Raw genomic sequence first — 56,891 nt, forward strand, 5'->3', positions numbered from 1 at the left:
CGACCCCACTGTGCGTGTCCCTGCGCTTCGCTTCGGGCAACCTGCGGTGCTCGCTTCAGGCGGGGTCCGCGTGAAACTCGCTTCGCTCAAACACACGCAGCCCTGATCCGCCTGAAGCTGCGCTCCTCGGCACGCACAGAGGGGACCCCAAGACGAAGACCAATACCAAGGCAGAACGCGCCGTGGCGCGTCCTTGTGTTTTTGGTTGGGGTTTGGTTGTTGGTATTGGTATTGGTATTGGTATTCGGCAGGCCGAGCGAAGCGAAGGCCCGAGCACTCCCTTCTGGGGGTGCTGAGGAGCGGAGCTTTTCGCGGATCAGGGCTGCGCGTGTTTGAGCGAAGCGAGTTTCGCGCGGACCCCGCGAAAAGTGAGCACCGCAAGTTGCCCGTAGCGAAGCGAAGGGACGCCCACAGCAGGGTCGCCTTTTCTTTGCTTACTTTTCTTTGGCGAAGCAAAGAAAAGTAAGTCGCCCGCCGGGGCGAGACCCGGCCAACAGCCTCACCAAACCCCCTACAAATAATTAAACAACGCAATAGAGTTCAACTTAGCAAACGTCATCTGCGTAGCCTGCAACGAAGTCTGCTGCTGATAAAACTCCGAAATCGCACTGGCGGGATCCAGATCCTGAACGTTAGACAAATACTGCTTGTCATTCAAATCCCGAGTAGCCCCACTCGTATTCAGCGATTCCAGCTCATTCATCCGCGACCCCACAGACGAAAGCACAGTCAGCACGTTGTCATGCGCATTCGTGACCTTCACGTTGGCCGTGCTCAGCGCGTTCTGCAACTGTGCCTGCGCCTGCGCCCCCCCACCCGCAAGCGGCGTCCGCAACGCAGTGACCAGCGCGCCGATGGAAGCAAAGATATCCGTCCCCGCATTCTTGGCGGTCGTCACGTTGAAGGTATCGCCATCCGCCGGCGCACCGCTGATGCTGATCTGCACACCGCCAAAGGCAATCGGCTGGCCGTCAACGAAGGCGCCAGTCGCGGCGACGACGGGCGGCGTGTCATTGGTGGTGACCGTGTAGTTGCCACCAACGAAGCTGATCTGAAAATCCTTGCCATAGTTCGCTGCAGTGGCGTCCAGCACACCCACGGAACCAAACACGCCGGTACCGGTATTGCCCACTCCGCTCGACGTCACGTAACCCGCCCCACCTTGCACCGACTGGAACACACTGCGCCCGTCATCCCCTGTCGACATCTGTCGCGCAACGTCCACCTGCATCATCCGCTGACCTTGGTCACCCACGTACTGCACGCCACCACCGGCCATCGCAGCAAAAGGCGCGTTGGCACTCTTGTAGCCGGCGAACAGGAACTGCCCATTCCCATCATCGGAATTGGCAATGCCCACGAGCTGATCCAGATTGCTCTGAATGGTCGTGGCCAGCGATGCACGATCGGCGTCCGACAGCGTGCCGTTGCCGGCCTGCACCGTCAGGGTCTTGATGTTCTGCATGATCGAGGTCGCGCTGTCGAGCGCGGTTTCCTCGCGTGACAGCGACAGCATCGCCCGGTCGCGGCTCGATGCGTACTGCGAAGACTCGGCCAGCGTCTCGCTGACGCCAAGCGCGCGCGCCGCCGCGACGGGGTCGTCCCCGGCGGTCAGAAACTTGGTGCCCGCGGCCAGCTTCTGCTGGACTCGGAACAGGTTTTGCTGCTGCAGACCCATCGCGTTGACGTTCTGCTCGTAGAAAGAACTGGTGCTGATGCGCATCACGGCTCCTGGAATCGGGTGATGGGATGAAAAGGAATCAAGCGCTGATGGCGAGGATCGCGTCGAAGATCGTCGATGCGGTCTGGATCACCTTCGCGTTGGCCTGGTACATCTGCTGGAACATCAGCAGGTTGGCGGTCTCCTCGTCCTGGTTCACGCCGGAGATGGATTGCTGGCTGGCCTTGATCTGGGCCGTGACGCTGTCCTGCGTGGTGCTCGCGACGCTGATCTCCTGGGCGCGGTTGCCGACCTCGCTCACCAGCTGTGAATAGGCACCGTTGAAGGTGGTGGTGCCGTTGCCGATCGTTGTCGCGCGCTGCAATGCGCCGAGCAGTAGCGCGTTGCTGCCGTCGGACACGCCCGCGACGTTCTTGGAGATGGTGAAGCTGTCACCCTGCGCCGGCGAGCCGGTCAAGCTGACCGTGATGCCGTCGAAGCTCATCTTGGCGCCTGCCGTGTAGGGCACCGGGGTGCCGGCCGCGTAGGTGGTGCTCGTGCCGTTCGCCAAGGTCACCGTCACGGCCGAGGTGGCCGGAAAACCCGAGAGGGTGTGGGTCGCGGCGTCGTAGCTCATCGTGACGTTCGCAGCCAACGGCGTAGCGGTGTAGCCCGCATCGACAGTCGCCGTGCCGAGCGCGCCGCTGCCCTGGTTGGCGGTGGCGTTGCCGGTGATCACCGGCGACGCGGCAGCGACCTTGGCCGGATCGAGCACGAGCACGTCCATGTCGCGTGCGCCGTTGCGGGTCGGCTGGACCAGGAAGGTGTCGCCGTCCTGCGCAGTGCCGCTGGCGGCCGAGAGGCTCACACCGTCGAAAGTGATCGGAAAGCTGGTGTAGCTGCCGACGGACTGGTTGTCCGAGAGCCGTGTGACCGAGTAGTTCAGCACGCCGGCCACATCCTTGACCTGCACCGAGTAGTCGCTCGTCGTGAGCTGGTTGGTGTCGGTCACCGTGCCCGAGAGCACGAGGCTGCCGGTGTTCTTCGCGTTCGAGAAGACGCCCGGGGCCGCCGTGGTGAAGAAGTTCTGGCCGAGCGCGCCGTTGAGATCGACGCCGAGGTTGTGCTGTGCGTTGAACGCACCTGCAAGCGCCATCGACAGGCGGCCGATGGCGTTCTGTGTCGGCGTGAGCGTCTGGGTGCGGAAGGCCAGCAGCCCACCGAGCGAACCGCCGGTGATGGCGCTGTCGCTCAACTCCGAAACATTGCCGGCGATCCCGACCAGCGCCACGGCCTTGCGCGTCGGGTCGGCGGCGGATTGCACGGCCTGCATCGTTGCGGCCTGATCGCCCACCACCAGTGACTGACCAGTGCCGATGAACACGTTGTACTTGCCGTTGTCCTGCTGCAGGACCTTGACATCGACGATCTGGCTCAGCTGGCTGACGAGCTGGTCACGCTGGTCCATCAGGTCGTTCGGTGGCTGGCCGCCAGCCACCGCACTCATCATGCTGATCTGCTGGTTGAGGTTCGCGATCTTGCCGGCGAAGGTGTTGATCTGGTCGACGCTGCCCGTGATCTGATCGTTGACCGATGAGTTCAGGTCGGAGAGGTATTGATCCGTCGCGCGGAACTTGTTGGACAGCGACTGTGCGGAGCTGATCAGCTGTTGCCGCGCGGCCGAATCGGCCGGCGTGTTGGCGACGCCCTGCACCGCGGTGAAGAAGTTCTGCATCAGCGGGCTCAGGCCGCCCGTCTTGTCGGCCAGCAGCGAATCGATGCGGTCGATCTCGGTGCCGTACGAACTCAGCGCCGCGGAACTCGATTGCGCCGAAGCGAGTTGTGCGGTGAGGTAGCGGTCGTAGCTGCGCGTGACCGTGGTGACGGTCGCGCCGCTGCCGATGTAGCCCGAACCGGTTGCGATGGCGCCGTTGGTGGCGACTTGCGCAACCTGGCGACTGTAGCCCGCCGTGTAGACGTTGGCGGTGTTGTGGGCCGTGGTCACCAACGCGGTTCGCGCGACGTTGAGACCGCTCAGGCCCGTGAAGAACAAGCTTGACATGTGGCTTTACCTGTATGGGTGAGTGTTGGTTGGGCCATCGTCTCGATGCCCTCTGTGTCTATATCGGCGCGGTCGCGCGGAAGTTGAGGCCCGCTTCGTCGCTGCCCAGCCTGAAGACGCTGACAGCCTGGACCAGACTCGTTGCCTGTTCCTGCAGCGAGCCGGCGGCCGCGGTCGCCTCTTCCACCAGCGCCGCGTTCTGCTGCGTCACCTGGTCCATTTGCGTGATGGCCTGGTTGATCTGCTCGATCCCCGAGGTCTGCTCCTGGCTCGCTGCCGTGATCTCGCCCATGATGTCCGTCACGCGCTTGACGCTGTCGACGATCTCTTCCATCGTCTTGCCGGCTTCGCCGACCAATGCACTGCCCACATCGACCTTGCCAACCGAGTCGTCGATCAGGCCCTTGATTTCCTTCGCCGCTGCCGCAGAGCGTTGCGCGAGGCTTCTCACCTCGGAGGCCACGACGGCAAAGCCTCTGCCTTGTTCGCCTGCACGCGCAGCCTCGACCGCGGCGTTGAGCGCCAGGATGTTGGTCTGGAACGCGATGCCGTCGATGACGCCGATGATGTCCACGATCTTCTTGGAAGAAGCATTGATGGAGGCCATCGTGTCCACCACCTGGGACACGACTTCTCCACCCTTCACGGCAACCTCGGACGCCGAGACGGCGAGCTGGTTGGCCTGCCGCGCGTTGTCCGCGTTCTGCTTGACGGTCGAGGTGAGTTCCTCCATCGAGGCAGCCGTCTGCTCCAGCGAACTGGCCTGCTCCTCAGTGCGTGAGGACAGGTCCTGGTTGCCCGTCGCAATCTGCCCCGACGCCGTCGCAATGGTGTCGCTCGACGTCTTGATCTTTCCAACCACGGATGTGAGCTGATCCTGCATCTGCTTGATGGAATGCAGCAGGCTGCCGTCATGCGCGCGCTCGGCGTCGACATTCACCGTCAGGTCGCCGCTCGCGATGCGGCCGACGACATCCGCCGCATGGGCGGGCTCGCCTCCCAACTGACGCGCCAGGACACGCGCGACCGCAAGGCCAAGTCCCACGCTGACCAGGACGCCGACCAGCGCCATCATCAGCATCATCAGCCGCGAACTCCTGTAGACGTCCGTCGCATGTTCCGCGCTCTCTTTCGCGAGCGCGTTGCTGTGGGCCACCATGCTCTTCAGGACCTCTTCGAGCCCTCGGGACTCCTGCAGCAGGCGCGTGCTGTCCTCGGCCACCCGCCCGTCGAATTGCGAACTGTCCAGCGACTGCTTGGAGATCAGCGTCAGGAAGTCATCCATGTGCTGCTTCAAGGGTGGGAGCAAAGCCTCGTACTGCCCGAACAGCTTCTTGCCGGCGTCGCTTTCCTCGAAGAAGGACTTCACCTCGGCGCCCCGCGCCGCGAGGCTGTCCATGGAAGTCGTCAACTCCTTCGCTGCCACATTGCGCTCGCCGCGCGTGGAAGCCGACAGAAGGCTCATCTGTGCGCGACTCGCATACAGCAGATGGATGTTGGCCTCTTGAACAGCCTGCAGGGCGCGGAGCTCGTGCGCGTAGAGCCTCTCCGCCGCATCGCTGATGCGCCCCATGTGAAAGATGCCGAGCGCGCTGACGACCGCACCGACGGCCGCAACCACGAGAAAACTGAGGACCAGCTTGACGGTCACACGAAGCTTTTGGAACCACTGCATTTTTCTTCGCTTAGAACTCGGCCCAGTCGCCCGGCGCTTCCGCGGGTACGGCAGGTTTCGCGGGCGCAGCGAGCCGCCGGGTTGCGGACTTCGCCAGCGCAGGCTGTCCGCTCGCGGCACGCTTTGGCGCCACGTCATGGCTGTGTGATCGTGCCCGTGCGATCGTGCGGATCGCCTGGTTGTCGCTGTCCAGCCTGAAGACGCTGACGGCCTTGACGAGACTCGTCGCCTGTTCCTGCAATGAGCCAGCCGCTGCGGCGGCCTCTTCCACCAGCGCCGCGTTCTGCTGCGTCACCTGGTCCATCTGCGTGATCGCCTGGTTGATCTGCTCGATGCCCGAGGTCTGTTCCTGGCTCGCTGCGGTGATCTCGCCCATGATGTCCGTCACGCGCTTCACGCTGTCGACGATTTCTTCCATCGTCCGGCCAGCCTCGGCGACTTGCTTGCTGCCTTCCGCGACCTTCTCCACCGAGTCGCCGATCAGCGTCTTGATTTCCTTGGCCGCTGCCGCCGAGCGTTGCGCGAGGCTGCGCACTTCGGAAGCCACGACCGCGAAGCCGCGGCCCTGTTCACCTGCACGTGCGGCTTCGACCGCCGCATTCAGCGCCAGGATGTTGGTCTGGAAAGCGATCCCATCGATCACGCCGATGATGTCCACGATCTTGCGCGACGAGGCATTGATGGAGCCCATGGTGTCGACCACCTGGCTGACCACGCTGCCGCCCTTGACCGCCACCTCGGAGGCCGAGACCGCGAGCTGGTTGGCCTGCCGCGCGTTGTCCGCGTTCTGCTTGACGGTGCTGGTCAACTCTTCCATCGACGCAGCGGTCTGTTCCAGCGAACTGGCCTGCTCTTCGGTGCGCGAGGACAGGTCCTGGTTACCCGTCGCGATCTGCCCCGATGCCGTCGCGATGGTGTCGGTGCCCGTGCGCACTTCGCCCACCACCTTCGCCAGGCTGTCGTTCATGTTCTTCAGCGCCCGCATCAGCTGGCCGGTCTCGTCACGGCTTTGGACTTCGATGCGCGATGTCAGATCGCCAGCCGCGACCGTCTCTGCCACCTTGACGGCATCGCCGAGAGGACGAACGATGCTGCGCGAGATAAAGAAGGCAAACGCACCGCCGATCAATACCGAAGCCAGCGTCAGGATGGCCCTCAATTGAAAGGCCCGATCGTTCGCCGCGTCGATGGCCTGGCTCATGTCGTTGATCGCCTTCCGTTCCATCGACAGGAGATCGAGGACGCGGCTTTCATACGCCTTCGCTGCCGGCTGGAAGGACTCCTTGAAGACTCGCTCCGTTTCCGGAATGTTGCCGCTTGCCTTCGCCTTGCCTACGAGTTCCTTGGCGGCCTGGTATTTCGCGCGCAGTTCGACGATCGACTTGAACGCCGCCTTCTCCTCGTCGACGACCAGCAGGGCCTCGACCTTGTTCATGGTCTCGGTGCCCTTCTTGACGCTGTCGGAGATCACATCGGCAAAGGTGACCGGAAGCGTCTCGTCGTTGGTCTTCGCGATCATCGAGGTGCGCGCGATGGCCGAATAGGTGAGCACATACCAGTCGGAGATGAGCCGCTCCTTTGCCAGCGGGCTTTCCATCATGTGCCGCGTCGCGGCAGCATTGTCCCTGGCATTGATCAGCGCAAAAGTCGACGAGATGATCGTCAGGCCCAGCACGATGGCGAAGCCGATGGCAAGACGCGTTCCGATGCGTACGTTGGATAGAAAGGTCATGATGGTGCTTGGCAGTTCAGGTTTTTCTCGAATCAGGCGGTGGCTTCGACCAGGCCCATTTCCTCGCTCGACATCAGGCGGTCGATGTCGATCAGGATCAGCATCCGCTCGTCCAGCGTGCCCAGCCCGATCAGGTAGTCCGTTTCCAGCACGGACCCCATCGCCGGCGCAGGCTTGATCTGCTCGGCGGTCAGCGTGATCACGTCCGACACGCTGTCCACGACCATCCCCACCACACGGCCGGCGATGTTCAGCACGATCACCACCGTGAACTGGTCGTAGCTCGGCGTGCCCAGCGCAAACTTGATGCGCATGTCGATGATCGGGACGATGATCCCGCGCAGGTTCACCACCCCCTTGATGTACTCCGGCGCGTTCGCGATCCGCGTCACCGCGTCGTAGCCCCGCAACTCCTGCACCTTCTGGATGTCGATGCCGTATTCCTCGTGGCCGAGAGTGAAGGAAAGAAACTCCAGCGGTTTGCCGGTGCGCACCGCTGTGCTTGCAGGGTCTGTGGTCTTCGTCAACATCTTGTGGGTTCCATGATTAGGTAGGTGAATCCGGGGCGCTTCGCGTTCATGAATGCGCCAATCGGCCGGACTCGAAGCTGAAGACGCCGACCACCTGCGAGAGGCTTCCAGCTTGTTCCTGCAGTGATTGGGCAGCTGCGGACGCTTCTTCCACCAGTGCCGCGTTCTGTTGCGTCACCTGGTCCATCTGCGTGATGGCCTGGTTGATCTGTTCGATCCCCGAGGTCTGCTCCTGGCTGGCTGCCGTGATCTCGCCCATGATGTCCGTCACGCGCTTGACGCTGTCGACGATCTCTTCCATCGTCTTGCCGGCTTCACCAACCAATGCACTGCCCGCATCGACCTTGCCGACCGAGTCGTCGATCAGGCCCTTGATTTCTTTCGCTGCTGCCGCAGAGCGTTGCGCGAGGCTTCTCACTTCGGAAGCCACCACAGCAAAGCCACGGCCTTGTTCACCTGCGCGTGCGGCTTCGACCGCCGCATTCAATGCCAGGATGTTGGTCTGGAAAGCGATGCCATCGATCACACCGATGATGTCCACGATCTTCCTGGACGAAGCGTTGATCGAGGCCATCGTGTCCACCACCTGGGACACGACTTCTCCACCTTTCACGGCAACCTCGGACGCCGAGACGGCGAGCTGGTTGGCCTGCCGCGCGTTGTCCGCGTTCTGCTTGACGGTCGAGGTCAGCTCTTCCATCGAGGCAGCGGTCTGCTCCAGCGAGCTGGCCTGCTCTTCGGTGCGCGAGGACAGGTCCTGGTTGCCCGTCGCGATCTGGCCCGACGCCGTCGCAATGGTGTCCGTGCCCGTACGCACCTCGCCCACCACTTTCGCCAGGCTGTCGTTCATGTTCCTCAACGCCTGCATGAGCTGGCCGGTCTCGTCACGGCTCTCCGCCTCGATACGGCTGCCCAGATTGCCGGCCGCCACCGTCTCGGCCACTTGCACGGCCTGCCCCAGGGGCTTCACGATGCCCACCGTGAGCCGCCAACTCGCAAGGGCACCGACCAGGAGCGCAACGGCTGACAGCAACATCAGCCAGGTGCGTCCGGCTTCGTGGTCCTTGGCGATGCCCTTGGCGACAGCATCGATCTGCTCGCGCTCGTAGACGGCAAGATTGCCGACGGCCTTCTCGTAGTCGGCCAACGCGGCGGCGAATTCCTTGTCCGCCAGACTGTTGGCGCCTTCCCAGTCATTGCCTGCCTTGAGTTTGTTCAGAGTCGCGAGCAACTCGAGCACGACCCGGCGCGCCTCGGCCACGTCGCCGTAGCGCTTCTTCTCCTCGGGCGATGTCATCACTTCCTCTACCTGCTTCTGCAGTGGATTGGTGAGCGCCTGTCCCGCGGCGAGTTCCTTCTTGAAGTAGGCCTCGGTCGTACTGTCCATCGACTTGACCATCGCGAAGGTGCGCACGATGTTGGCCGCGAGCAGGGTGGACCACTGGGCGACCATGCGCTCCTTGACCAGTGGGCCCGCGACCATCTGCTCGCTTGCATCGCCCACGTTGCCCAGCCGGACCATGCCGGTCGTGGAGATACCGGCCATCAGCACCAGCATCGCCGCGAAGCCGATGCCCAGGCGCGTGCCGATCTTCAGATCCTTGAAACTCATCGCACTTTTCCTTCGTTGATTCGAATCGATAGAGATATAGGTATCTATCGGCAGTGCTGGCCAAATGTTGAGACCCGCAAGCTCGTGTCGCTGTCGAGCCTGAAGACACCGACCACCTGCGAGAGGCTTCCAGCTTGTTCCTGCAGTGATTGGGCCGCGGCCGACGCTTCTTCCACCAGCGCCGCGTTCTGCTGCGTCACCTGGTCCATCTGCGTGATCGCCTGATTGATCTGCTCGATCCCCGAGGTCTGCTCCTGGCTCGCTGCCGTGATCTCGCCCATGATGTCCGTCACCCGCTTGACGCTGTCGACAATCTCTTCCATCGTCTTCCCGGCGTCGCCGACCAATGCACTGCCCACATCGACCTTGCCGACCGAGTCGTCGATCAGGCCCTTGATTTCTTTCGCCGCTGCCGCAGAGCGTTGCGCGAGGCTTCTCACCTCGGAAGCCACCACAGCAAAGCCACGGCCTTGTTCACCTGCGCGTGCGGCTTCGACCGCCGCGTTCAGCGCCAGGATGTTGGTCTGGAACGCGATGCCATCGATCACACCAATGATGTCCACGATCTTCCTGGACGACGCGTTGATCGAGGCCATCGTGTCCACCACCTGGGACACGACTTCCCCACCTTTCACGGCCACCTCGGACGCTGAGACGGCGAGTTGGTTGGCCTGGCGCGCGTTGTCCGCGTTCTGCTTGACGGTCGAGGTGAGTTCCTCCATCGAGGCAGCCGTCTGCTCCAGCGAACTCGCCTGCTGCTCGGTGCGAGATGAGAGATCGTGATTACCGGCCGCAATCTCCTTCGACGCGACGACGATCGAGTCGGTCGATGCCCGGATGCGGCCCACCAGATCGGTGAGCCTGTCTTCCATCTCGCCCATGCCACGCAGCAGGCGCCCGAAGTCGCCACCGCGATCGGTATCGAAGTCCTTGCTAAGGTCACCCGCCGCCACCGTCTCGGCAATCAGCAACGCCTCGCCGATCGGCTCGACGATGCTGCGCGTCAGCAGCCACGCCAGCACAGTGCCCACCGCCAGCGCGAGCAGCGCCAGGACGAGCAACTGGGCCCGGCCCGACCGGTAGAGCGAATCGATGGCATCGGCCGACTTGTCGATCTGCTCCTTCTGATGGCTCAGCATCGCACGGATGCTTCCGTCGTAGCTGTCAAGTGCGGCCAGCAACTTCTCGCCGCTGAGCCTGTCTGCTTCTTCCCGCTTGCCGTCCGCCTTGAGCTTGAGGATCGTGTTGCGCAGGTCGACGTACTCACCCCGCTTCTTCTTGATGTCGGCGCTCAGCGCAAGCTCCTCGGGCGATGCGAGCACTTCTTCGAGCCGCTTCTGCGCCTCCGAGATCGCCGCGCTGGTCTTGGTGATGTTCTTCTGCAGGTAGTCCTGCACTTCCGGGTCGTTGCTCTTCAGCAGGGAAAAGGTGCGCACGCTGTTCGTGCTCGTGAGCAGCAGCCAGTTCGCCGCCATGCGTTCCTTCTCGAGCGATTGCCGCGCCATCTCGTGCGTCGCGTCGCCCACGCTCTGCAAGCGCATCACGCCAATGCCGGCAATGCCCGCCACCAACGCCAGCACCAGCGCGAATCCACCGCCCAGGCGCGTACCGATCTTCCAGTCCTTCATCGCAGTCTCCCTCGAATTTCGTTGCCGGCCTCAGGCGGCCAACTTCTCGATCAGGCCCATGTCTTCGCTGGACATCAGGCGGTCGATATCGACCAGGATCAGCATCCGCTCGTCCAGCGTGCCCAGCCCGATCAGATAGTCCGTGTCCAGCACCGAACCCATCGCCGGCGCGGGCTTGATCTGCTCGGCCGTCAGCGTGATCACGTCCGACACGCTGTCCACGACCATCCCCACCACACGGCCGGCGATGTTCAGCACGATCACCACCGTGAACTGGTCGTAGCTCGGCGTGCCCAGCGCAAACTTGATCCGCATGTCGATGATCGGAACGATGATCCCGCGCAGGTTCACCACCCCCTTGATGTACTCCGGCGCGTTCGCGATCCGCGTCACCGCGTCATAGCCCCGCAACTCCTGCACCTTCTGGATGTCGATGCCGTACTCTTCCTCGCCGAGCGTGAAGGTGACGACCTCCAGCCGGCTTGCATTCGCAAGGGCCGCGGGCGCCGCGCTGCCCTTGTGCTGCTGAATGCTCGTGATCTCTGCCATGGGGTTCCTTTGCGTTGGCGTTGGCTGTGACGGGTGAATGGAGAGCGGACTCGGCGACATCGCCGATCACCCGAACTTCTGCATGATGCGAACCAGCTTCTGGCTGTATTGCGGATCGGTCGCGTAGCCTGCGCGCTGCAATCCGTGCGCGGCCTCGGTCGGGTCGTCGGTGGCCAGCACGTTGGCGTAGCGCGGGTTGCGCGTCATGAATCGCGCGTAGTCGGTGAAGGCTTCGTCGTACGAGGCATAGGCCCTGAACTTCGCGCGCACGCGCTGCGGTTCGCCGTCGACGTACTCGGTCGTGGTCGTTTCGACCACCGGGCCCTTCCAGCTGCGATCGGCCTTGATGCCGAAGAGATTGAAGCTCTGCGTGCCGTCGTCCGCGCGGATCTCGCGCTTGCCCCAGCCGGATTCGAGTGCGGCCTGCGCCAGGATCAACGGCGCCGGCACGCCGCTGGCGTCGCTCGCCGCCTGCGCAGAAGCGCCCATTCGATTCACGAAGCTGTCGACGTGGCCCTGGAGCGACGCGGTGGCCGCTGATCCACCACCCGACCGGTCGTTGTTGACGTGGTAGGCACTGAGGTCCACCCGAGCCCCGGACGACGGCGAGGAACCCAACGGGATGCCCGCTTCCGACTTCAGCGGCATGCCGCCGCGCGGCGCAAGCGACATCGGCCCCACATCGATGTCCATGTTGGTGGAGCCCGACGCCACGCTGCGCTGGAGCTGCGCCAGCATGGCCTCGGCCAGCCCCACTCCGCGCCCCGACAGGTTCTGCGAGAGCTGCTGGTCGAGCATCGAGGTGTAGATCTTCTCGTTCTGGCCGCCGTCGAGCAGACCGCTGGATGGCGTCGCCTCGCGCATGCTCTTGAGCACCATGTTCATGAACATGGCCTCGAACTGGCGCGAGACTTGTCTGAGGCCTTCTTCCGGCGAGTTGCGGACGGTGCGACGCAGCGCATCGACGCCCTGGACATCGAGTGCGAAACGCTGGTCCAGCGCGCCGGCACGGCTGGCCGTCTCGGCGCCGGTCCACGAATTGGCTGCGGAGATCGCCATGTCCGGCCTCAGATGATCTCGAGCTCGGCGCGCAGGGCGCCGGCCGATTTCATGGCTTGAAGGATGGACACCAGGTCCTGCGGATTGGCGCCCAGGGCATTGAGGCCCTTCACCACATCGGCCAGCGAGGCGCCGCTGCGCACCATCTGCAGCGCGCCGCCGCCCTGGTTGACCGAGATCTGCGAGACCTGCGATTCGACCGTGCGACCACCCGAGAATGGCCCCGGCTGGCTCACCACCGGCTCGGTGTTGATGATCACCGACAGATTGCCGTGCGCAACAGCGCAGTCGTTGACGCGAACCGCCTGGTTCATGACGACCGAGCCGGTGCGCGCATTCACCACGACACGGGCCCCTGCCTGCGCCGGTGTGACTTCGAGGCCTTCGAGACGCGCGAGGAAGCTGACGCGTTCCTGCGGCGATTCGGGCGCGCGGACGCGGATCACGCGTGCGTCGACCGCGTCCGCGACGCCAGAGCCGAACTGCCGGTTGATCGCATCGACCGCCTTCTGCACCGTACCGAAATCGGAGCGCGAAAGTTCGATCGTCAGCATGCCTTCGCCGCCGATGGTGGACTCGACCATGCGCTCCACGATGGCGCCCGCCGGAATGCGTCCGGAACTCAACTGGTTGATCTGCACCTTGCTGCCGTTGGCCGACGCGCCCGCGCCGCCGACGACCATGTTCCCTTGCGCAATGGCGTACACGGCGCCGTCGGCGCCCTTGAGCGGCGTCATCAGCAAGGTGCCGCCGCGCAGGCTCTTGGCATTGCCCATGGAGGACACCGTCACGTCGATGCTCTGGCCCGGCCGCGCGAACGAAGGCAACGTCGCTGTGACCATCACCGCCGCGACGTTCTTGAGCTGCATGTTCACGCCCTGCGGCACGGTGATGCCGAGCTGCTGCAGCATGTTGTTCAGACTTTGCGTCGTGAACGGTGTCTGCATCGTCTGGTCGCCCGTGCCATCGAGACCCACCATGAGGCCGTAGCCGATCAGCGGGTTGTCGCGCACACCCTGGATGCTCGCGAGCTCCTTGAGGCGTTCGGCATGCACGTGCGGATTGATGCACAGGGCGCAAAGCGCACCCAGCGCGGCGGAGAGGATCAAGCGTTTGCGGATCATGATCAGATCAGAATGGCGACACGTTCAGGAAGATGCGCTGCATCCAGCCCATGTTCTGGGCCTCGTCGATGTAGCCCTTGGCCGTATATTCGATGCGCGCGTCGGCGACTTGGGTCGACAGCACGGTGTTCTGGCCGGTCACGGTGCGTGGATTCACCACCCCGGAGAATCGAATGAACTCGGTCCCTTGGTTGATGCCCATCTGCTTCTCCCCACTCACCAGCAGGTTGCCGTTGGGAAGCACGTCCGTCACCGTGACGGTGATCACCCCATTGAAGGTGTTCGCCGCATTGGCCCCGCCCTTCGCGGTGAGCGCGTTGGACCCGGACAGCTTGGCGTCCTGCCCGTCAAGCAGTCCGACAAGGAACTTTGGAATGGTGGCGAAGGCCGCACCCACGCTGCCATCGCGGCTGGCATTGGCGCCGGAATTCTTGCTCGCGTTGACCTTTTCGCTGATGACGATCGTCAGGATGTCCCCGACAAAGCGCGGCCTGCGGTCCTCGAACAAGGCAACGCCGATGCTCTCCTGAAAAATCGCCCCCGTCGCCGGCCGCCTCTGCATCGACCCCATCGTGTCCGCCCGCGCCGTCATCGGCTGATGCACCAGCGGCTCGCGCGGAATCTGCGCGCACCCGGCCGCCAGAACCACGAGGCATGAAAGCGCCCACAGCCCCATGCCAGAGACACCGCGGAACCGGCTTCGCCGGGCCGCCGGTGTCGCCCCCGGCGAGGGGGTGGGCGGCCACACGAAGTGGGCCAACCTGGGGGTGTTCATAGCTGCCCAAGCCGTTGCAGCATCTGGTCAGAGGTCTGGATCGCCTTGCTGTTGATCTCGTACCCGCGCTGCGTCGCGATCATGTTCACCAGCTCTTCCACCACATTGACGTTGGACGCCTCGGTGTAGCCCTGACTCAGGATGCCGGCGCCATCGACACCGGGGTTCACCAGGTTCGGCGAACCGGACGAATCGGATTCCGTGTAGAGGTTCTCGCCCATGCTCTGCAGCCCGGCCGGGTTCAGGAAGGTGGCGAGCTGGAGCTGGCCGACCTGCACGGTCGCCGTGCTGCCTGCCTGCGTGACCGACACGATGCCGTCGCGGCCGATCGTCAGGCTCGTGGCGTTCTGCGGAATCGTGATGGCCGGCTGGATCGTGAAGCCGCTCGCGGTCACGAGCTGACCATCCTTGTCGGTCTGGAACGATCCGTCGCGCGTGTACGAAGTCGTGCCGTCCGGCATCAGCACCTGGAAGAAGCCCGCGCCGTTGATGCCGACGTCCTTCGGGTTGTCCGTCTTCGTCAGGTTGCCCTGCGAGTGCATGCGCTCGGTCGCAACCACGCGCACGCCGGTGCCGACTTGCAGGCCGGAAGGCAGGCGCGTCTGGTCGGAGGTCTGGCCGCCGACCTGGCGCAGGTTCTGGTAGAGCAGGTCCTCGAAGACCGCGCGGCTCTTCTTGAAGCCGGTGGTGGCGACGTTGGCCAGATTGTTGGACACCACGTCGAGTTGCGTCTGCTGCGCTTCGAGGCCGGTCTTGGCGACGTAAAGGGAACGAATCATTGAATTTCTCCTGCGGGGTTGCCGGGGTGTTGTCGGGCAATGCGGCTCAGTTGTAGGCAAGCAGCTTGTTGGCCGACTGCGCGTTGGTGTCTGCGGACTGGATGGACTTCATATGCATCTCGAAGCTGCGTCCGTTGGCGATCATTGCGACCATGGCTTCGACCGGATTGACGTTGCTGCCCTCCACCGCGCCTGCAGTGACGGTCACCGCAGGATCGGCCTCGGCCGGCGGCAGGCCCTGGCGCATGCGGAACAGGCCGTCGTCGCCGCGAACCAGATCGGCCGTGGGCGGATTGACCAGCTTCAGCCGGCCGACCTCGGACACGCCCGTCAACGGATCGCCAGGACCGCGCGCAGCGATGGCGCCATCCGATGCAATCGTGACGGTCGAGCCGGGCGGGATCACGAGCGGGCCGCCATCGCCGACCACGGGGCGCGAGCCCATCGTCATCACCTGCCCGTCGGCACCGACCTGGAGATTGCCAACGCGCGTGTAGGCCTCGCCGCTCGGTGTCTGGATCACGAGCCAGCCGTCACCTTTCACCGCGACGTCGAGATCGCGCCCGGTCTCGGTGATCGGCCCGTGCGAGAAGTCGGCACCGGGCGTGGTCGCGGCCACGAAGGCGCGCGTCTGCGCTTCCTCGCCGACCACGGGCACGGCGCGAAAGGCATTCACCTGCGCGCGGAAGCCCGGCGTCGAGACGTTCGCCATGTTGTTGGCGACCGAGGCCTGCTGCTCCATGGCCTGCTTGGCGCCGCTCATGGCGACGTACAACATTCGATCCACGGCTGGCTCCGCGTCAGCGCATGTTGATCAGCGTCTGCATGACCTGATCCTGTGTCTTCACCGTCTGTGCATTGGCCTGGTAGTTGCGCTGCGCGACGATGAGGTTGACGAGCTCGGAGGTGAGGTCGACGTTGGAGGACTCCAGCGCGCCGGACTCGAGCGAACCGAGCTTGGTGCCTTCGCCCGGCGTACCGGTGAGAGCCTGGCCCGAGGCCAGCGTCTCGGCATACATGTTCTCGCCCTTGGGCTCCAGTCCGTTGGGATTGGCGAATGACGAGAGCACGACCTGGCCCAGCAGCTTGGTCTGCTCGTTGGAGAACTTGCCGGTGATGGTGCCGTCCGCATTGATCGAGAAGGACGTCAGCTCGCCCGAGGTGTAGCCGTCCTGGTTGAGCTTGCTCATTGCGTTGGTGGCGCCGAACTGCGTGGTGCCGCTGAGGTCGACCGCGATGTTCAGCGCCGCCGAGCCGTTCGGGAAGTTCATGGTCGGCAGCGTGATCTTGCCGCCTGCCGGCGCCGTGAGGTTGCCGTTGGTATCGAAGGTCAACGAACCGCCGGCGAGCTTGGCGCCGCCGTTGAGCGGAGTGCCGTCGACGGTGCCATAGGTATCCCATGTGCCGGCACCCGTCTTGACGAAGTAGACCGCAAGGTCATGCGGATTGCCCAGCGAGTCGTACACCGGACCGATCGCGTTGGAGTAGTTGAAGGTGTCCGAGTCCGTGGCGCTGAAAGGCGTCTTGGTGGGTGCCGTGCTGCGCGAATCGAGATTGAATTCCGCGTCGACGCCGGTGGTGGCATTCGGCGTCATGGCAGCGGTCGGAATCTGGATCGCAGCCGGCGTGCCGCCGTTGATGCCGCCGCCGGCGTTGACGCCGTAGCCGGTGAGCCGCAGGCCGGACGCGTTGACGATGTAGCCGTCCTTGTCCTTGGTGAACTGGCCGTTGCGCGAATACATGACTTCGCCGCTGGCGCTCGCCATGCGGAAGAAGCCGTCGCCGTTGAGGATCGCCACGTCCAGCGGGCGGCTGCTGGTCTGCGTCACGCCTTGCGTGAAGTTCTGCACCACGCCCGACACCGACGCGCCCAACCCGACGCGCGAACCGGCATAGACGTCCTGGAAAGTGGCGGCGGCGGACTTGAAGCCCACGGTGCCCGAGTTCGCGATGTTGTTGCCGATGACGTCGAGGTTCGCGGCGGAGACGCTCAGGCCGCTGATGCCTTGGGAGAAACTCATGATGAATCCTTGGTTGATGCGATAGGGAGACGGAAGGCGTGCCTTGTCTTGCTTCAGAGGAACATGCGCACGTCGGAGAGGTTGATGCTCTGGCCCGATGCGAGCTCGAGCGTGACGCCGCTCGCACCTTGCTTGACCGCGGCCACCTGCGCGAAGGTGAGCGCGGTAGCGTCCACGGCCGCACTGCCGTTGGTCGCGGCCACCGTGAACTGGTAGCTGCCGGCCGGCACCGCGTTGCCCTGGTCGTCCTTGCCGTCCCAGGTCACTGGGTTGACGCCGTCGGTCATGGCGCCGGCGTCGATGGTGCGCACGGTCTTGCCGCTCGCATCGACGATCTTGATCTGCACATCTGCTGCCGTGTTGGGCAGCTGCACCGCGAAGGCTTGCACGGCCGGGTCCTTGCCGTCCTCGGGCGCAGTGGTGGTCAGCGAGTTGCCGGGCGACAGCACGTGATAACCGATGAGCGAGGCCGCCTGTAGCACCTGGTTCGACCCCGTCTGGTTCACCAGGCCCGACAGCGTGCTGTTGAGCTTCTCGATGCCGCTCACGGTGCTCATCTGCGCGAGCTGCGAGGTGAGCTCCGCGTTCTCCATCGGATTGAGCGGGTCCTGGTTGTTGAGCTGCGTGACCAGCAGCTTGAGGAAGCGCTGCTCGCTGTCGTCGTTCGAGACGCTGGCGGTGCTCGCCGCGGCGCTGGCTGCGTTCAGCCCGGTGATGGAAGACGTGTCGGCGATGGCCATGGATGCTTTCTGGTGAGTGGAGTTACTGGCCGATGGTCAGCGTCTTGACCATCAGCGCCTTGGCTGTGTTGAGCACTTCGACGTTCGCCTGGTAGCTGCGCGACGCGGAAATCATGTTGGTCATCTCTTCGACCACATTCACGTTCGGCATGGCCACGTAGCCGTCGGAATTGGCATGGGGGTTCTTCGGGTCGAAGACCATCTTTGCGGGGGACGTGTCCTCGATCACGCCGGAGACCCGGACGCCGCCGATGTCCTGCTGCCCCGATGGCGCCAGTTCGAAGACGACCTGCTTGGCGTGATAGGGCTCGCCGTCGGGACCGGCCACGCTCTCCGCGTTGGCGAGGTTGCTCGCGGTGACGTTCATGCGCTGCGATTGCGCGGTCATGGCGGAGCCCGCCACGCTGAAGATGTTCATGGAGCCGCTGGAGATGGGCATGCGAGTTCCTTCCGCTTATTGCTGCACCGCGGACAGCAGCGTCTTGATCTTGGCGCCGATGACCGTGAGGTTGGATTCGTAGCGCAGTGCGTTGTCCGCGAAGTTGATGCGCTCGACATCCATGTCGACGGTGTTGCCGTCGATGCTCGACTGGGTCGGCACGCGGTAGAGCAAGTCCTGGTCGGGCATGGCCGTCGCTTCGCCCGCGAGATGGCGCGACGATGTCGTGGCCATCGCGAACGATTGCGACTGGCGTCCCTGCTCCACGGCCTGCGAGAGCCTGCTGCTGAAATCGAAATCGCGGGCCTTGTAGTTGGGCGTGTCGGCCTGGGCGATGTTGGCCGCCAGCACTTCCTGGCGCTGCGCCCGGAGATTGAGTGCCTCGCGGTTGAAACGAAGCGCTGCATCCAGCTTGTCGATCATTCTTTCCATCCTTGGTGGCATCGCGTCCGCACTGGGCATGGCGACAGATGGAAAGCGAGTCTAGGCACGCGCCGCTTTTGCAATGGGTCGAACAAAGGGGGTTTTCAGCGGCACTTCGCGACTTCGACACAGGGGGTGTCTTCCTAGAATCACTCGGCAACTCCTCGATCACCATGGAACAACGCAAGACCCGGAACCGACTCCTGCGCCTCGTGCTGCCGGCATGGATGGCCTGCATGGGCACGGCCTCGCTCGCGGCCACGCCATTACCCGATGCGGCGCGCGCGGCCATCGACAGGCTTGTGCAGGCGCAGACCGCCGGCCTGCCCGGCAAGGCGACGGTCACTTTCAACCTCACGGGCTCGCCTCTTCCGCCGTGCGACGACTTCGAGGCCTTCATGCCGACCGGCACCACGCTCTGGGGGCGCGTGTCGATCGGCCTGCGCTGCCGCGGCGACAAGCCTTGGAGCCGCTTCATCTCGGCGCAAGTGGCCGTGGAAGGCACCTATTTCGTCGCCGCACGCGCGATCGAGCCCGGCGAGACGCTGGATGCCGGCGACGTCGTCGAACGCAAGGGCGACCTCAGCGCACTGCCGCGCTCCGTCGTCACCGACGTTTCGGCCCTGCGGGGCGTCACGAGCACGCATCGCATCGCCGCGGGCGCGCCGTTGCGCAAGGAACTGATGCGCGGCGTGGTCGTGATCCAGCAAGGACAGACCGTGCAACTGGTGGCCCAAGGCCAGGGCTACGTCGTCAGCACCGAAGGCAAGGCCATGACACGCGCCGAAGTCGGCGCCAGCGTGCAGGCCAAGACGCGGGACGGCCGGCTGGTGAGTGGCATCGCCGACGAAGACGGCCAGATCCGGCTCGCCCAGTAGCCAAGGCTCGCCATTCGTTGCGATCCGGCCTAAAGTTCCTGACCCATCCGCCGATATACGGGCCAGCCCTTTGAGGAATCATCTTGAAAATCGATCAACCCGCGCCTTCGGCCACGCCCCTTTCCCGTCCCACCAAGCCGGGCTCTGCCCCCGCGTCCGCCGCCGACGCCGCGAGCCGCTCCAAGGAGGTGGTGCAGGTGTCCGGACAAATCCATGCCATGCCCGATGCCCCGGGCGGTGAATTCGACGCGGCCCGCGTCGCGGCGATCCGCGAGGACATCCGCGCCGGCCGTTACCAGGTCAACCCCGAGCGGATCGCCAGCGGCCTGCTCGACAGCGTGCGCGACCTCCTCGGCGCCGAGAAGAACAAATGAACACCATGCTGCTCTACCTGCACGCCGAAAAATCCTGCGTGGAGGAATTTCTGGCCATCCTGTCGCAGGAAGAGCAGGCCATGACGAACCGCCGCTTCGCGGAGCTCGATCACATCACGGAACAGAAGGTCCAGTTGCTGGAGCGCCTGGCCGAACTCGACCGCCAGCGCGAAGCCGCACAGGCCGCGCTCGGATTCGAACCGGGCCGCGCCGGCGCGGATGCCGCGGCAGCGGCCGGCGGCGAAAACACCCAGCAGGCCTGGGCAGCGCTACTGGCAATGGCCGAGCAGGCCCGGATGCACAACCTGCGCAATGGATCGATCGTCTACACGCACCTCGATTTCACGCAGAAGGCCCTGCACTTCCTGCAGTCGAGCGTGCAGCTCTTCTATGGACCGGACGGTGCCCGCAAGACGGCCGCAGGCGCCGGCACGCGCCTGGCACTGGGCTGATCGCGCCTTTGACGCCAGCGCGGCGCCCTGCTACTTGCTCGGATTGAGCAGGTATTTCTCGCCCGTCGCGTGTTTCGAATACACCGCGATCTCGTCCAGCCGCAGCGCCTCGACCAGCGACACCTCCTTGGTGTAGCGGCTCGCGAAGGTCGTCTTGAGTTCCTTCGCCACACGCGCCTTCAGCTTCTGCGCCCCTTCGGGACCGATCTTCTGCAGGAACGGGAACAGCAGCCAGCCCCCCATCCCCCACGTCATGCCGAAGCCGCGCGTGAACTCGGTCGGCCCGCGGTCGAGGCCGCCATAGATGTAGACCTGCTTGAGGGTCGTCGACCCGTAGCGGCTGTATTCGGTGGCGGTCTTGGTCAGCGCGGCTTCCATGCAGGTCAGGATCTGACCGGCCAGCTTGCCGCCGCCGATCGCGTCGAAAGCCAGCGTGGCCCCGGTGGCGACCAGTGCCTCCGTCAGGTCCTGCATGAAGGTGGGCGAGGTGGCGTTGCAGACGTACTTGGCGCCCATGCCGCGAAGGAGGTCTTCCTGCTCCTTCTTGCGCACGATGTTCACCAGCCCGATGCCGTCCTGGATGCAGATCCGGTTGAGCATCTGCCCGAGGTTCGACGCCGCCGCCGTGTGCACCAGCGCCTTGTGGCCCTCGCGCCGCATCGTCTCGACCATGCCCAGCGCCGTGAGCGGATTGACGAACGACGATGCGCCTTCCGCCGGCGTCGCGCCCTCTGGCAGTTCCATGCATTGCGCGGCGGGGATGCAGCGGTATTGCGTGTACATCGCACCGCCGAGCACCGCCACGGTCTTGCCCATCAGCGCCTGCGCCTCAGGCGAACTGCCCGCCGCCACGACGACGCCTGCGCCCTCGTTGCCGACCGGCATGGACTGGTCCAGTCGCGCGGCCATGCTCTTCATTCCGATTTCGGGGACGGTCGCGGTCACCACCGGCCGGTCCGGCGTGCCGCCGGCCTTGGCAGTGCGCATGTCCGCCGCGCCGAACAGCAGGCCGAGGTCCGAGGGATTCATGGGCGCCGCCTCGACGCGAACGACGACCTCGTTGGCCGCCGGTTGCGGAAGCGCTTCCTCGGCGAGCGAGAGTTCCAGTTCGCCGTTACGACGGATCAGCGAACGAAGTTGCAGGGTGGTCTTGGGCACGAGCATGGCGGGTCTCCGAATTGAGGCCGGCCAGTATAGGAGTCGGGGATCAGGCGTGCTCGGCCCGGTCCTGCAGGTGCTGCGCATTGGCCGCGGCGATCGTCCTGAAAGGTTCGCTGACGCGCGCATCTGTGGAAACGCGACGCCAGAATTCGATGGCGACGAGGCATGCAGTCGTCCAGACGGCGCGTTGAGCGGGCAGCGGAGGGGTCACGCAGCATCAAGGCGCGAGATCGTCCGCACTCGCGTCCGGATAGGCCAGCACACGATCGATCCGTTTGCCGTCCAGCGCCGCGACCTCGAAGCACCAGCCCGCGCATTCCATGCGCTCACCGACTTCCGGCAGTTGGCCCGAGACGAACATCAGCAAGCCGGCCACGGTGTTGTAGCGACCACGATCCTCGTCAGGCAGCTCGCGAATGCCGAGCCGCGCGCGGAGTTCGGACACGGGCATCAGGCCGTCGAGCTCCCACACGCCATCAGGACGCTCCCGTGCCCAGGCTTCCTCGTGCGTCGGCACCTGCAGTTCGCCGGTGATCGCCTCCAGCAGGTCGCGCGGCGTCATCAGGCCCTGGACGACGCCGTATTCATCAACCACGAACACCAGCCGGCCAACCCGTGAACGGAACTGCTCGAGCAACTCCATGCCGGTCAGCGTTTCGGGCACGAACACGGCCGGCTGTGCCGCCTGCTCGACCGTGCCTTCATGCTCGGGTCCAAGCCGCAGCAGATGCGCGACACTGATCACGCCGACGACGTCGTCCAGCGAATTGCGGCAGACCGGGTACCACGAGTGAACGAGGTCGAGCGCGCCCGCTTCGGACACCTTCCGCAAGCACTGCGCGATGGTGAAGGAGGCTTCGAGCCACTCGATGTCCGCGCGCGGAACCATCAGCGACGCGAGCCGCCGGTCGTCGAGATGAAACACGTTGCGCACCATCTGGTGCTCGTGCATCTCGATCACGCCGGCATCGACACCCTCTGCCAGGCTGGCGGAGATTTCTTCTTCGGTCACCACGCGCGCCGCGTTCGAGTCGATGCGCAGAAGTTTGAGCGTGGCGGCGGTGGCGCCCGACAGCAGCAGCACGAAAGGCTTGGCCGCGGTGGCGAGACCGCGCATGGGACGCGCCACGAAGCGCGCCACAGGCTCTGGATAGAGCTGGCCGATGCGCTTCGGCACCAGTTCGCCAAAGATGATCGTGAAGAAGGTGATGCAGCTCACGACCACCGCCGTCGACGCAATGCTGGCCGTGCCCCGCCCCATGCCCACCTTTTCCATCCAGTCGGCGAGCGGTGCCGCAAAGGCCGCCTCGCCCACGATGCCGCTCAGCATGCCGATCGAGGTGATGCCGATCTGAACGCTGGAGAGGAATTGCGTCGGATCCTCCATCAGCTTGAGCGCCGCGGCGGCACCCGCATCCCCTGTCTCGGCCAGCGCTGCGAGGCGCGCGCGGCGGCTGGTGGAAAGGGCCATTTCGGACATTGCGAACAACGCGTTGAGCGTGGTCAGCAAAGCCAGTAGGAGAACATCCATGAACGCGGGAGAGAATGGGGACCATGGCACTTTACTTGATCGGCGATGTACAGGGCTGCGACGAGCCGCTGCAGCGCCTGCTCGACCTCATCGCCTTCTCGCCGAGCCGCGACACGCTGGTCGTGCTCGGCGACCTGGTCAACCGCGGGCCCGAGTCGGCCCAGGTGCTTCGGCGCATGCAGCACTACGGCGCCTCGGCGCGCAGCCTGCTCGGCAACCATGACCTGCACCTGCTCGGCGTTGCCTACGGCGCCCGAAAGGCGGGTCGCAAGGACACGCTCTCCGACGTGCTGGCGGCGCCGGATCGCGACCCGATGCTCGATTGGCTGCGCCACCAGCACATGGCGCTCCATCAAAGCCTTGGCGGCGAAGACCTGCTGATGGTGCACGCAGGCGTCCTGCCGCAATGGACCGTCGAAGACACTCTCTCGCTGGCGTCGGAGCTGCAATCGGTGCTGCGCGGGCCGACCATCGCCCACTTTCTGCCGTTGATGTACGGCAACCAGCCCACCCAGTGGAATGACGCGCTCACTGGCACCGAACGGCTTCGCGTCATCGTCAACGCGCTCACGCGAATGCGCTTCTGCACGTCTGAGGGCGTGATGGAGTTCGAGAGCAAGGACGCCGCAGGCACCGCGCCCCAGGGCTACATGCCCTGGTTCGATGTACCCGACCGAAAGACGGCCACCGCCACCGTTGCCTTCGGCCACTGGTCAACCCTGGGCTGGCTTTCACGTCCGGACCTGATCTCGACCGACACCGGCTGCGTCTGGGGCGGCTGCCTCAGCGCCGTGCGCTTCGGCGCGTCAACGCAGGAACGGGAGTTGATCCAGGTGAAATGCCCCCAAGCCCAAAAACCAGGCTGAGCATCGATCAGCCCCCTTCGAGAACACCGCGGAACCGGCTTAGCCGGGCCGCTGGTGTTGCCCCCGGCAGGGGGTGGGCGCCCGACACGAAGTGCGGGCAACCTGGGGGGGAGCCCTACTCTACCGACTTGAAGAGGGCGGCGACCTTGCGCTTGGTCTTGATGTTGCTGGAGATGCCGCGTGCCGGCGCGGCCTTGGCGGCGGCCTCCCATGCGGGGGCGGCTTCGCGCTCCACCGGAGCCTCGTAGGGCTGCTCGAAGAATGGATCTCGCGGCGCGGCGGGGGCGCGGTGCGGACGACCGCCTCTTGCGGAACGGGCGTCGCCACGGTCGCGCGGGCGGTCCAGCGTGTCGAGCACGTCGCGCGCATCGCCGGCCTCGCCCTCTTCCCGCCAGTGGCGGCGGCCGTCGTTGATGCGGCCGCGCGGACGGTCTTCCTCGAATTCGATCGGCTCGAGTTCGATCTTGATCTTGATCAGCTTCTCGATGTCGGCCACCAGCCGGACATCATTCCCGCCGCTCGCAAAGCTCACCGCCAAGCCCGACGCTCCGGCGCGGCCGGTGCGTCCGATGCGGTGCACGTAGTCTTCGGCATTGAACGGAATGTCGAAATTGAAGACGGCCGGCACATCCTTGATGTCAAGCCCGCGCGCGGCAACGTCGGTCGCGACCAGCAAGTCGACCTCGCCGGCCTTGAACGCGGCGAGCGCCTTGAGGCGCTCGTCCTGGCTCTTGTCGCCATGCAGTGCCGTGGTCTTGAGCCCTTCTCGTTCGAGCGAACGCGCGAGCCGCGCGCAACCCAGCTTGCTGTTGACGAACACGAAGGCCTGCGTGATGCCGCGCTGGCGAACGATCTGCTTCAGCGCGCGGCGCTTGTCGTCGTCGCTCACGCTGTAGAAGCGCTGCTCGACCGTCGAGGCCGTCTCGTTCGGCCGCGCGACCTCGATCGTCACCGGGTTCTGCAGGTAGCTGCCGGCCAGCCGCTTGATTTCGGGTGAGAAGGTTGCGGAGAACAGCAGCGTGGTGCGCTGCTTCGGCAGGTAGGAGAGGATGCGCTGCAGATCGGGCAGGAAGCCGATGTCGAGCATGCGGTCGGCCTCGTCGAGCACCACGTACTCCACCTGGTTGAGCACCGCGTTCTTGGCCTCGATGTGGTCGAGCAGGCGGCCGGGCGTGGCCACCAGCACTTCGACGCCCTTCTTGAGTTCCAGCGTCTGGGGCTTCATGTCGATGCCGCCGAACACGACCGTGCTGCGCAGGCTCGTGTACTTGGCATAGAGCTTGACCTGCTGTGCGACCTGATCGGCGAGTTCGCGCGTCGGCAGCAGCACCAGGGCACGCACTGGATGGCGAGCTGGGGAGGTCGAGCTGTTCTCGTGCTTGAGCATCCGTTGCAGCAACGGCAGCGAGAACGCTGCCGTCTTGCCGGTGCCGGTTTGGGCGGCGCCCATCACGTCCTGGCCCGCCAGGACCACCGGAATGGCCTGTTCCTGGATGGGCGTCATGGTCTCGTAGCCCATTTCGGCTACGGCACGCGCCAGCGGTTCGGCCAGGGAAAGATTGGAGAAGGAGCTTGTCATGAAGCTCCGTATTGTCGCACCGCGGCAAATTGTTGCTCGCCCCCAGGTTGCCCGCACTTCGTGTCGGGCGCCCACCCCCTACCGGGGGCAACCCCTGCGGCCCGGCTAAGCCGGTTCCGCGGGGTTTCTTGGAAGGGGGCCGTTAGGGCCCAGACCTAGAGACTTTTTGTTGCAAAAGTGTCGCAGTCTTCCATGTTGCCGCTCTTGAAGCCGGTCATGAACCAGCGCTGCCGCTGGGCGCTGGTGCCGTGGGTGAAGCTGTCGGGGACGACGGCGCGGCCGGCGGAGCGCTGGAGGGCGTCGTCGCCGATCTTCTGGGCGGCGTTCATGGCGGATTCGATATCGCCCGGGTCCAGCCATTGCTTGGATTCCTGGGAATGGTGGGCCCAGACACCGGCGAAGCAATCGGCCTGCAGCTCGACGCGGACGCTCACCGCGTTGTTCTGGGTCGGACTGAGGCGGCTGCGCATCTGGTCGACCTTGCCGGTGATTCCGAGTTCGTCCTGCACGTGGTGCCCGACTTCGTGCGCGATGACGTAGGCCTGCGCAAAGACGCCCGGTGCACCAAGCTGGTTCCTGAGCGTGTCGTAGAAGCCGAGGTCAATATAGACCTTCTGGTCGCCAGGGCAATAGAAGGGGCCCATGGCCGACTGGCCGGTGCCGCAGGCGGTCGGCGTGGCGCCGCGGAAGAGCACCAGCTTGGGGGCCGTGTAAGTGCCGCCTCGCTGACGGAAGATGTCGCCCCACACCACCTCGGTGTTCTTCAGCACGGTCGAGACGAAGGCCGCATCCTTGTCATTGGGCGGCGGCTTGTGCGCCGGCCCTTGCTGCTGCACCTGGGGCGCCGGCTCGCCGCCGCTCAGCAGGCCCAGCACCGTCAGGGGATTGATGCCGAAGATCCAGCCGGCGATCAAGGCCACGGCAATGGTGCCGATGCCGATACCGCGCCCGCCGATCGGCAGGCCGAACCCACCGCCGCCACCGCCTTCATCGCGCCGGTCCTCGACGTTGTCTGATTGTTCGTTGCCTTCCCATCTCATGACGCTCTCCTTGCCGCCGGCATCCGTGCGGCGCTTGGGGGATGGTACGCGCTGATCAGGCCTTCGGCAGGGTCACGCCGCGCTGGCCCTGGTACTTGCCGCCGCGGTCCTTGTAGCTCGTTTCGCAAACCTCGTCGCTCTCGAAGAAGAGCACCTGCGCGCAGCCCTCGCCTGCGTAGATCTTGGCCGGCAGCGGCGTGGTGTTGCTGAATTCAAGGGTGACGTAGCCCTCCCACTCCGGCTCGAAGGGCGTCACGTTGACGATGATCCCGCAGCGGGCGTACGTGCTCTTGCCCAGGCAGATGGTCAGAACATTGCGCGGGATGCGGAAATACTCGACCGTGCGCGCCAGCGCGAAGCTGTTGGGCGGGATGATGCAGCTGTCGCCATGGAAGTCAACGAAGCTCTTCTCGTCGAAGTTCTTGGGGTCGACCACCGTGCTGTGGATGTTCGTGAAGACCTTGAACTCGGGTGCGCAGCGGATGTCGTAGCCGTAGCTCGAGGTGCCGTAGCTGATGATCTTGTGACCATCCTGCTCCCGGATCTGGCGGGGCTCGAAGGGCTCGATCATCCCGTTCTTCTCGGCCATGCGCCGGATCCACTTGTCGCTCTTGATGCTCATGGCAACGCCCGCCCGGCCGCCCGAAGGGCGTTGAGCGCCCCCTCGGGGGGCAGCGATACACGAAGTGATGAGCGTGGGGGCATTTCCATATGGGAGGTCTTTCCTTGGGGCCGCTATTCTAGGCAGCGGCGCCCTCCCCCTGGCTCAGCCGGCCAGGGCCTGCGAGACCACGGTGCGCTCGATCAGCCGGTCGTCGCCCAGCACGATCAGGGCAAACAGCAGTTCTTCCAGCGTGTTCGCCAGCGACGTCTTGCGCGCGAGCAGGGGGGTGGCCTTCGGGTTGATCACCACGAAGTCGGCCTCGCAACCCGGCTGCAGGTTTCCGACGACCCCCTCCAACCCGAGCGCGCGCGCCGCCCCAGCCGTGTGGCGCCACCAGAGCTGCGACGGCGGAATGCTGATGCCGGGCTTGGTCTGGCCCTCGCGGCCGGCGTAGTAGGCCGCCAGCATCGTGGCGAAAGGGCTGAAGCTGGTACCGCCGCCGACGTCGCTGGCCAGCCCGTACGGGTAGCCGATGCGGTCGGCACCTTCGAAATCGAAGAAGCCGCTGCCGAGAAAGAGGTTGCTGGTCGGACTCACGGCCGTTGCCGTACCGGTCTCGCGCATCAGGCGGCGATCGTCGTCGTCGAAGTGGATGCAATGGGCGTACACGGCGCGCTCACGCATCAGGCCGAAGCCCGCGTACACGTCGAGGTACGAACGGGCGTGGGGAAAGAGCTCGCGGGCCCACATCACCTCGTCCTTGTTCTCCGCGACGTGCGAGTGAATCCAGGTGTCGGGGTATTTGGCAGCCAGTTCGCCGGCGCCGCGCAGCTGGGCATCGGTGCTCGTGGGCGCGAAGCGCGGCGTGATGGCATAGCCCAGGCGATCCACGTTGTGCCAGCGGCGGATGAGCGCCTCGGAGTCGATCAGGCTTTGTTCAGCTTCGTCACGCACGCCGTCCGGCGAATGGCGATCCTGCAGCACCTTCCCGGTGATCATGCGCAGCTGGCGACGTTGCGCGGCCTCGAAGAAGGCATCGACGGACGCGGGGTGCGAGGTGGCGAAGGTCAGCGAGGTCGTCACCCCGTTGCGCATCAATTCGTCGAGGAAGAACTCCGCCACCTCGGCCGCATGGGCCGGATCGGCGAAGCGGCTTTCTGCCGGAAAGGTGTAGTTTTCGAGCCAGGGAAGCAGCCCGTCCGCCGGAGCCCCGATGATGTCGCTCTGCGGAAAGTGAACGTGCATGTCGATGAACCCCGGCGCCAGAATGCGTCCGGGCCAGTGCGTGACGGGCACCTGCGGATACCGCTGCGCGACGGCGGCGTAAGCGCCCGCATCCTGGACGCGTTGCCGCCCATGGGCATCGGGACCGACGACCAGCAGGCCGTCTTCGTCGAAGACCGGCTGGCCGTCGGGATCGAATCGCAAAAGGGAGGCACGGTACGCTTGCATGGGCACGGAGGGTAAGTCAGCAATGCGGGTACACGATGTGCTAGCGCATATGGGCGCTATACGGCGGCAATACTGGCGCTTCCCGGCCGATGGTACGCGCCGCGCAGGCAGCACGCTCGACCATAATTCCGCAACTCCTTCCAGGAAGATCGATGAATTCACGTGACGCCGCCAAGAGCGCCCGCAGCCGATGAAGGTGCTGCTGATCGCGAACTACGAGCCCGACGGACAGGCCAGCATGCTGGCCTTCAGGCGCGTCCTGGAACGTGAACTCCCCCATCTCGGGTGCGAGGTCCGCGTGATCGCCCCCACGATGCGGCTGCTGCGGTACTTCGAGACCTCGCGCTGGTGGAAGTGGCCGGCCTATGTCGACAAGTTCATCCTGTTCATTCCCTCGATGGCGCGCTCCGTGCGCTGGGCCGACGTGGTCCACGTCGTCGACCACTCCAACAGCATCTACGTCCCATGGGTGAAAGCCAAGCCCAATGTCGTGACCTGCCACGACGTGATCGCCGTGCAGGCGGCCAAGGGCATGGTCGACGGCTGGAGGGTGGGCCGGTTCGGGCGGCTGCTGCAACAGCTGATTTCCAAAGGGCTGGCCAAGGCCGATCTCGTCGCCTGCGTGTCGGACCTGACCCGGCGCGACCTGCTGGCGCTGGGCCTGGCAGACGAGCGCAAGGTCACGACCGTGCTCAACGGCCTGAACGATAACTTCGCTCCTGTGCCGCCGGACGAAGCGAAGCGGCTCATCGCGCGATTCGGCCTCTCGCCTGCCGACCGGTACCTCATCCACGTGGGCGTGGATCTCGACCGCAAGAACCGGCCGGGCGTGCTCGGAGCCTTCATCGCGCTGCAGGAGCGCGCGGCGGCGGCCGGCACGCAGGCCGTGGCACGGCGGCTGGTGCTCGTCGGCCCCCAGTTGTCGGCCGAACTGATGGAGCTGGCGCGCCAGCACGGCGTCGCGGACCAGGTCCAGACAGTCAGGAACATCTCGCATGAAGAGCTTCGCGCGCTGTATTCGAGCGCCGTGGCGCTGCTCTTTCCGTCGCTCCAGGAAGGCTTCGGCTGGCCGGTGATCGAGGCGCAAGCCTGCGGCTGCCCCGTCTTCACGTCCGACCGGGCGCCCATGAACGAAATCGGCGGCCCCGGCGCGGTCTACGTCGATCCGACCGATCCGATCGCCATGGCCGCGGCCATCGAACAGGCAACACCGCGCCTGGACGAGATGCGCCGCCTCGGGCTCGAAAACGCAGCGCACTACACCGCCGAACGGATGGCGACCAACTATGTCTCCGCCTACCGACGGGCGATCAGCGAGCGGAAGGCCCCATGAGAAAAGTCCTGGCGCTGGGCGTCGTGTTCCTCCCCTGGGCCGTCAAGCGCTGGGTCCTGCGGCGCTTCTGGGGCTACCAGATCGCCGACGACGCGCGCATCGGCCTCTCGTATATCTTTCCGGGTCGACTGGTGATGGGCGAAGGCGCCTACATCGGGCACCTGAACGTCGCCATCCACCTGGGCCGGCTGGAGTGCGGCGCGCATTCGATCATCGACCGCTCCAACTGGATCACCGGCCATCCGCCAGGCGGCGCCCACTTCACGCAACGCACGCAGCGCGATCCGGCGCTGCTGCTCGGCGACCATGCGGCCATCACCAAGTCGCACATCATCGACTGCACGGACAAGATCGAGATCGGCCCCTTCACGACCATCGCGGGCTATCACTCGCAGCTGATCACGCATGGGATCAACGTGGTCGAAGGCCGGCAGGACTGCAAGCCGATCCGCATCGGCGCCTATTGCCTGGTCGGCACGCGCGTCACCGTGCTGGGCGGCGCGGCGTTGCCGGACCATTCGGTGCTCGGTGCCGGTTCGGTGCTCAACAAGGTCCACACCGAGGAATACGCCGTATACGCAGGGCAGCCCGCTGCCAAGGTGAAGGCCCTCGACCCCGAAGGCGCCTACTTCCACCGCGAAAGCGGCTTCGTCCACTAAATTCCAGTGCTGCCGCGAGGGGTCAGCCTGCCTTCCCTTGCACCCCTTCGACCAGCCAGTTCATGTGGAGGATCTGCTCGTCGCTCAGGCCCTGGCCCTTGGGGATGACGACGTGGCCCTCGTTGTCGCGCACGTCGGCCACGGCACGGAACGGTTGCAACTTGCCGGATGCGATGTCCTGCTGGCGCAGCAGCACCTCGTCCTGCACGGCCTTGGGCACCTTCGAGCCGAAATCGCCCACACGGATCATTCCTTCCTTGACGCCGCCCCACACGTTGCCGCTCTTCCACGTGCCGTCGAGCACGGCACGCGCGCGCTTCGTGTAGTAGTCGCCCCACTGATGGGTGACGGCGACGATCTGCGCATCGGGCGCGACCTTGCGCATGTCGGAGTGATAGGCCACGGCCAACTTGCCGCGCTCCTGCGCCGCAGCCATGACGGCGGTCGAGCCGGTGTGGAAGGCGATCACGTCGACGTTCTGGTTGAACAGGGCCATGGCCGCGTCGCGCTCCTTGGGCGGATCGAACCAGACGTCGAGCCACACCACCTTGACCTGCGCCTTCGGGTTGACCGAGCGCATGCCCAGCGTGAAGGCGTTGATGCCCTGCAGCACCTCGGGGATCGGAAAGCCCGCGACATAGCCGGCGACATTGGTCTTCGTCATGCGGCCCGCCGCGACGCCTGCGAGGTAGCGGCCTTCGTAGTAGCGCGCATTGGCGGTCGCGACGTTGGGCGCGGTCTTGTAGCCGGTGATCGACTCGAATTTCACGTCGGGAAAGTCGCGCGCCACCTTCAGCGTCGGCTCCATGTAGCCGAAGCTTGACGTGAAGATGAGCTTGTTGCCCTGCTGCGCAAGGTCGCGGATGACGCGCTCGGCGTCGGCGCCTTCGGCGACGTTCTCGACGTAGGTGGTCTTCACCTTGCCGGCCAGCACGGCCTCCACGGTCTTGCGTCCGTTTTCATGCTGGCGAACCCAGCCGGCGTCGGTGACAGGCGCGACATAGACGAAGCCGATCTTGAGCGGATCGGCCTTCTGTGCAGGTTGCGAGGGTTGCGAAAAAGCGGGGAGAAAAAAACAGGCGGCCGCGAGCGCGGCTGCGAGGTTTTTGTACATGGTGGTCCTCTACATGGCCCCAAAAGAAAAAAAACGGCGCTACGGGGCAGCAACGCCGGGCCGGCATTTTACCCGCGCACCACGTGCATAGCGGGCCCCTGTCACGCGCGCTTCACGGCGATGTCACGCCCTCTCCCTAGTCTTGCGCCCGTTCATCCCACCCAACGACCCCCACTCCCGGAGGAGAACCGACCCATGAACTCGCGCCGCAAATTCATCCAGGGCACCGCCACCACCGGCATTGCCGCTGCCACGCTCGCCGCCTTTCCGCCGAGCATCCGACGCGCCCTCGCGATTCCCGCGCACAACAAGACGGGCACCCTCAAGGATGTCGAGCACATCGTGATCCTGATGCAGGAGAACCGCTCCTTCGACCACTACTTCGGCACGCTGCGCGGCGTGCGCGGCTTCGGCGACCGTTTCACGATCCCGCTGCCGCAGGGCTTGAACGTCTGGCAGCAGACCGACGCCAACGGCAAGCAGGTGCTGCCCTTCCACCTCGACGGCAGCACCGGCAATGCACAGCGCTTCAGCGGCACGCCCCACACCTGGGTCGACGGCCAGAACGCGTGGGACGGAGGCCGCATCAACCAGTGGCCGCGCTACAAGACGGCCGCGTCGATGGGCTACTTCCAGGAAGCCGAGTTGCCCTTCCAGTTCGCGCTGGCCAATGCCTTCACGATCTGCGACGCCTACCACTGCGCCATGCACACCGGCACCAATTCCAACCGCATGTTCCTGTGGACCGGCACCAACGGCCCGACCGGCGCGGGCGTCGCCTCGGTGAACAACGAGTGGGACTCCATCGACGCATCGACCCTCGGCTACGAATGGAAGACCTACCCCGAGCGCCTGCAGGCCGCCAAGGTGAGCTGGATGGTCTACCAGAACATGCCCGACAACTTCGGCGACAACCCGCTGGCAGGCTTCAAGCAATACCGCGTGGCCAACGAAGTCTCGGGCAAGCCGGTGAGCAACGACGCCCTTTCGCCCGCCTACGATCCAGCGAGCGACGATGTCGGAAACCCGCTGTACAAGGGCATCGCCAACACGATGCCCGGCGATTTCAACGATCCGGGAACCTACTTCGATCGCTTCCGCCAGGACATCAAGACCGGCAAGCTGCCGCAGGTTTCATGGCTGATCGCGGGCGCGACGTATTCGGAGCACCCCGGCCCGTCCAGCCCGGTGCAGGGCGCCTGGTACGTCCAGGAGACGCTTGACGCACTGACCGCCGTGCCCGAGGTCTGGAGCAAGACCGTGCTGATCGTCGACTTCGACGAGAACGACGGCTACTTCGACCACTGTCCGTCCCCCTCTGCGCCTTCGCTCAATCCGGACGGCAGCCCGGCGGGCAAGACGACGCTGCCCGAGCGCGAAGTCGCCTTCGAGCGCTTCACCCATCCCAACCCGCCCGGCACCCAGAACCAGCCCCAGCCTGACGGCCGCGTGTACGGGCCCGGCATGCGGGTGCCGATGTATGTCATCTCGCCCTGGAGCCGCGGCGGCTGGGTCAACTCGCAGGAGTTCGACCACACCTCGGTCATCCGCTTCATCGAGAAGCGTTTCGGCGTCAAGGAGCCCAACATCAGCCGCTTCCGCCGTGCGGTATGTGGCGACCTGATGAGCGCCTTCAATTTCGAGAACCCCAACAACGAAGTGCTGCCCACGTTGGCAGGCCGCAAGACCCGCACCCAGGCGGACATGCTGCGCGCGGACCAGGAAAAGCTCGCGCCGATCACGCCGCCGGCCAACCCGCTGCTGCCGCAGCAGGCCACCGGCACGCGCCCATCGCGCGCCCTGCCCTACGAACTGCACGTGAGCGCGCGCGCCGATGCGCTGCACGGCCGGGTCCGGCTCGTGTTCGCCAACACCGGCGAGGCCGGGGCTGTGTTCCACGTCTACGACAAGCTCAACCTCGACCGCCTGCCACGGCGCTACATGGTCGAGCAGGGCGAGCGCCTGGAAGACGACTGGAACGCCATGACCAGCAACGCCGGCCTCTACGACCTCTGGGTGCTCGGGCCCAACGGTTTCCACCGGCATTTCAAGGGCGACCTGAACCGCCTGCGCGCGGGCGGTGCACCCCAGCCGGAGCTCCGCATCGGCTACGAGAAGCACCGCGGCGACCTCTACGTGAAGCTGCGCAACGACGGCGACCGGCCCTGCCAGTTCACGGTCCAGTCCAAGGCCTACCGCAACGATGTGCGGCAGGTTCGCGTCAAGGGCGGCGACGACGCCGAACTGCATTGGGATCTGGACGACAGCGGCTACTGGTACGACTTCGCCGTCACCTGCGATTCGGACCCGGCCTACTTGCGCAGATTCGCCGGTCGCGTCGAGACCGGCAAGCATTCCGTGAGCGACCCGGCCTTCGGCAAGCCGGATCTTTGAGGCAGAAGTGAAAAAGGGGCGCGGCCAACGCCGCGCCCCTCTTTTGCCTTGGGGGACGTGTTACTTGGACGCGGTCGCCGGGTTCTGCATCGTCGAGATGACGCGGCTGTTGACGCGCGAGCCACCCACCACGTTCTGGTCCGGTGCCGAGGCGGCGGCTATCGCTTGCGCGTTCACTGCCGCCGGATCAGCCATCGGCGTGAAGGGCTCGGCGCCACGCGAACCGCGCGTCACGTTCTGGTCCGGCGCGTGCGCCGTCGCGACGGCCTGTTGCGCCAACTTGTCGGGATCGGCCATCGGCGTGAACGGCTCGGCGCCGCGCGAGCCGCGGGTCACGTTCTGATTGGGTGCGTGGGCCGCGGCGATCGCCTCGGCCTGGACGTCAGCGCGGCTGCGGCCTTGAACGGTCTGCGCCTGGACGGTGGTCATGGCGCATGCGGCGAGCAGGGCGCCGGTGACGATTTGCGAGAGCTTCATATCGAATCCTTTTGGATGGGAGTGGCATAGGGATAACCCTTTGCACGTTAACCCTTATCCATGGCGGAACGATGACGAAACGGAGCCGGATGTCCCGGACGCGACGCGCCGAGAACGCGCAGGCTCAGGCGAAGCCGTCGAACACGGCGTTGAGCCGGTCGACGTAGGCCCGCTTGGCGGCCGCGTCCACAAAACTGCCCTCGAAGCTGTTCGCCGCAAGCTGCCAGGCATGCTGCGCGGTGAGGCCGGTGGCGGCGAAGGTCTCGACGAAGTTCTGATTCATGTAGCCGCCGAAATAGGCCGGATCGTCCGAGTTCACCGTCGCGACCAGACCGCCATCGAGCAACTCGCGCAGGTTGTGCTGGCCCAGGTCGGGAAACACGCAGAGCTTGAGGTTCGACAGCGGGCACACGGTCAGCGGAATGCGGTCCTGCGCGAGCCGCTTCATGAGCGCGGCGTCCTTGGTGCTCTGCACGCCGTGATCGACGCGCTCGACCTTGAGCACGTCGAGCGCGCTCCACACGTAGGCCGGTGGCCCCTCCTCGCCCGCATGCGCGACGAGATGAAAGCCGAGTTCGCGGCAACGGGCGAACACGCGCGCGAACTTCTCGGGCGGATGGCCGAGTTCGCTCGAATCGAGACCGACGCCGATGAAGCGGTCGCGGAAAGGCAATGCCTGTTCGAGCGTGGCGAAGGCGTCTTCCTCGCTGAGATGGCGCAGGAAGCACATGATCAGTTCGGCGTCGACACCGAGCTTGGCCTTGGCGTCGACGCAGGCACGATGCAGCCCGTCGACCACGGTCTGCATCGACACGCCGCGCTCGGTGTGGGTCTGCGGGTCGAAGAACATCTCGGTGCGCACGACGTTGTCCGCCGCCGCGCGCTCCAGATAGGCCCAGGCCATGTCGTAGAAGTCCTGCTCCTTGAGCAGCACGCTGGCGCCGGCGTAGTAGATGTCCAGGAAGGTCTGCAGGTTGGTGAAGGCGTAGGCGCGGCGCAGGTCCTCCACGCTCGCATACGGAATGGCGACACCGTTGCGCTGCGCGAGCGCGAAGATCAACTCGGGCTCCAGCGAGCCCTCGATGTGCATGTGCAGTTCGGCCTTGGGCATGGCGGCCAGCAGCGCCGGCAAGCGCTCGGCCGGCACGTCGCGGACGGTGTGGCGGGGGATGGGCGTGTTCATCAGCAGACTCCGAAGGTGATGCCGCGCGCCTTGAGATGGCGGCGGTAGATGGACGAGGCCTTGTCGGCCACCGTGTGAAGCTCGGCCCGGAGGTCGAGCGGCAGGCGCTTGGGGGTTTGCGATTCGAGCACCGGCTTGTCCTGCAGGAAGATGGTGTCCTGGAAAGCGCGCAGCGCGGCTTCGTCGCGCTCGAAGTCGGCCGTCGCGAACCGGAACCAGACGCGGCTGCGCTCCGCGTCGATCGGGCAGATGTACAGCGCGATCGATTCGCGGTAGTCGCCGATGCCGACGCTCGCAGCCTCGGGCACCTTGGTGAGCACGGCCGCATACGGCGCGGTGACCTCGTAGGTGTATTCGACCTGCGCGGGCGCGGTCGAGTTGATGGTGGATTGCGGCTGCCAGGCCTTGCACCCTGTGGCGAGCAGGCCGTGCGGCGTGGCTTCGACGCGGTAGTCGTCGATCGCCGCCATGTCGCGCGCACCCAGCCAGCCTTCGTGCACGAAGCCGAAGTGGGCCATGTCGAGGAAGTTCTCGATCAGCCGAGGAGCGCTGGTCTCGACGTCGTAGGGTCCGCAGTTGACCTTGCGCAGACTCGCATCGGCCTCGGACGCGAAGGCCGGAATCGATTCGTCGTCACCCTCGACTGGTGCGGCAAGCTGCACCCAGATCAAGCCGTTCCCTTCACGCGCACCATGCGCCACCGCGCGGTGCGTCGGCGGCGGGACGAAGCCAGGCAAGGCCGGCACCTGCGTGCAATGGCCGCCGGCCTCGAAGCGCCAACCGTGATACGGGCATTCGAGGTGCGCGCTGCCCTCGCAATTCACCACCCGCCCCAGCGAAAGCTGCGCGCCGCGATGCGGACAGCGGTCCGCCCACGCGTGGATGGAGGCCTTGTCGTCGCGCCAGAGAACGATGTTTTCGCCCAGCAGTCGCGCGGCCACCGGCGCGGTCGCCACGTCATCGACGAGCGCCACGGGATGCCACATCTGTCTTTCAATCATCGTGAGACTTGAAACAAAAAAGGGCTGCCCCAGGGCAACCCTTTGCGCCGGAAATCCGGGCCGTAGATTACTTCTTGTCGCCGCCCGGCACCTTGCCTTCCACGCCCTTGACGTAGAAGTTGATGCCCGTGAGGAACTTGTCGTCCGCCACGGCGCCGGCTGCCACCAGTTCCTTGCCGTCCTGGTCGACGATCGGACCCTTCCAGATCGCGAAGCTGCCGTCCTTCAGACCCTTCTTGACTTCGTCGACCTTGGCCTTGGCCTCGGCCGGCACGTCGTCGGCGATCGAGACGAGGTCGATCGCGCCTTCCTTCACGCCCCACCAGCTCTGGCCGGTGGTCCACTTGCCGTCGAGCACGTCCTGCGTGGCCTTGATGTAGTAAGGACCCCAGTTGATGACCGCCGACGCCAGGTGGGCCTTCGGGCCATAGGCCGTCATGTCCGAATCCCAGCCGAAGGCGCGCTTGCCCTTTTCCTGCGCGGTCTTGAGCACGGCCGGCGAGTCGGTGTTCTGGAACAGAACGTCGGCGCCGCCGTTGATGAGCGCGGTGGCGGCTTCGGTTTCCTTCGGCGGGCTGAACCATTCGTTGACCCACACCACCTTGGTCGTGACCTTCGGGTTCACCGACTGCGCGCCCAGCGTGAAGCTGTTGATGTTGCGCAGCACTTCGGGGATCGGCACCGAGCCGACGACACCCAGCGTGTTGCTCTTGGTCATCGAACCCGCGACGATGCCGGCCATGTAGGCGCCTTCATACGTGCGGCTGTCGTAGGTGCGCAGGTTCTCGGCCGTCTTGTAGCCCGTGGCGTGCTCGAACTTGACGTCCTTGTTGTCGGCCGCAACCTTGAGCATGGGCTCCATGTAGCCGAAGGTCGTGCCGAAGATCAGCTTGTTGCCCTGGCTCACCATGTCGCGGAACACACGCTCGGCATCGGCGCCCTCGGGCACGCTTTCAACGAAGGTGGTCTTGATCTTGTCGCCGAATTCCTTCTCGATCGCCTTGCGGCCGTTGTCGTGCGCGAAGGACCAGCCGCCGTCGCCCACCGGGCCGACATACGCGAAAGCAATGTTGAGGGGGCCGGTCGAAGCCGGTGCCGGCGCAGCGGCCGTGGGTGCCGGGGCGGCGGGCGCGGCGGCCGGTGCCGCGGCTTCTTCCTTCTTGCCGCAGCCGATGAGGGCGGCCGAAGCGACTGCCGTGAGGGCGGCCAGCTTGAGCAGGGAACGCTTGTTCAGATCATTCATTGTTTGAAATCCTCAAAGGACGGGTTGGCGGAGAAACAAACGGAAACGCGAGATTATGAGCCGGGGTAGAACGGTTTTCCTATCGAAGCCGGCATGTTCACGCGAATGAACGCGGGGTTGCGCGAGATCAAGGCCAGCACCACGATCGGCGCGATGTAGGTCAGCATGCTCAGGAACTGGCTCGGCACGTTGACGCCGGTGCTCTGCAGGTGAAAACCCAGCATCGAGACGCCGCCGAACAGGTAGGCGCCGAGTAGCACGCGCACCGGTCGCCATGTCGCGAATGTGGTCAGCGCCAGCGCAATCCAGCCCCGACCGGCGACCATGCCCTCGACCCACAGCGGCGTGTAGACCGTCGAGAGATAGGCGCCCGCCAGTCCGCACAGTGCCCCGCCCGCGATCACCGCCAGGAAACGGATGCGCCGCACCGGATAGCCCAGCGCATGCGAGGACTCCGGTGACTCGCCCACCGAGCGCAGCACCAGCCCGGCGCGCGTGCGGTAGAGGAACCAGATCAGCCCGATGGTCAGCAGCACCGCGAAATACACCATCGGGTGATGCCGGAACAGCGCCGGCCCGACCAGCGGGATGTCGCCAAGCACCGGGATCGCGTAGGACACGCTCTCCGGCAACTTGGCCTGCACGAAGTTGATGCCCGCGAAAGCTGAGAAGCCGACGCCGAAGAGGCTGAGCGCCAGCCCGGTCGCGTACTGGTTGGTGTTGAGCCAGATCACCAGCACGCCGAAGAAGGACGCCAGCAATGCGCCTGCCGCCATGCCGGCCAGGAAGCCGAGCCATGTGTTGTGCGTGGTGACCACGGTGGCGAAGCCGGCGATCGCGGCGCAGAGCATCATGCCCTCGGCGCCGAGGTTCACGATGCCGGCCTTCTCGTTGATCAGCAGGCCCAGCGCCGCGATGGCGAGCACCGTGCCGGCGCTCAGGGTGGACCCCAGGAGGAGTGCGTAGCTTTCCATCATGCCTCCCGCCGGGCCGCCCCTAGGGAGGCATGCGCCCCCTCGGGGGGCAGCGAATACACGAAGTGATGAGCGTGGGGGTTCATCTATGCGGCTCCTTCTGTGGGACGGGCGACGGGGGCGGTCAAGGGCGTGCTGACTTGCAGCGAAGACGTTCCGGGCTCGACCACGGCCTTGGGCGCAAGCTTGCGCCGGATGCGATAGGCAATCAGCGTGTCGCAGGCCAGCAGCGTGAACAGCAGCAGCCCCTGGAACACCCCCGTCAGCGACTTCGGCAGCCCGAGCCGCGATTGCGCCAGTTCACCACCGATATAGAACATGCTCATCAGGATCGCCGAGAAGATCATCCCCACCGGATGCAGCCGGCCAACGAAGGCCACGATGATCGCGGCAAAACCGTAGCCGGCCGGGACATAGGGGTTGAGCTGGCCGATCGGGCCCGCCACTTCGAGCGCGCCCGCAAGACCTGCCGCGCCGCCCGAGGTGAGCAATGCGATCCACACCGCGCGCCGTGCCGAGAAGCCGGCGTAGCGCGCGGCCGCCGGGGCCAGCCCGCCGACCTGCTGCGCGAACCCGGCCCGCGTACGGAACAGGAAGACCCACAAGGCCCCCGCGCCGATCAACGCAATGACGAGTCCGATGCTCACGCGCGAGCCTTTCATGAGCCGCGGGATCTGCGTCACCGCTTCGAAGGTCTTCGTCTGCGGGAAGTTGTAGCCGTGTGGGTCCTTCCAGGGCCCATAGACCATATAGCCCAGCAGCAGCGTCGCGACGTACACCAGCATCAGGCTCACGAGAATCTCGTTGGCGTTGAACTTGTCGCGCAGGAAAGCGACGATGCCCGCCCACACCATGCCGCCCGCAATGCCTGCGACCAGGATGCCGACGACGATCCACTGGCTGGTGTCCTTGTCGGCCAGCAGCGCGACACCACCGGCCGCCATCGCGCCGAACACGAACTGCCCTTCGGCGCCGATGTTCCACACATTGGCACGGAAGCACACCGCCAGGCCGAGCGCGATGATCAGCAGCGGCGTGGCCTTGACCATCAACTCGCCCAGCGCATAGCCGCTCTTGATCGGCTCCCAGAAGAAGACCAGCAGGCCCTTGACGGGATCCTTGCCCAGCAGCGCAAAGAGCACCATGCCGATCACCACGGTGACCAGCAGCGCCAGGATCGGGGAGCCATAGCTCCAGAAGCGCGACAGTTGCGGGCGGGGTTCGAGCTTAAGCATGGGCGACCTCCGACGACGCCGCTGCGGCGTGATGCGACTTGTCCCAGAGCCCGCTCATCCATTCGCCGATCTGCGGCACCGTGGCAGCGGAGCGGTCGATCGACGGCGACAGCCGGCCCTTGGCGATCACGTAGAGCCGATCGCTGATTTCGAAGAGCTCGTCGAGCTCCTCGCTCACCACGAGCACGGCGCAACCGGCGTCGCGCAGTGCGAGGATCTCGCCGCGGATCAACGCTGCCGCGCCCACGTCGACGCCCCAGGTCGGCTGCGAGACGATGAAGATCTTCGGGTTGGCGTCGATCTCACGGCCGACGATGAACTTCTGCAGATTGCCGCCCGACAGCGAGCGCGCCGCCGCGTTCGGCCCGCCGGCCTTGACGTTGAAGCGCTTGATGATGTCGCTGGCATGCTGGTTCAGCGCCCGCGTGCGAATCCAGCCGCCCTTTCCGACCGCGTTGCTGCGCGTCAGCAAGAGGTTGTGCGCCAGCCCCAGCGTCGGCACCGCGCCGCGGCCCAGCCGCTCCTCGGGCACGAAATGCAGGCCCAGCGCACGCCGCCGGCGCGGCCTGAAATGCGCAGCCGCCTGGCCGAAGACCTCGATCATCGGGGCTGCGGCGCGTATGTCCTCGCCCGACAGCGCGTAGAGCAGTTCCTTCTGCCCGTTGCCCGACACCCCCGCGATGCCCACCACCTCGCCGGCGCGGACGTCGAGCGAGATGCCGTCCAGGTCGACGCCGAATTGATCTTCGCGCGCCAGCGTCAGGCCCTTGACCTTGAGCGCCACCGCGCCGGCGTGAATCGGCCGGTGCGTGAGCGGCGGCGGCTCCGCGCCGATCATCAGGCGCGAGAGCGATTCGTTGGATTCGTTCTGCGGATTGCACACCCCGGTGACCTTGCCGCCGCGCAGCACCGTGCAGGCCGTGCACAGCTCTCGGATCTCGTGCAGCTTGTGGCTGATGTAGAGGATGCTGCAGCCCTCGGAGGCCAGCTTCTTGAGCACGACGAAGAGCTTCTGCACCGCCTGCGGCGTCAGCACCGAGGTCGGCTCGTCGAGGATCAGCAGCTTGGGGTCCGTCAGCAGCGCGCGGATGATCTCGACGCGCTGCATCTCGCCGACCGACAGCGTGTGCACCGGCCGCGAGGGGTCGATGTCCAGCCCGTATTCGCCCGCCTTGGCCTGCACCCGGCGCGCCACTTCGGCCAGCGCCAGGCTCTTGTCCAGGCCCAGCCAGACGTTCTCGGCCACCGTGAGGGTGTCGAAGAGGCTGAAGTGCTGGAACACCATACTGATGCCCAGCGCCCGCGCCTCCTGCGGATTGCGCACGTTGACCGCCTGGCCGTTGAACATCACGCTGCCTTCATCCGGCTTGACCGAGCCGTAGATGATCTTCATCAGCGTGGATTTGCCGGCGCCGTTTTCGCCGAGGACCGCGTGGGTTTCCCCGGGTTCGACCGTCAGCGAAACATCGCTGTTGGCGACCACCGCGGGATAGCGCTTGGTGATGTGCGCGAGCTGGAGTCTGTGGATTGTCATGCCTATGCCTGGCCTGTGGGTTGTCGTTCGAGCCCTGAACCGCCCTCTCGGGCGATCGCCTTATTGTCGTCAGTGTCCGCCGATATAGATGAACTTGAAAAGGAACACACCGCCGATGAGCCACACCATCCAGTGCACCTCCTTGGCCTTGCCCGTAAACAGCTTCAGGGCCGCATAGCTGATAAAGCCGAACGCAAGGCCGTTGGCGATTGAATAGGTAAACGGCATGGTCAGTGCCGTCACGACAGCCGGGATCGTCTCGGTCGTCTCTTCCCAATCCAGTTCCGTCAATTCCCTAAGCATCAAACAGGCCACAAAGAACAACGCGGGTGCCGTGGCATAGGCCGGCACGGCGCCGGCCAGGGGCGAAATGACCAGCGCGGCCAGGAACAGCACGGCCACCGTGAGGGCCGTGAGCCCGGTGCGGCCGCCGGCCTGCACACCTGCCGCGCTTTCCACGTAGGCGGTGGTGCTCGACGTGCCCAGCAGCGAACCCGCGAAGATCGCGCCGCTGTCGGCCAGGAGCGATTTGTTCAGACGGTCCATCTTGCCCGGCACCAGCAGGCCCGCGCGCCGGGCCACGCCCATCAGCGTGCCGGTGGCGTCGAACAGTTCAACGAGGAAGAACACCAGGATCACGTTCAGGATGCCGCCCGACAGCGCCGCCTTGATGTCCAGCTGCAGAAAGGTCGGCGCGATCGACGGCGGCGCCGCGAAGACGCCATGGAAGGTGTTGCCGCCGAAGAAGAAGGACAGCACCGTCACCGAGATGATCCCGATCAGGATCGCGCCGGGCACCTTGAGCCGGTCGAGCACGACGATCAGAAAGAAGCCCAGCGTCGACAACACGACTTCCGGCGTGTGCAGGTCGCCGAGGGTGACATAGGTCGCCTTCGACGGCGCCACGATGCCCGCACTCTTGAGCGCGATGATCGCGAGGAAGAGCCCGATGCCGACCGTGATCGCGATGCGGATCGAGTGCGGTATCCCCTTGATGATCAGCTCGCGAACCTTGAACACTGTCACCAGCAGGAACAGGCAACCGGAGACGAACACCGCCCCCAGCGCCGCCTGCCAGGTGAAGCCCATTTGCAGCACCACCACATAGGCGAAGTACGCGTTGAGGCCCATGCCCGGCGCCAGCGCGATCGGATAGTTCGCGTAAAGCGCCATGATGCCCGTGCCCAGCGCGGCGATCAGGCAGGTGGCGACGAACACCGCGTCCTTCGGCATGCCTGCGTCGCCGAGGATCGAGGGGTTGACGAAGATGATGTAGGCCATCGTGAGGAAGGTCGTGAGACCCGCCACGATTTCGGTGCGCACCGTGGTGCCGTGCTCCTCGAGCTTGAACATCCGTTCCGCCCAGCCTTTGGCGGAGGTTTGCCGCGGGGCGGCTTGCCGTGGGGGGGCCTGCCCGCTGAGGTCGAGCACTTGTTCTGTCCGGTTCATCGTCTTGTCTCCGAGTCTTTGTGGGTCGATGGCGTTGGTTGTCTTGGTCGCGACGCCGGCGCGAAAAAATCGTTCTATTCGGGGCCGGCGCCGGCGGCCGCCATGGGCCGCAAGGTCGCCGCTACCGACTTGGCCCGCTCGCGCAGCCAGCGCGCCGAACTCGATGAATGGGTGCGCTCATGCCACAGCTGGTAGTACATGAGGCGCGGCAGCGGCACGGGGCATTCGAGGATCGCGACCGGCAGCCGGTCGAGGAAGCGCTCGCAATACTGGCGGCCGGTCGTCAGCACCAGCAGGCTCGACGCGACGATGTCGGGAATGAGCCCGAAGTGCGCGCAGCGTGCCGTGATGTTGCGCTGCCGGCCCATCTCGTCGAGCATCTGGTCGATGATTCCTCGCGCGCCCGGATGCATGGGCGTCGGGGCGATGTGCTCGGCCACGAGCCAGCTTTCCAGGTCCCAGCCGCGCCGCACGGCCGGATGGTCCTTGTTGACCAGCGAGACGATGTCGTCGCCGAAGAGTCGCGCCATGTGCAGGTCCTCGGGCGGCTTGAGCCAGTTGCCGATCACCACGTCGACCTGCCCGAGCGACAGATGCGCGTGGTAGTCCGAGTCCGAGGACAGCGGATGGATCTCGATGTGGCACAGCGGCGCCTGGCTCTTGATCTGCGCCACCAGTTGCGGCAGGAAGAGCGGGTCCATGTAGTCGCTCGCCGCGATGCGAAAGGTGGTGGCCGCCGTCTGCGGATCGAAGCCGCGTGCATCGCTGAACAGCACCTCGGCCGAGCGCAGGATGGCCGCCGCCGGCTCGATCATCCGAAGGCCCGCATCGGTCGGGACCATGCCCGAACCCGAGCGCACCAGCAACGGGTCGCCCGACAGCTCGCGCAGCCGCTTGAGGGCTGCGGAGACGGCGGGCTGGTACATCCCCAATCGGATGGCGGCACGCGAAACGCTGCGGTCGGTGAGCACGGTGTGTAGAACCCGGATGAGATGAAGATCGATCTTGTCGAGTAGCGCCTGGTCTCTCATAGCTGCCCACTGTGGTCTGGAATGTGCGGGCAGTTATACAGCGCTGCATTCACATGGAAATACCTCAGGCGGCGGCGTTCTGCACCACGGTGATGGCTCTCAGGATCGATTCGCTCGTCGCCGGCGCGCGCAGCGGCGGATCGGTCCGATGGCCGCCCGTTGCCGACACCGCGTCGCGAATCGCGAAGAACACCGAGAACGGCAGCAGCAGCGGCGGCTCGCCGACTGCCTTGCTGCGGTGGATCGAGTCCTCGTAGTTCTGGCCTTCGAACAGCCGCACGTTGAGCACCGGCGGGCAGTCGTTGGCCGTCGGGATCTTGTAGGTGCTGGGCGCATGCGTGGTCAGCAGGCCGGTCTTCGGGTGCCACACCAGTTCTTCGGTCGTGAGCCAACCCATGCCCTGGATGAAGGCGCCTTCGACCTGGCCGATGTCGACCGCCGGGTTCAGCGATTTGCCGGCGTCGTGCAGGATGTCGGCGCGCAGCAGCTTCCATTCGCCGGTCAGCGTGTCGACGACGACCTCGCTCACCGCAGCGCCGTAGGCGTAGTAGAAGAACGGCCGGCCGAACATCTTGTCCTTGTCCCAGCTCAGGCCGGGCGTGGCGTAGAAGCCGTCGGACCAGAGCTGCACGCGGTCGAGGTAGGCCTCGCCGACCAGCGTGCTGAAAGGCAGCGTGCGGCCGTTGACTTCGACCTTGTCGTTGGCAAAGCGCACCGCGGAAGCGTCACCACCATGGCGCGCCGCGGCGCACGCCGCCAGCCGCTCGCGGATCTGCCGAGCCGCATCCTGCGCGGCCTTTCCGTTCAGGTCGGCGCCGGTCGACGCGGCGGTGGCCGAGGTGTTGGCGACCTTCTGCGTATCGGTGGCCGTGACCTTCACGCTCTCGAAGCTCACGCCCAGTTCGTGCGCGACGACTTGCGCCACTTTGGTGTTCAGCCCCTGTCCCATCTCGGTACCGCCGTGGTTCACGAGGATCGATCCGTCGGTGTAGACGTGCACCAGCGCGCCGGCCTGGTTGAAATGCTTCACGTTGAACGAGATGCCGAACTTGAGCGGCGCGAGCGCAATGCCGCGCTTGAGCACCGGACTCGTGGCGTTGAAAGCCGCGATGGCTTCCCGGCGAGCGCGGTAGTCGCTGCTGGCCTCCAGATCCTCCACCAGTTCGTGAATGATGTTGTCGTTCACGACCTGGCCATAGGGCGTGACGTTGTTCTCGCCCTTGCCGTAGAAGTTGACGCGACGCACATCCAGCGGGTCGCGGCCCAGTTCGCGCGCCACGCTGTCGAGGATGTTCTCGATCGCGATCGCCCCCTGCGGACCACCGAAACCGCGGAAGGCCGTGTTGCTTTGCGTGTTGGTCCTGCCCGAATAGCCGTGCATGGACACATCCGGCAGCCAGTAGGCGTTGTCGAAGTGGCACAGCGCGCGCGTCATCACCGGGCCCGAGAGGTCGGCTGAATGTCCCGCGCGCGAAACCATGTTGATCTCGGCGCCGAGGATGCGGCCCTCGTCGTCGTAGCCGACTTCGTATTCGTACCAGAAGCAGTGGCGCCTCCCGGTGATCATGAAGTCGTCATCGCGGTCCAGCCGCAGCTTGACCGGGCGCTTCAGCTTGTTGGCGGCGACCGACGCGACGCAGGCGAAGAGCGCCGATTGCGATTCCTTGCCGCCGAAGCCGCCGCCCATGCGCCGGCATTCGACGTGCACTTCGTTGGCGTGCAGGTGCAGCGCATGCGCCACCAGATGCTGCATCTCGCTCGGATGCTGGGTCGAGCAATACACATGCATCGCGCCGCCTTCCTTCGGGATGGCGTAGCTGATCTGGCCTTCGAGATAGAACTGTTCCTGCCCGCCGACGTCGAGTTCGGCCTTGAGCCGGTGCGGCGCCTTGGCGATGGCTGCCTTCGAGCCGCCCTCGTTCGTGGTGCGCACCAGATGCATCGGCGGCACGACGTACTGCTCTTTCGCGTGCGCCTCTTGCGGCGTCAGCACGGGCGGCGCGGCCTCGATGTCGAGCGCATCCTTGGCGCGCGCGGCGGCGCGGCGTGCAGCGTCGCGCGTTTCGGCGATGACGGCGAACACAGGCTGGCCCATGTAGCGGATGTCGCCGCTGCACAGGATCGGGTCGTCGTGCACGATCGATCCACAATCGTTGCTGCCCGGGATGTCGGCGGCGGTGATGACGGTCACCACGCCCGGCATGGCGCGAATGGCTTCGAGGTTCATGTCCTTGAGCCGGCCGTTGGCCACGGGCGAGAGGCCCAGTGCACAGTGCAGCGTGCCTGCGAGTTCGGGAATGTCGTCGATGTAGGTCGCCTCGCCGGCCACGTGCAGCCGCGCCGATTCGTGCGGCCGGCTGATGCCCACCCGCACGCCATCGTCGTGCGCCTTGGCTTCCGCCTTCGCATCGATGCGGGCGGCGGTATTGGTCAGGTAGTCGGCGAAAGCCTCTGCGGACTTGAAGAGGCTCGGATCGAGTGGCTTGTTCATCTCAGGCTCCTTCCGCCACGACGTGCGGCATCACGCTCCAGACGCTGGTCGCTTCGAGCGGCAAGGGGTCGTTCGTGCGCGTTTCCAGCCACAGGCGTTGCAGCAGGTTCTGCGCCACCTGGAGGCGATAGTCTGCGCTTGCCCGCATGTCGGTCAAGGGCTTGAAATCCTGGGCGAGCGCCAGCTTGGCGGCGTTCACGCTGGCCTGCGTCCACGGCTTGCCCACCAGCGCCGCCTCGGCCTGCGCGGCGCGCTTGACGATCGCGGCCATGCCGCCGAAGGCCAGGCGCACTTCCTTCACCACGTCGCCGTCGAGCGCGAGGGCGAATCCGCCGCACAGGGCCGAGATGTCGCAATCGAAGCGCTTGCTGATCTTGTAGGCGCGGACCTGGCGTTGCAGGGCGGCCAAAGGAATCGCCAGCCCCTGAACGAATTCGCCGGGCTCCAGGCGGTTCTTCATGTAGTCGACGTAGAAATCCGGCAGCGGCATGCGGCGCACGTGCTCGCCGCGGCGCAGTTCGATCTCGGCATCGAGCGACATCAGCACCGGTGGCGAATCGCCGATCGGCGACCCGTTGGCAACGTTGCCGCCGATGGTGCCGGCGTTGCGGATGGGCGGCGAGGCAAAGCGCAGCCACACGTCCGTCAGGCTGGGAACGCGCCGCGTCAACGCCGCGAACGCGGATTCGAGCGACGCGCCGGCGCCGAGATAAAGCTCGTTGGCGCGCTCCTCGACGGTCTTCATCTCGGCCACGTCGCCGACGAAGATGATATCGCCCAGGTCGCGGAACAGCTTGTTGACCCACAGGCCGACGTCGGTCGAGCCGGCCAGAAGCTGCGCGGCCGGCTTTTCCATGCGCAGCGCGGCCAGTTCGGCCAGCGTGGTGGGCGCATGAAAGTGGTCCATGCGCTGGCCCAGCGGCGCGGCGTATTCGAAAGTGCTTTCGTGCCGCAGGCTGGAGAGCGCCTGCACCACCGGTTTCGTGTTCAGGCTTGCATCGGGCAGATCGAACATGCGCTGGCCCGCGTCGAGGATCGGCCGATAGCCGGTACAGCGGCACAGGTTGCCCGAGAGGTCGTCCGCCAGTTGCTGCCGCGTCGGCCGCGTGCCGACGGCCTGGTGATGCTCGTAGGTGGACCACAGCGACATCACGAAGCCGGGCGTGCAGAAGCCGCATTGCGAGCCGTGGCAGTCGACCAAGGCCTGCTGCACCGGATGCAGGCGCTGCACCGGGTGCTTGTCGTGCGGCTGCTGTGCTTCATGGCTGTGGCCGCATTGCGTCTTGAGATCCTCGACGGTGAACAGCGCCTTGCCGTGCAGCGTGGGCAGGAACTGGATGCAGGCATTGACGGTCTGCAGCCGCAATCCGCCGATCGCTCCCTTCTCGCCGGGCTCGGCCAGTTCGCCGATCACCACGGTGCATGCACCGCAATCGCCCTCGTTGCACCCTTCCTTGGTGCCGGTGCAGCGGGCATCCTCGCGCAGCCAGTCGAGCACCGAACGGGTCGGGTGCACGCCGCTGACGTCGACGATCCGGCCTTGATGGAAAAAGCGGATGGGTTGTGTGCTCGGGGTCATGCTCATGCTCGTGGGGGAAAAGCGTTTGTCGCGATCAAAAATCGGGCCAACCGGAAGTTATTCCTTTAGAGCCGCCTATGCATATATACGCGCCCATATCGGCTATGTGAGGGTTGGTATGGAAGGGGTGGGTTAACCCCTAAAAACCCCTCGAACCCTCCAAAACGCGCTCAGTTCTCGGTAAAGAGATCCTGAATCACCTGCCGCAGCCACCGGTTCGCCGGATCTGCCTCGAAGCGCTTGCTCCAGTGCAGCGAGACGGTGAAGTCCCGCAGCGGAAAGGCCGGCTCGATGATCGAGTACCCACCCTCCTCCGCGAAACCGCGCGCGATGTTGCGCGGCATCACCACCGCGAGATCGGTCGCGCGGACTATGGCCGGAAGCACCATGAAGTGCTGGGTCGTCAGGCGCACGCGATCTTCCAGGTTGAGCAGCTGCAGGATGCGCAGTGTCTCGGCATGCGTGCGCACGGCGACGTATTCGAGCTTGCGCAAGGCCTCCAGCATCTGCTGCCCGTTGCGGCGCGAGCGCGCGAAGGGATGGCCCTTGCGCAGCAGCACGATGTAGCGATCCTTCAGCAGCGCCGCGCGCTGGGTATCGCGCACCTTGGACAGGAAGCCGAAGGCGAAATCCACCCGGCCGCTGTCGAGCGCCGGGGCGATGTCGCCGGGCTGCAGCGGAAAGGTTTCCATCCGCACGCCGGGCGCCAATTCGCCCAGCCGGGCCATCAGCGCCGGAAGAAATCGGCCTTCGCCGATGTCGCTCATGTGGATGCGAAAAGTCTTGCGCGAATCGCCGGGCTCGAAGCGGTCGGGCTCGTTGAGCGCGTCTTCGAGCGTGCCCAGCGCCGACTGCACCGCCAGCGCCAACCGCTCGGCACGCGGCGTCGGCGAGACACCGCCGGGCGCGCGGATGAAGAGTGCGTCCTTCAACAGAAGCCGCAACCGCCCCAGCCCGTGGCTGGCCGCGGGCTGGGTGAGCCCGAGCGACTCGGCCGCGCGGCTGACGCTGCGCGCGCGGTAAACGGCGTCGAACAGCCGCAGCAGGTTGAGGTCGATGGTGTTGATATGCATGGCGTTCATATTGCTTAGCTCGATTATTTTATTGAACGCCGCTCATTGCGAACGCAAACTGACAGGTGGCGCAAGCCAACCACAACGAGAAGGAGACAACCCATGGCCAAGACCAAGATCCGACAGTTCGCGGCAATTGCCGCTCTGCTTTGCGCGGCGACCGCCGCATGGTCCCAGCAAGCGCCGGCCGACGAGCCCGGTTGGGCCAAGGGGCGTCCGAAGACCGACGCCGCCAATCGCCTGGCACCGGTGCCGGCCTTCCCGATCCCGACCGCTGCCGACCAGTTGCCCACGGCCAAGTTCAAGCTGCCGCCGGGATTCAAGGTGGAGACCTGGGCTTCGGGCGTGCTCGACGCGCGCGAACTGCGCCAGGGCGCCAAGGGCAATGTGTTCGTGAGCACCCTGTTCGTGGGCAACAAGGTCTACGCGATCCCTGAAAAGGGCAAGCACGAGGCGAAGACGATCATCGACAAGATGCCCTTCGCCACCGGCATCGCGTATCACAACGGCTCGCTGTACCTGGCCACGAACACGCACATCTACCGCTACGACAACATCGAGGACAAGCTCGACAACCCCGGAACGCCGGTGGTGCTCAACGACAAGCTGCCGGGCGGCCAGGACCACAGCTGGCGCTTCCTGCGCGTGCACAACGACAAGCTCTACTACGCGGTCGGCGCGCCCTGCAATCTCTGCGAGCCCGACGACCAGCATGGCCGGATCTTCCGCATGAACCTCGACGGCAGCAACATCGAGACCATTGCGCAAGGCGTACGCAACACGGTCGGCTTCGATTTCGATCCCAAGACCGGGGACCTCTGGTTCACCGACAACGGACGCGACTGGTTCAGCGAAGACCTGCCGAACGACGAGCTCAACCATGTGACGAAGGTGGGCCAGCACTTCGGCTACCCGTACTGCCACCAGGGCAACATCCTCGATGCCGAATTCGGTTGGGGCAAGAGCTGCGACGACTACGTGAAGCCTGCGGCGCTGCTGGGCCCGCACGCTGCCGGCCTGGGGCTGGTGTTCTACAACGGCAAGATGTTCCCGCAGAAGTACCAGGGCGCGATGTTCATCGCACGCCACGGCCCGTGGAACCGTTCCAAGAAGTACGCCGACATCGCCGTGGCATGGCCTGACGGCAAGGGCGGCGCCAAGGTCGAGCCCTTCATGACCGGCTTCGTCGAGAACAACCAGTACCTCGGGCGCCCGGTGGACTTCCTCGTGCTCAAGGATGGGTCGATGCTCGTGAGCGACGATCACGCGGGTGCGATCTACCGCATCAGCTACGGCGGCCGATGAGGAGGCTGACGGGACAGACGATCACGGCAGCGGCGGCGGCACTCCTGGGGCTCGCGACGCTGACCGCGAGCGCCCAAGGCACAAAAGGCGCACCAGCCACGCAGGGCAGCTACGCACAGCGCTTCGCGACGGTGTGCGCGGCCTGCCACGGCGCCAACGGCCGCAGCGACCTGCCGGGCACGCCGGCGCTCGCGGGCCAGCATTCGTTCTATGCCATCACGCAGCTCTTCCTGTTCCGCGAGGGCCGCCGCGGCAACGAAGCCATGACGGCCATTGCGAAGACCATGACGGACCAGGACCTGCGAGGCTTCTCGGACTTCATCGGCACGCTGCCGCCGGTGCCTGCGCCGCCGCCGGCCACGCCGCCCGATCCGGCGCGCATGGCCCGCGGCAAAGCGCTCGCGCAGGAGTTTCGCTGCGTGATGTGCCACGGCGCGGATCTCAGCGGCGGCCAGCAGGTGGCGCGGATCTCGCAGCAGCGCGAGGACTACCTGAAGCTGACGCTTCACGAATACCAATCGGGCAAGCGCCCGGGTTACACGCAGGCCATGGGCGAAGCGGTCAGCCGGATTCCGCCTGAGGACCTGGACACCCTCGCCTATTACATCGCGCGCTTTCCCGGCGCGCCGACGCAACCGGCCGGCAAATAGCAAAGCGATCGGAGTCAAGTCTCTTGGAAGTTTCATTCAGCAAGGAAATCGAGGCCTTGCGCCTCGGTGCGGGCGACACCTTTCACGGCGAGGGCATCCTCGCCATCACCAAGGGTCTCCTGCAATCGGGCGTGGCCTACGTCGGCGGCTACCAGGGCGCGCCGGTTTCGCACCTGCTCGACGTGATGGTGCAGGCCAAGCCGTACATGGACGAACTCGGCGTGCACGTGGAGGCCTGCTCCAACGAGGCTTCGGCGGCGGCGATGCTCGGCGCATCGATCCACTACCCCCTGCGCGGCGCGGTGACGTGGAAGTCGATCGTCGGCACCAACGTGGCGGCCGATGCGCTGTCCAACCTCTCGTCGCCGGGCGTGAAGGGCGGCGTGCTGATCGTGGTCGGAGAGGACTACGGCGAGGGCGCCTCAGTCATCCAGGAGCGCACGCATGCCTACGCGCTCAAGTCCAGCATGTGCCTGCTCGACGCGCGGCCCGATCTGGGCGTGATGGTGAACATGGTCGAACACGGATTCCGGCTGTCCGAACACTCCAACATGCCCTGCATGATGGAATTGCGCATCCGCACCTGCCACGTGCGCGGCAGCTTCGAATGCAAGGACAACCTGCCGCCGGCTGTCTCGACGCGCGCGCTGATCGAGGAGCCGGCCGGCTTCGACTACATGCGGCTCGCGCATCCGCCCGTGACCTTCCGCCACGAGAAGCTCAAGGGCGAAGAACGGCTGCCGGCTGCACGCCGCTATATCGCCGAGCACAAGCTCAACGAGCTGATCCCCGGCACGCACGCCGACCTCGGCATCGTCGTGCAGGGTGGGCTCTACAACGCCCTCATCCGCAGCCTGCAGCAGCTGGGCCTGGCGGATGCCTTCGGTGCGACCGACATTCCCTTGCTGGTGCTCAACGTCGCCTACCCGCTGGTGCCCGAGGAAGTCGCGGATTTCTGCGCGGGCAAGCGGGCCGTGCTGGTGGTCGAGGAAGGCCAGCCCGAATACATCGAACAGGAGATCGCCACCCTGCTTCGCCGCCGCGACATCCAGACGCCCCTGCACGGCTGCGACATGCTCCCGGCCGCCGGCGAATACGGCGTCGAAGTGCTGGCGACCGGTGCGAGCCAGTTCGCGGCGCGCTACCTGCCGGAGCACATGCAGGAGTCGGCCAAGGGATGGCTCAGCGGCAACCGCGACCGCCGCGCGGCCGTGGCGACGAAGCTGGACGCACCGCTGCCCATCCGCCCGCCGAGCTTCTGCATCGGCTGCCCCGAACGGCCCGTCTTCGCCGCACTCAAGCTGGCGCAGCAGGACAACGGGCCGGTGCACATCGCCGCCGACATCGGCTGCCATGCCTTCGGCACCTTCGAGCCTTTCTCGATGGGCCACTCGATCCTCGGCTATGGCATGAGCCTCGCAAGTCGCGCAGGGGTGTCGCCGATGATGCAGCGCCGGGCGCTTTCGATCATGGGAGACGGCGGCTTCTGGCACAACGGGCTGCTCACCGGCGTACAGAGCGCGCTCTTCAACGGCGACGACGCGGTGCTGCTGATCTTCAAGAACGGCTACACCTCGGCCACCGGCACGCAAGACATCATCTCCACGCCCGACGACGAGGTGAAAGACCGCGCCGTCGACAAGCAGCAGAGCCTGGTCGACAAGAACCAGACCATCGAGTCGACGCTCAAGGGCCTCGGCGTGCAGTGGATGCGCACCGTCCACACCTACGACGTCGACAAGATGCGCAAGACGCTCAACGACGCCTTCACGAGCGACTTCAACGGGCTGAAGGTCATCATCGCCGAGGGCGAATGCCAGCTGGAGCGCCAGCGGCGCATCAAGCCGTGGATTGCCAGCCTGCTCAAGAAGGGCGAGCGCGTGGTGCGCGTGAAATACGGCGTCGACGAGGATGTGTGCAACGGCGATCACGCCTGCATCCGGCTGTCGGGCTGCCCGACGCTCACGATCAAGGACAACCCCGATCCGCTGAAGGTCGACCCGGTCGCCGTGGTCATCGACGGCTGCGTGGGTTGCGGCCTGTGCGGCGCCAATGCGCACGCGGCCACGCTGTGCCCGAGCTTCTATCGCGCCGAAGTGGTGCAGAACCCCAAGTGGCACGAAAGACTGCTGCATTCATTGCGGGGCGCCGTTGTCCGTGCACTGCAACCGGCATGAACACGATGAACCGCACCCAACCCATCACCCTCCTGATCTGCGCGCTCGGCGGCGAAGGCGGCGGCGTGCTGACCGAATGGCTGGTCGACACGGCGCGCCATGCCGGCTATGCCGCGCAGAGCACCTCGATCCCCGGCGTGGCGCAGCGCACGGGCGCGACCACCTACTACGTCGAAGTCTTTCCGGTGCCGCTGGCCGAACTCGGCGGACGCCGGCCGGTCTTCAGCCTGAGCCCGGTGCCGGGCGCGCTGGACGCCATCATTTCTTCCGAGTTGCTGGAAACCACGCGTCAGATCAGCAACGCCATGAGCGCGCCGGAACGCACCATCGTCATCACCTCGTCGAGCCGCACGCTCACCACCGCGGAGCGCATGCAGCCCGGCGACGGCCGCGCCGACGCGCAGCGCCTGCTGGATGTCGTGAAGGCCTTCAGCCGCGAGCACCACGTGTTCGACATGGGAGCGGCCGCACGCGACGCCGGCACCATCGTGAGCGCCGTGATGCTGGGCGCCATCGCAGGCAGCGGGCTCTTTCCCTTCCCGCGTGAAGCCTATGAGCGCGTGGTGCGCGGCGGCGACACGAGCGCGCCCGAGAAGGTCGGCAAGATGGCGTCGGCCAGCCTGCGCGGCTTCGCGAAGGCTTTCGATGTCATCAACGCGCCGCGCCAGCAAGCCGCGATGGTCACGAGTCTGCTGGCCTCGACGGCCGACGACACGCCCGGCGTAAAAGCATTGCCTCAGGCGGTGGCGGCCCTGTTTCCTCCGCCCGTGCACGACATGCTGACCCTTGGCCATGCGCGCGTGCTCGACTACCAGGACGCCGCTTACGCCGACGTGTACGTCGAGCGTCTTCAGCGAGTTCTCTCCGCCGAGCGCGTTGCCGACCCCGCGGGTGCACAAGGGTTCGCCGTCACCCGCGAGATGGCGCGCTGGCTCGCGTTATGGATGGCCTTCGACGACATCGTCCGCGTGGCCGAACTCAAGAGCCGCGCAAGCCGCTCGCGCCGCGTGCGCGATGAAGTCAAGGCGGGCGAGGACGACATCGTCAAGGTCTACGACCACTTCAAGCCGGGCGCGCCCGAGTTCGCAGCCCTGCTGCCCGCCTCGCTGGCCGATCGTGTGACCGCATGGGACCGGCGGCGGTCGACACCTTGGGCGTTGCCGCTCAAAGTGGGCAGCCATGCCGTCTTCGGCATGGCCTCGCTGCGACTGCTGGCGTCGCTGCGTTGGCTGCGCAAACGCGGCCAGCGATTCACGCAAGAACAGACGCTCATCGAACGCTGGCTCGGCGCCGTGGCCGACGGAACGCGCACGCATTGGCGCCTGGGCCACGAGATCGCGCTCTGCGGACGCCTCATCAAGGGCTATGGCAGCACGAACGAACGCGGCAAGCACAACCTGCTGCACGTGATCGAGCACCTCGCGATTGCGCCGCTGCCCGACGGCTCTCCGCCCGCGCGAGCAACGGCCATCGCTGCGGCCCGCGAGGCGGCACTGGCCGACGATGCGGGCACCGCGCTCGATGCAACGCTGGTGCGCCACGGCGCTGCGCCGCGTCCGGTCAAGGCGCAGCCGATCCGGTGGATGAAGCGCACGCCGAATACCGCGCCTCGTGCACACTGACTCGGGTCACTCAAGGTAAACGCCGATTTACGTCGGCGGGGACTCTTATAAAAAATAACCGATTGCGCACTGCACAAAGACAAGCACAGCACAGTGCCCGCCGCGACAGATTCAACAACACCTGCAAGGAGACATCCATGTCGACATCCCGCTTCATGACCTCGGCCGCCACGCGCGCGATCCTGGCGCTATCGGCCGTGCTGGCGCTCGGCGCCGCGCCGGTCCAGGCCCAGGACAAGCCCGTCAACCTGAAGATGTCCAGTTGGGTTCCGCAGCAGCATCCGCTGAACCCTTCGCTGCAGGCATGGGCCGATGACATCAAGAAGGCATCGAACGGCACGATCACCGCCACGTTGTTCCCTTCCGAGCAGCTCGGCAAGGCTTTCGACCACTACGACATGGCGCGCGACGGCATCGCCGACTTCGCCTACATCAACCCGGGCTACCAACCGGGCCGGTTCCCGATCATGGCCGGCGCCTCGCTGCCCTTCCTGTTCTCCAACGGCAAGGGCGGCTCGGCCGCCATCGATGCGTGGTACCGCCAGTACGCCGCCAAGGAAATGAAGGACGTGAAGTTCTGCTTCGCCTTCGTGCACGACCCGGGCACCTTCCATGCGCGCAAGAAGATTCTTTTGCCGACCGACATCAAGGGCATGAAGATCCGCCCCGCGACGAGCACCATCGGCCAGATGGTGACCTCGCTCGGCGGCACCAACGTGCAGGCCTCGGCGCCGGAATCGCGCGACATGCTGGAGCGCGGTGTGGCCGATGCGATCACCTTCCCGTGGGGTTCGATCGGACTCTTCGGCATCGACAAGGTGGTGACCTATCACATGGATGTGGCGCTGTACGTCACGCCCTTCGTCTGGGCCATGAACCAGAGCAAGTACGACAGCATGTCGCCCGCGCAGAAGAAGGTGATCGACGACCACTGCACCAGCGAGTGGGCCGAGAAGGTCGCCGCGCCGTGGGCCGACTTCGAATACGGTGGCCGCGCCAAGATTGCCTCGCAACCGGGCCATGAGATCTACAAGCTGACGCCGGAGCAACTCGACGCGTGGCGCAAGGCCGTCGCACCGGTCGAGGCGCAATGGGCGGAAGGCGTGAAGAAGGTCGGCCAGGATCCGAAGGCAGTCCTCGACGCCTTGAAGGCCAACCTGGCGAAACAGAACTCAGCGTTGTAATGGCGGGTCGGGACGACATCGCCTCGCCGCCCCCGCCGAAGGGGACGGCGAGCGACAAGATGATCAACGCCATCGAATGGCTTGCCGCCATGTTCGTGGGGATCGTCGCGCTGAACATCTTCGTGGCGGTGGTGTTGCGCAAGTTCTTCGACACCTCGATCCCCGACGCCTACGACTTCGGTCGCATGCTGTTGGGCATCCTGATCTTCTGGGGCATCGCGGCGACGAGCTACCGGGGCGGCCACATCACGGTCGACCTCGTGTGGACGGCCGCGAGCCCGCGCATGAAGCGCTGGATCGACATCTTTGCCACCGTGGTGCTGCTTTTCGTGGTCACAGTGCAGACCGGCACGCTGTTCGACAAGGTGCGCGGCACCTATGTCGACCATGTGCTGACCTACGACATGAACATCCCGACCTGGCCCTTCTATGCGGTGG

General features: G+C 65.5%; 50 protein-coding genes (1 of these 50 running past the window's edge). 13 read left to right on the forward strand and 37 right to left on the reverse strand.

The window, feature by feature from the left end; translation table 11 throughout:
- Positions 1–511 precede the first annotated feature (511 nt).
- The 17 genes from flgL to flgB all read right to left on the reverse strand — a co-directional run bounded on the left by flgL (position 512) and on the right by flgB (position 18,808).
- On the reverse strand, positions 512–1,723 hold the full coding sequence (flgL, locus tag AC1DHL_RS26630; RefSeq protein ID WP_478105963.1) for a flagellar hook-associated protein FlgL: 1,212 nt from the start codon (positions 1,721–1,723) through the stop codon (positions 512–514).
- A 37-nt stretch (positions 1,724–1,760) separates the two neighbouring features.
- Positions 1,761–3,722, reverse strand: a complete 1,962-nt coding sequence (gene flgK / locus AC1DHL_RS26635) for a flagellar hook-associated protein FlgK (RefSeq protein ID WP_478163942.1) — start codon at positions 3,720–3,722, stop codon at positions 1,761–1,763.
- A gap of 58 nt (positions 3,723–3,780) precedes the next feature.
- Complete coding sequence (locus tag AC1DHL_RS26640) at positions 3,781–5,397, reverse strand: methyl-accepting chemotaxis protein (RefSeq protein WP_478163943.1); 1,617 nt, start codon at positions 5,395–5,397, stop codon at positions 3,781–3,783.
- Between the two features lie 10 nt (positions 5,398–5,407).
- On the reverse strand, positions 5,408–7,129 hold the full coding sequence (locus tag AC1DHL_RS26645) for a methyl-accepting chemotaxis protein (RefSeq protein ID WP_478163944.1): 1,722 nt from the start codon (positions 7,127–7,129) through the stop codon (positions 5,408–5,410).
- Positions 7,130–7,161: 32 nt separating this feature from the next.
- Positions 7,162–7,659: a chemotaxis protein CheW gene (locus AC1DHL_RS26650; RefSeq protein WP_478163945.1), complete on the reverse strand. Its 498-nt coding sequence runs from the start codon at positions 7,657–7,659 to the stop codon at positions 7,162–7,164.
- Positions 7,660–7,705: 46 nt separating this feature from the next.
- Complete coding sequence (locus tag AC1DHL_RS26655; protein ID WP_478163946.1) at positions 7,706–9,271, reverse strand: methyl-accepting chemotaxis protein; 1,566 nt, start codon at positions 9,269–9,271, stop codon at positions 7,706–7,708.
- 44 nt (positions 9,272–9,315) lie between these two features.
- Positions 9,316–10,899, reverse strand: a complete 1,584-nt coding sequence (locus tag AC1DHL_RS26660) for a methyl-accepting chemotaxis protein (protein WP_478163947.1) — start codon at positions 10,897–10,899, stop codon at positions 9,316–9,318.
- A 30-nt stretch (positions 10,900–10,929) separates the two neighbouring features.
- The gene (locus tag AC1DHL_RS26665; RefSeq protein WP_478163948.1) at positions 10,930–11,448 is read right to left on the reverse strand and encodes a chemotaxis protein CheW; all 519 of its coding nucleotides are present in this window, start codon (positions 11,446–11,448) and stop codon (positions 10,930–10,932) included.
- Between the two features lie 66 nt (positions 11,449–11,514).
- On the reverse strand, positions 11,515–12,507 hold the full coding sequence (flgJ, locus tag AC1DHL_RS26670) for a flagellar assembly peptidoglycan hydrolase FlgJ (protein WP_478163949.1): 993 nt from the start codon (positions 12,505–12,507) through the stop codon (positions 11,515–11,517).
- Between the two features lie 8 nt (positions 12,508–12,515).
- Entirely contained in the window at positions 12,516–13,631 is a 1,116-nt protein-coding gene (locus AC1DHL_RS26675; RefSeq protein WP_478163950.1) for a flagellar basal body P-ring protein FlgI, read from the reverse strand.
- 7 nt (positions 13,632–13,638) lie between these two features.
- The gene (locus AC1DHL_RS26680) at positions 13,639–14,307 is read right to left on the reverse strand and encodes a flagellar basal body L-ring protein FlgH (protein WP_478163981.1); all 669 of its coding nucleotides are present in this window, start codon (positions 14,305–14,307) and stop codon (positions 13,639–13,641) included.
- A gap of 95 nt (positions 14,308–14,402) precedes the next feature.
- Entirely contained in the window at positions 14,403–15,185 is a 783-nt protein-coding gene (gene flgG / locus AC1DHL_RS26685) for a flagellar basal-body rod protein FlgG (protein ID WP_478163951.1), read from the reverse strand.
- A 46-nt stretch (positions 15,186–15,231) separates the two neighbouring features.
- Positions 15,232–15,972 carry a flagellar basal-body rod protein FlgF gene (gene flgF, locus AC1DHL_RS26690; protein ID WP_478104949.1) on the reverse strand — a complete coding sequence of 247 codons (741 nt, stop codon included), beginning with the start codon at positions 15,970–15,972 and terminating at the stop codon, positions 15,232–15,234.
- A gap of 13 nt (positions 15,973–15,985) precedes the next feature.
- The gene (gene flgE, locus AC1DHL_RS26695) at positions 15,986–17,206 is read right to left on the reverse strand and encodes a flagellar hook protein FlgE (protein ID WP_478163952.1); all 1,221 of its coding nucleotides are present in this window, start codon (positions 17,204–17,206) and stop codon (positions 15,986–15,988) included.
- A 53-nt stretch (positions 17,207–17,259) separates the two neighbouring features.
- Positions 17,260–17,946: a flagellar hook assembly protein FlgD gene (locus tag AC1DHL_RS26700; protein ID WP_478104953.1), complete on the reverse strand. Its 687-nt coding sequence runs from the start codon at positions 17,944–17,946 to the stop codon at positions 17,260–17,262.
- Between the two features lie 22 nt (positions 17,947–17,968).
- Complete coding sequence (flgC, locus tag AC1DHL_RS26705) at positions 17,969–18,364, reverse strand: flagellar basal body rod protein FlgC (protein WP_478105018.1); 396 nt, start codon at positions 18,362–18,364, stop codon at positions 17,969–17,971.
- A gap of 36 nt (positions 18,365–18,400) precedes the next feature.
- On the reverse strand, positions 18,401–18,808 hold the full coding sequence (flgB, locus tag AC1DHL_RS26710; RefSeq protein WP_478163953.1) for a flagellar basal body rod protein FlgB: 408 nt from the start codon (positions 18,806–18,808) through the stop codon (positions 18,401–18,403).
- Between the two features lie 173 nt (positions 18,809–18,981).
- Between flgB and flgA the strand changes: the two genes are divergently transcribed.
- From flgA to AC1DHL_RS26725, 3 genes are all read left to right on the forward strand, one after another.
- A complete protein-coding gene (gene flgA / locus AC1DHL_RS26715; RefSeq protein ID WP_478163954.1) occupies positions 18,982–19,686 on the forward strand; it encodes a flagellar basal body P-ring formation chaperone FlgA in 705 nt (234 codons plus the stop codon).
- Positions 19,687–19,769: 83 nt separating this feature from the next.
- Positions 19,770–20,060, forward strand: coding sequence for a flagellar biosynthesis anti-sigma factor FlgM (flgM, locus tag AC1DHL_RS26720; RefSeq protein WP_478104957.1), 291 nt, complete (start codon positions 19,770–19,772; stop codon positions 20,058–20,060).
- Positions 20,057–20,512, forward strand: coding sequence for a flagella synthesis protein FlgN (locus tag AC1DHL_RS26725; RefSeq protein ID WP_478104958.1), 456 nt, complete (start codon positions 20,057–20,059; stop codon positions 20,510–20,512). The genes flgM and AC1DHL_RS26725 overlap by 4 nt, the downstream gene beginning before the upstream one ends.
- A 30-nt stretch (positions 20,513–20,542) precedes the next feature.
- On the opposite strand, the gene AC1DHL_RS26730 is transcribed toward AC1DHL_RS26725, so the two are convergent.
- The 3 genes from AC1DHL_RS26730 to AC1DHL_RS26740 are packed head-to-tail and all read right to left on the reverse strand — an operon-like array spanning position 20,543 to position 23,204.
- Entirely contained in the window at positions 20,543–21,676 is a 1,134-nt protein-coding gene (locus AC1DHL_RS26730; RefSeq protein WP_478163955.1) for a zinc-binding dehydrogenase, read from the reverse strand.
- Positions 21,677–21,719: 43 nt separating this feature from the next.
- Positions 21,720–21,884: a hypothetical protein gene (locus AC1DHL_RS26735; protein WP_478163956.1), complete on the reverse strand. Its 165-nt coding sequence runs from the start codon at positions 21,882–21,884 to the stop codon at positions 21,720–21,722.
- A gap of 6 nt (positions 21,885–21,890) precedes the next feature.
- Positions 21,891–23,204: a hemolysin family protein gene (locus AC1DHL_RS26740; RefSeq protein ID WP_478163957.1), complete on the reverse strand. Its 1,314-nt coding sequence runs from the start codon at positions 23,202–23,204 to the stop codon at positions 21,891–21,893.
- A gap of 23 nt (positions 23,205–23,227) precedes the next feature.
- Between AC1DHL_RS26740 and AC1DHL_RS26745 the strand changes: the two genes are divergently transcribed.
- Entirely contained in the window at positions 23,228–24,070 is an 843-nt protein-coding gene (locus AC1DHL_RS26745; RefSeq protein WP_478163958.1) for a symmetrical bis(5'-nucleosyl)-tetraphosphatase, read from the forward strand.
- A 115-nt stretch (positions 24,071–24,185) separates the two neighbouring features.
- On the opposite strand, the gene AC1DHL_RS26750 is transcribed toward AC1DHL_RS26745, so the two are convergent.
- The 4 genes from AC1DHL_RS26750 to guaD all read right to left on the reverse strand — a co-directional run bounded on the left by AC1DHL_RS26750 (position 24,186) and on the right by guaD (position 28,745).
- Entirely contained in the window at positions 24,186–25,649 is a 1,464-nt protein-coding gene (locus AC1DHL_RS26750) for a DEAD/DEAH box helicase (RefSeq protein WP_478163959.1), read from the reverse strand.
- Positions 25,650–25,804: 155 nt separating this feature from the next.
- Positions 25,805–26,689 carry a KPN_02809 family neutral zinc metallopeptidase gene (gene ypfJ, locus AC1DHL_RS26755; protein ID WP_478163960.1) on the reverse strand — a complete coding sequence of 295 codons (885 nt, stop codon included), beginning with the start codon at positions 26,687–26,689 and terminating at the stop codon, positions 25,805–25,807.
- A 55-nt stretch (positions 26,690–26,744) separates the two neighbouring features.
- Positions 26,745–27,311 carry a dCTP deaminase gene (gene dcd / locus AC1DHL_RS26760; protein WP_478104969.1) on the reverse strand — a complete coding sequence of 189 codons (567 nt, stop codon included), beginning with the start codon at positions 27,309–27,311 and terminating at the stop codon, positions 26,745–26,747.
- 144 nt (positions 27,312–27,455) lie between these two features.
- The gene (gene guaD, locus AC1DHL_RS26765; RefSeq protein ID WP_478163982.1) at positions 27,456–28,745 is read right to left on the reverse strand and encodes a guanine deaminase; all 1,290 of its coding nucleotides are present in this window, start codon (positions 28,743–28,745) and stop codon (positions 27,456–27,458) included.
- Positions 28,746–28,935: 190 nt separating this feature from the next.
- On the opposite strand from guaD, the gene AC1DHL_RS26770 reads away from it, so the two are divergent.
- Positions 28,936–30,078, forward strand: a complete 1,143-nt coding sequence (locus AC1DHL_RS26770) for a glycosyltransferase family 4 protein (RefSeq protein ID WP_478163961.1) — start codon at positions 28,936–28,938, stop codon at positions 30,076–30,078.
- A complete protein-coding gene (locus tag AC1DHL_RS26775; protein WP_478163962.1) occupies positions 30,075–30,737 on the forward strand; it encodes an acyltransferase in 663 nt (220 codons plus the stop codon). The genes AC1DHL_RS26770 and AC1DHL_RS26775 overlap by 4 nt, the downstream gene beginning before the upstream one ends.
- Positions 30,738–30,759: 22 nt before the next feature.
- On the opposite strand, the gene AC1DHL_RS26780 is transcribed toward AC1DHL_RS26775, so the two are convergent.
- A complete protein-coding gene (locus AC1DHL_RS26780) occupies positions 30,760–31,851 on the reverse strand; it encodes a BMP family ABC transporter substrate-binding protein (protein WP_478163963.1) in 1,092 nt (363 codons plus the stop codon).
- 195 nt (positions 31,852–32,046) lie between these two features.
- Between AC1DHL_RS26780 and AC1DHL_RS26785 the strand changes: the two genes are divergently transcribed.
- Positions 32,047–34,245 (forward strand): phosphocholine-specific phospholipase C, encoded by a 2,199-nt coding sequence (locus tag AC1DHL_RS26785; RefSeq protein WP_478163964.1) that lies wholly within the window; start codon positions 32,047–32,049, stop codon positions 34,243–34,245.
- 60 nt (positions 34,246–34,305) lie between these two features.
- Here AC1DHL_RS26785 and AC1DHL_RS26790 read toward each other — a convergent pair whose 3' ends face one another.
- The 12 genes from AC1DHL_RS26790 to AC1DHL_RS26845 all read right to left on the reverse strand — a co-directional run bounded on the left by AC1DHL_RS26790 (position 34,306) and on the right by AC1DHL_RS26845 (position 49,524).
- Complete coding sequence (locus AC1DHL_RS26790; protein ID WP_478104977.1) at positions 34,306–34,722, reverse strand: hypothetical protein; 417 nt, start codon at positions 34,720–34,722, stop codon at positions 34,306–34,308.
- A 124-nt stretch (positions 34,723–34,846) separates the two neighbouring features.
- Positions 34,847–35,905, reverse strand: coding sequence for an adenosine deaminase (locus AC1DHL_RS26795; RefSeq protein ID WP_478104978.1), 1,059 nt, complete (start codon positions 35,903–35,905; stop codon positions 34,847–34,849).
- Positions 35,905–36,906 (reverse strand): aromatic ring-hydroxylating dioxygenase subunit alpha, encoded by a 1,002-nt coding sequence (locus tag AC1DHL_RS26800; protein ID WP_478163965.1) that lies wholly within the window; start codon positions 36,904–36,906, stop codon positions 35,905–35,907. The genes AC1DHL_RS26795 and AC1DHL_RS26800 overlap by 1 nt, the downstream gene beginning before the upstream one ends.
- A gap of 67 nt (positions 36,907–36,973) precedes the next feature.
- A complete protein-coding gene (locus AC1DHL_RS26805; RefSeq protein WP_478104981.1) occupies positions 36,974–38,149 on the reverse strand; it encodes a BMP family ABC transporter substrate-binding protein in 1,176 nt (391 codons plus the stop codon).
- Between the two features lie 53 nt (positions 38,150–38,202).
- The gene (locus AC1DHL_RS26810) at positions 38,203–39,123 is read right to left on the reverse strand and encodes an ABC transporter permease (protein ID WP_478163983.1); all 921 of its coding nucleotides are present in this window, start codon (positions 39,121–39,123) and stop codon (positions 38,203–38,205) included.
- Positions 39,124–39,209: 86 nt separating this feature from the next.
- Positions 39,210–40,358, reverse strand: a complete 1,149-nt coding sequence (locus tag AC1DHL_RS26815; protein ID WP_478163966.1) for an ABC transporter permease — start codon at positions 40,356–40,358, stop codon at positions 39,210–39,212.
- Complete coding sequence (locus AC1DHL_RS26820; protein ID WP_478163967.1) at positions 40,351–41,892, reverse strand: ABC transporter ATP-binding protein; 1,542 nt, start codon at positions 41,890–41,892, stop codon at positions 40,351–40,353. The genes AC1DHL_RS26815 and AC1DHL_RS26820 overlap by 8 nt, the downstream gene beginning before the upstream one ends.
- A gap of 69 nt (positions 41,893–41,961) precedes the next feature.
- The gene (locus AC1DHL_RS26825; protein ID WP_478105019.1) at positions 41,962–43,245 is read right to left on the reverse strand and encodes an NCS2 family permease; all 1,284 of its coding nucleotides are present in this window, start codon (positions 43,243–43,245) and stop codon (positions 41,962–41,964) included.
- A gap of 170 nt (positions 43,246–43,415) precedes the next feature.
- Positions 43,416–44,372, reverse strand: a complete 957-nt coding sequence (locus AC1DHL_RS26830) for a LysR family transcriptional regulator (RefSeq protein WP_478163968.1) — start codon at positions 44,370–44,372, stop codon at positions 43,416–43,418.
- 64 nt (positions 44,373–44,436) lie between these two features.
- Positions 44,437–46,863 (reverse strand): xanthine dehydrogenase molybdopterin binding subunit, encoded by a 2,427-nt coding sequence (gene xdhB / locus AC1DHL_RS26835; RefSeq protein ID WP_478163969.1) that lies wholly within the window; start codon positions 46,861–46,863, stop codon positions 44,437–44,439.
- Between the two features lies 1 nt (position 46,864).
- Positions 46,865–48,448 (reverse strand): xanthine dehydrogenase small subunit, encoded by a 1,584-nt coding sequence (xdhA, locus tag AC1DHL_RS26840; RefSeq protein ID WP_478163970.1) that lies wholly within the window; start codon positions 48,446–48,448, stop codon positions 46,865–46,867.
- 164 nt (positions 48,449–48,612) lie between these two features.
- On the reverse strand, positions 48,613–49,524 hold the full coding sequence (locus AC1DHL_RS26845) for a LysR family transcriptional regulator (RefSeq protein WP_478163971.1): 912 nt from the start codon (positions 49,522–49,524) through the stop codon (positions 48,613–48,615).
- A gap of 93 nt (positions 49,525–49,617) precedes the next feature.
- Here AC1DHL_RS26845 and AC1DHL_RS26850 point away from each other — a divergent pair, with 93 nt between their 5' ends.
- The 6 genes from AC1DHL_RS26850 to AC1DHL_RS26875 all read left to right on the forward strand — a co-directional run.
- On the forward strand, positions 49,618–50,820 hold the full coding sequence (locus AC1DHL_RS26850) for a PQQ-dependent sugar dehydrogenase (RefSeq protein WP_478163972.1): 1,203 nt from the start codon (positions 49,618–49,620) through the stop codon (positions 50,818–50,820).
- On the forward strand, positions 50,817–51,470 hold the full coding sequence (locus AC1DHL_RS26855; RefSeq protein ID WP_478163973.1) for a c-type cytochrome: 654 nt from the start codon (positions 50,817–50,819) through the stop codon (positions 51,468–51,470). The genes AC1DHL_RS26850 and AC1DHL_RS26855 overlap by 4 nt, the downstream gene beginning before the upstream one ends.
- A 23-nt stretch (positions 51,471–51,493) precedes the next feature.
- Positions 51,494–53,647, forward strand: coding sequence for a thiamine pyrophosphate-dependent enzyme (locus AC1DHL_RS26860; protein WP_478163974.1), 2,154 nt, complete (start codon positions 51,494–51,496; stop codon positions 53,645–53,647).
- Between the two features lie 5 nt (positions 53,648–53,652).
- Positions 53,653–55,269 (forward strand): indolepyruvate oxidoreductase subunit beta family protein, encoded by a 1,617-nt coding sequence (locus AC1DHL_RS26865; protein WP_478163984.1) that lies wholly within the window; start codon positions 53,653–53,655, stop codon positions 55,267–55,269.
- Positions 55,270–55,406: 137 nt separating this feature from the next.
- A complete protein-coding gene (locus AC1DHL_RS26870) occupies positions 55,407–56,453 on the forward strand; it encodes a TRAP transporter substrate-binding protein (RefSeq protein ID WP_478104996.1) in 1,047 nt (348 codons plus the stop codon).
- A 59-nt stretch (positions 56,454–56,512) separates the two neighbouring features.
- Positions 56,513–56,891 carry the 5' portion of a TRAP transporter small permease gene (locus AC1DHL_RS26875; RefSeq protein WP_478163975.1) on the forward strand. It continues 113 nt past the right edge of the window, so the window shows 379 of its 492 coding nt (coding positions 1–379); it begins with the start codon at positions 56,513–56,515; its stop codon lies beyond the right edge, outside the window.

The sequence above is a fragment of the Variovorax sp. 10L426 genome (genome assembly GCF_056395305.1).

Excerpts from the sequence above, each read along its gene's own strand:
- flgL (WP_478105963.1), bottom strand. The coding sequence starts at position 1,723 with ATGCGCATCAGCACCAGTTCTTTCTACGAGCAGAACGTCAACGCGATG.
- flgK (WP_478163942.1), bottom strand. The coding sequence starts at position 3,722 with ATGTCAAGCTTGTTCTTCACGGGCCTGAGCGGTCTCAACGTCGCGCGA.
- AC1DHL_RS26640 (WP_478163943.1), bottom strand. The coding sequence starts at position 5,397 with ATGCAGTGGTTCCAAAAGCTTCGTGTGACCGTCAAGCTGGTCCTCAGT.
- AC1DHL_RS26645 (WP_478163944.1), bottom strand. The coding sequence starts at position 7,129 with ATGACCTTTCTATCCAACGTACGCATCGGAACGCGTCTTGCCATCGGC.
- AC1DHL_RS26650 (WP_478163945.1), bottom strand. The coding sequence starts at position 7,659 with ATGTTGACGAAGACCACAGACCCTGCAAGCACAGCGGTGCGCACCGGC.
- AC1DHL_RS26655 (WP_478163946.1), bottom strand. The coding sequence starts at position 9,271 with ATGAGTTTCAAGGATCTGAAGATCGGCACGCGCCTGGGCATCGGCTTC.
- AC1DHL_RS26660 (WP_478163947.1), bottom strand. The coding sequence starts at position 10,899 with ATGAAGGACTGGAAGATCGGTACGCGCCTGGGCGGTGGATTCGCGCTG.
- AC1DHL_RS26665 (WP_478163948.1), bottom strand. The coding sequence starts at position 11,448 with ATGGCAGAGATCACGAGCATTCAGCAGCACAAGGGCAGCGCGGCGCCC.
- flgJ (WP_478163949.1), bottom strand. The coding sequence starts at position 12,507 with ATGGCGATCTCCGCAGCCAATTCGTGGACCGGCGCCGAGACGGCCAGC.
- AC1DHL_RS26675 (WP_478163950.1), bottom strand. The coding sequence starts at position 13,631 with ATGATCCGCAAACGCTTGATCCTCTCCGCCGCGCTGGGTGCGCTTTGC.
- AC1DHL_RS26680 (WP_478163981.1), bottom strand. The coding sequence starts at position 14,307 with ATGGGGCTGTGGGCGCTTTCATGCCTCGTGGTTCTGGCGGCCGGGTGC.
- flgG (WP_478163951.1), bottom strand. The coding sequence starts at position 15,185 with ATGATTCGTTCCCTTTACGTCGCCAAGACCGGCCTCGAAGCGCAGCAG.
- flgE (WP_478163952.1), bottom strand. The coding sequence starts at position 17,206 with ATGAGTTTCTCCCAAGGCATCAGCGGCCTGAGCGTCTCCGCCGCGAAC.
- AC1DHL_RS26700 (WP_478104953.1), bottom strand. The coding sequence starts at position 17,946 with ATGGCCATCGCCGACACGTCTTCCATCACCGGGCTGAACGCAGCCAGC.
- flgC (WP_478105018.1), bottom strand. The coding sequence starts at position 18,364 with ATGAACATCTTCAGCGTGGCGGGCTCCGCCATGACCGCGCAATCGCAG.
- flgB (WP_478163953.1), bottom strand. The coding sequence starts at position 18,808 with ATGATCGACAAGCTGGATGCAGCGCTTCGTTTCAACCGCGAGGCACTC.
- flgA (WP_478163954.1), top strand. The coding sequence starts at position 18,982 with ATGGAACAACGCAAGACCCGGAACCGACTCCTGCGCCTCGTGCTGCCG.
- AC1DHL_RS26725 (WP_478104958.1), top strand. The coding sequence starts at position 20,057 with ATGAACACCATGCTGCTCTACCTGCACGCCGAAAAATCCTGCGTGGAG.
- AC1DHL_RS26730 (WP_478163955.1), bottom strand. The coding sequence starts at position 21,676 with ATGCTCGTGCCCAAGACCACCCTGCAACTTCGTTCGCTGATCCGTCGT.
- AC1DHL_RS26740 (WP_478163957.1), bottom strand. The coding sequence starts at position 23,204 with ATGGATGTTCTCCTACTGGCTTTGCTGACCACGCTCAACGCGTTGTTC.
- AC1DHL_RS26745 (WP_478163958.1), top strand. The coding sequence starts at position 23,228 with ATGGCACTTTACTTGATCGGCGATGTACAGGGCTGCGACGAGCCGCTG.
- AC1DHL_RS26750 (WP_478163959.1), bottom strand. The coding sequence starts at position 25,649 with ATGACAAGCTCCTTCTCCAATCTTTCCCTGGCCGAACCGCTGGCGCGT.
- ypfJ (WP_478163960.1), bottom strand. The coding sequence starts at position 26,689 with ATGAGATGGGAAGGCAACGAACAATCAGACAACGTCGAGGACCGGCGC.
- dcd (WP_478104969.1), bottom strand. The coding sequence starts at position 27,311 with ATGAGCATCAAGAGCGACAAGTGGATCCGGCGCATGGCCGAGAAGAAC.
- guaD (WP_478163982.1), bottom strand. The coding sequence starts at position 28,745 with ATGCAAGCGTACCGTGCCTCCCTTTTGCGATTCGATCCCGACGGCCAG.
- AC1DHL_RS26770 (WP_478163961.1), top strand. The coding sequence starts at position 28,936 with ATGAAGGTGCTGCTGATCGCGAACTACGAGCCCGACGGACAGGCCAGC.
- AC1DHL_RS26775 (WP_478163962.1), top strand. The coding sequence starts at position 30,075 with ATGAGAAAAGTCCTGGCGCTGGGCGTCGTGTTCCTCCCCTGGGCCGTC.
- AC1DHL_RS26780 (WP_478163963.1), bottom strand. The coding sequence starts at position 31,851 with ATGTACAAAAACCTCGCAGCCGCGCTCGCGGCCGCCTGTTTTTTTCTC.
- AC1DHL_RS26785 (WP_478163964.1), top strand. The coding sequence starts at position 32,047 with ATGAACTCGCGCCGCAAATTCATCCAGGGCACCGCCACCACCGGCATT.
- AC1DHL_RS26790 (WP_478104977.1), bottom strand. The coding sequence starts at position 34,722 with ATGAAGCTCTCGCAAATCGTCACCGGCGCCCTGCTCGCCGCATGCGCC.
- AC1DHL_RS26795 (WP_478104978.1), bottom strand. The coding sequence starts at position 35,905 with ATGAACACGCCCATCCCCCGCCACACCGTCCGCGACGTGCCGGCCGAG.
- AC1DHL_RS26800 (WP_478163965.1), bottom strand. The coding sequence starts at position 36,906 with ATGATTGAAAGACAGATGTGGCATCCCGTGGCGCTCGTCGATGACGTG.
- AC1DHL_RS26805 (WP_478104981.1), bottom strand. The coding sequence starts at position 38,149 with ATGAATGATCTGAACAAGCGTTCCCTGCTCAAGCTGGCCGCCCTCACG.
- AC1DHL_RS26810 (WP_478163983.1), bottom strand. The coding sequence starts at position 39,123 with ATGGAAAGCTACGCACTCCTCCTGGGGTCCACCCTGAGCGCCGGCACG.
- AC1DHL_RS26815 (WP_478163966.1), bottom strand. The coding sequence starts at position 40,358 with ATGCTTAAGCTCGAACCCCGCCCGCAACTGTCGCGCTTCTGGAGCTAT.
- AC1DHL_RS26820 (WP_478163967.1), bottom strand. The coding sequence starts at position 41,892 with ATGACAATCCACAGACTCCAGCTCGCGCACATCACCAAGCGCTATCCC.
- AC1DHL_RS26825 (WP_478105019.1), bottom strand. The coding sequence starts at position 43,245 with ATGTTCAAGCTCGAGGAGCACGGCACCACGGTGCGCACCGAAATCGTG.
- AC1DHL_RS26830 (WP_478163968.1), bottom strand. The coding sequence starts at position 44,372 with ATGAGAGACCAGGCGCTACTCGACAAGATCGATCTTCATCTCATCCGG.
- xdhB (WP_478163969.1), bottom strand. The coding sequence starts at position 46,863 with ATGAACAAGCCACTCGATCCGAGCCTCTTCAAGTCCGCAGAGGCTTTC.
- xdhA (WP_478163970.1), bottom strand. The coding sequence starts at position 48,448 with ATGAGCATGACCCCGAGCACACAACCCATCCGCTTTTTCCATCAAGGC.
- AC1DHL_RS26845 (WP_478163971.1), bottom strand. The coding sequence starts at position 49,524 with ATGAACGCCATGCATATCAACACCATCGACCTCAACCTGCTGCGGCTG.
- AC1DHL_RS26850 (WP_478163972.1), top strand. The coding sequence starts at position 49,618 with ATGGCCAAGACCAAGATCCGACAGTTCGCGGCAATTGCCGCTCTGCTT.
- AC1DHL_RS26855 (WP_478163973.1), top strand. The coding sequence starts at position 50,817 with ATGAGGAGGCTGACGGGACAGACGATCACGGCAGCGGCGGCGGCACTC.
- AC1DHL_RS26865 (WP_478163984.1), top strand. The coding sequence starts at position 53,653 with ATGAACCGCACCCAACCCATCACCCTCCTGATCTGCGCGCTCGGCGGC.
- AC1DHL_RS26870 (WP_478104996.1), top strand. The coding sequence starts at position 55,407 with ATGTCGACATCCCGCTTCATGACCTCGGCCGCCACGCGCGCGATCCTG.